54 protein-coding genes (1 of these 54 running past the window's edge) are annotated in these 56,106 nt (G+C 71.2%); 27 read left to right on the top strand and 27 right to left on the bottom strand.

What is annotated here, in order from left to right; genetic code table 11:
* From cysS to ACIBI5_RS27380, 7 genes are all read right to left on the bottom strand, one after another.
* A protein-coding gene (gene cysS / locus ACIBI5_RS27410; protein ID WP_397251505.1) for a cysteine--tRNA ligase crosses the window boundary here: on the bottom strand, positions 1-1,326 show its 5' portion. The gene continues 45 nt to the left of window position 1, outside the view; 1,326 of the gene's 1,371 nt are visible here — the first part of the coding sequence; it begins with the start codon at positions 1,324-1,326; the stop codon falls past the left edge of the window.
* A 15-nt stretch (positions 1,327-1,341) separates the two neighbouring features.
* On the bottom strand, positions 1,342-3,186 hold the full coding sequence (locus ACIBI5_RS27405; protein ID WP_397251503.1) for a sigma factor-like helix-turn-helix DNA-binding protein: 1,845 nt from the start codon (positions 3,184-3,186) through the stop codon (positions 1,342-1,344).
* A 47-nt stretch (positions 3,187-3,233) separates the two neighbouring features.
* Complete coding sequence (locus ACIBI5_RS27400) at positions 3,234-5,054, bottom strand: UvrD-helicase domain-containing protein (RefSeq protein WP_397251501.1); 1,821 nt, start codon at positions 5,052-5,054, stop codon at positions 3,234-3,236.
* 5 nt (positions 5,055-5,059) lie between these two features.
* Complete coding sequence (locus ACIBI5_RS27395) at positions 5,060-7,156, bottom strand: hypothetical protein (RefSeq protein ID WP_397251499.1); 2,097 nt, start codon at positions 7,154-7,156, stop codon at positions 5,060-5,062.
* A 112-nt stretch (positions 7,157-7,268) separates the two neighbouring features.
* A complete protein-coding gene (locus ACIBI5_RS27390) occupies positions 7,269-8,072 on the bottom strand; it encodes a class I SAM-dependent methyltransferase (protein ID WP_397251498.1) in 804 nt (267 codons plus the stop codon).
* Between the two features lie 74 nt (positions 8,073-8,146).
* Entirely contained in the window at positions 8,147-9,205 is a 1,059-nt protein-coding gene (locus ACIBI5_RS27385; protein ID WP_397251496.1) for an ABC transporter substrate-binding protein, read from the bottom strand.
* Between the two features lie 17 nt (positions 9,206-9,222).
* On the bottom strand, positions 9,223-9,432 hold the full coding sequence (locus ACIBI5_RS27380) for a hypothetical protein (RefSeq protein ID WP_397251493.1): 210 nt from the start codon (positions 9,430-9,432) through the stop codon (positions 9,223-9,225).
* Positions 9,433-9,558: 126 nt separating this feature from the next.
* Here ACIBI5_RS27380 and fdxA point away from each other — a divergent pair, with 126 nt between their 5' ends.
* The 3 genes from fdxA (at position 9,559) to ACIBI5_RS27365 (ending at position 11,953) form a co-directional block, all read left to right on the top strand.
* Complete coding sequence (gene fdxA / locus ACIBI5_RS27375) at positions 9,559-9,885, top strand: ferredoxin (RefSeq protein ID WP_184967872.1); 327 nt, start codon at positions 9,559-9,561, stop codon at positions 9,883-9,885.
* A 255-nt stretch (positions 9,886-10,140) separates the two neighbouring features.
* Positions 10,141-11,211 (top strand): succinyldiaminopimelate transaminase, encoded by a 1,071-nt coding sequence (gene dapC, locus ACIBI5_RS27370; RefSeq protein ID WP_397251491.1) that lies wholly within the window; start codon positions 10,141-10,143, stop codon positions 11,209-11,211.
* Positions 11,212-11,293: 82 nt separating this feature from the next.
* Positions 11,294-11,953 (top strand): DUF4178 domain-containing protein, encoded by a 660-nt coding sequence (locus ACIBI5_RS27365; RefSeq protein WP_397251489.1) that lies wholly within the window; start codon positions 11,294-11,296, stop codon positions 11,951-11,953.
* A 249-nt stretch (positions 11,954-12,202) separates the two neighbouring features.
* Here ACIBI5_RS27365 and ACIBI5_RS27360 read toward each other — a convergent pair whose 3' ends face one another.
* Positions 12,203-13,027: a hypothetical protein gene (locus ACIBI5_RS27360; RefSeq protein ID WP_397251487.1), complete on the bottom strand. Its 825-nt coding sequence runs from the start codon at positions 13,025-13,027 to the stop codon at positions 12,203-12,205.
* A gap of 37 nt (positions 13,028-13,064) precedes the next feature.
* On the opposite strand from ACIBI5_RS27360, the gene ACIBI5_RS27355 reads away from it, so the two are divergent.
* From ACIBI5_RS27355 to ACIBI5_RS27340, 4 genes are all read left to right on the top strand, one after another.
* Positions 13,065-13,898, top strand: a complete 834-nt coding sequence (locus tag ACIBI5_RS27355) for a 2,3,4,5-tetrahydropyridine-2,6-dicarboxylate N-succinyltransferase (RefSeq protein WP_397251485.1) — start codon at positions 13,065-13,067, stop codon at positions 13,896-13,898.
* A gap of 13 nt (positions 13,899-13,911) precedes the next feature.
* The gene (gene dapE, locus ACIBI5_RS27350; protein ID WP_397251483.1) at positions 13,912-14,964 is read left to right on the top strand and encodes a succinyl-diaminopimelate desuccinylase; all 1,053 of its coding nucleotides are present in this window, start codon (positions 13,912-13,914) and stop codon (positions 14,962-14,964) included.
* A gap of 258 nt (positions 14,965-15,222) precedes the next feature.
* Positions 15,223-15,987 (top strand): TIGR00730 family Rossman fold protein, encoded by a 765-nt coding sequence (locus ACIBI5_RS27345; protein ID WP_397251481.1) that lies wholly within the window; start codon positions 15,223-15,225, stop codon positions 15,985-15,987.
* Positions 15,988-16,163: 176 nt separating this feature from the next.
* Positions 16,164-16,748: a TIGR00730 family Rossman fold protein gene (locus ACIBI5_RS27340; RefSeq protein ID WP_397251479.1), complete on the top strand. Its 585-nt coding sequence runs from the start codon at positions 16,164-16,166 to the stop codon at positions 16,746-16,748.
* A gap of 11 nt (positions 16,749-16,759) precedes the next feature.
* Here ACIBI5_RS27340 and ACIBI5_RS27335 read toward each other — a convergent pair whose 3' ends face one another.
* Positions 16,760-17,041 (bottom strand): hypothetical protein, encoded by a 282-nt coding sequence (locus tag ACIBI5_RS27335; protein ID WP_397251477.1) that lies wholly within the window; start codon positions 17,039-17,041, stop codon positions 16,760-16,762.
* Positions 17,042-17,069: 28 nt separating this feature from the next.
* On the opposite strand from ACIBI5_RS27335, the gene ACIBI5_RS27330 reads away from it, so the two are divergent.
* Together ACIBI5_RS27330 and ACIBI5_RS27325 are read left to right on the top strand one after the other, a co-directional pair.
* Positions 17,070-17,591, top strand: a complete 522-nt coding sequence (locus tag ACIBI5_RS27330) for a hypothetical protein (protein ID WP_397251475.1) — start codon at positions 17,070-17,072, stop codon at positions 17,589-17,591.
* Positions 17,588-18,145: a DNA-3-methyladenine glycosylase I gene (locus ACIBI5_RS27325; protein WP_397251473.1), complete on the top strand. Its 558-nt coding sequence runs from the start codon at positions 17,588-17,590 to the stop codon at positions 18,143-18,145. Before ACIBI5_RS27330 ends, ACIBI5_RS27325 begins: the two co-directional genes overlap by 4 nt.
* Here the strand turns inward: ACIBI5_RS27325 and ACIBI5_RS27320 are convergent.
* From ACIBI5_RS27320 to ACIBI5_RS27300, 5 genes are all read right to left on the bottom strand, one after another.
* The gene (locus ACIBI5_RS27320; protein WP_397251471.1) at positions 18,126-19,937 is read right to left on the bottom strand and encodes a DUF2264 domain-containing protein; all 1,812 of its coding nucleotides are present in this window, start codon (positions 19,935-19,937) and stop codon (positions 18,126-18,128) included. The genes ACIBI5_RS27325 and ACIBI5_RS27320 overlap by 20 nt on opposite strands.
* A complete protein-coding gene (locus ACIBI5_RS27315) occupies positions 19,934-22,273 on the bottom strand; it encodes a polysaccharide lyase 8 family protein (RefSeq protein ID WP_397251468.1) in 2,340 nt (779 codons plus the stop codon). The genes ACIBI5_RS27320 and ACIBI5_RS27315 overlap by 4 nt, the downstream gene beginning before the upstream one ends.
* Entirely contained in the window at positions 22,270-23,655 is a 1,386-nt protein-coding gene (locus tag ACIBI5_RS27310; RefSeq protein WP_397251466.1) for a M60 family metallopeptidase, read from the bottom strand. Before ACIBI5_RS27310 ends, ACIBI5_RS27315 begins: the two co-directional genes overlap by 4 nt.
* 90 nt (positions 23,656-23,745) lie before the next feature.
* Positions 23,746-24,834 (bottom strand): LacI family DNA-binding transcriptional regulator, encoded by a 1,089-nt coding sequence (locus ACIBI5_RS27305; protein ID WP_397251463.1) that lies wholly within the window; start codon positions 24,832-24,834, stop codon positions 23,746-23,748.
* A gap of 17 nt (positions 24,835-24,851) precedes the next feature.
* Positions 24,852-25,850, bottom strand: a complete 999-nt coding sequence (locus tag ACIBI5_RS27300; RefSeq protein ID WP_397251461.1) for a hydroxyacid dehydrogenase — start codon at positions 25,848-25,850, stop codon at positions 24,852-24,854.
* Positions 25,851-26,008: 158 nt separating this feature from the next.
* Between ACIBI5_RS27300 and ACIBI5_RS27295 the strand changes: the two genes are divergently transcribed.
* The 4 genes from ACIBI5_RS27295 to ACIBI5_RS27280 are packed head-to-tail and all read left to right on the top strand — an operon-like array spanning position 26,009 to position 31,655.
* Complete coding sequence (locus ACIBI5_RS27295) at positions 26,009-27,004, top strand: ABC transporter permease (RefSeq protein ID WP_397251459.1); 996 nt, start codon at positions 26,009-26,011, stop codon at positions 27,002-27,004.
* A gap of 13 nt (positions 27,005-27,017) precedes the next feature.
* Complete coding sequence (locus ACIBI5_RS27290) at positions 27,018-27,881, top strand: carbohydrate ABC transporter permease (protein WP_397251457.1); 864 nt, start codon at positions 27,018-27,020, stop codon at positions 27,879-27,881.
* A gap of 25 nt (positions 27,882-27,906) precedes the next feature.
* Entirely contained in the window at positions 27,907-29,565 is a 1,659-nt protein-coding gene (locus tag ACIBI5_RS27285) for an extracellular solute-binding protein (RefSeq protein ID WP_397251455.1), read from the top strand.
* Entirely contained in the window at positions 29,562-31,655 is a 2,094-nt protein-coding gene (locus ACIBI5_RS27280) for a right-handed parallel beta-helix repeat-containing protein (RefSeq protein WP_397251453.1), read from the top strand. Before ACIBI5_RS27285 ends, ACIBI5_RS27280 begins: the two co-directional genes overlap by 4 nt.
* On the opposite strand, the gene ACIBI5_RS27275 is transcribed toward ACIBI5_RS27280, so the two are convergent.
* The 4 genes from ACIBI5_RS27275 to ACIBI5_RS27260 all read right to left on the bottom strand — a co-directional run bounded on the left by ACIBI5_RS27275 (position 31,642) and on the right by ACIBI5_RS27260 (position 34,437).
* Complete coding sequence (locus tag ACIBI5_RS27275) at positions 31,642-32,334, bottom strand: hypothetical protein (RefSeq protein ID WP_397251451.1); 693 nt, start codon at positions 32,332-32,334, stop codon at positions 31,642-31,644. The two genes, ACIBI5_RS27280 and ACIBI5_RS27275, sit on opposite strands and share 14 nt — an antisense overlap.
* A complete protein-coding gene (locus ACIBI5_RS27270) occupies positions 32,334-32,654 on the bottom strand; it encodes a hypothetical protein (RefSeq protein ID WP_397251449.1) in 321 nt (106 codons plus the stop codon). The genes ACIBI5_RS27275 and ACIBI5_RS27270 overlap by 1 nt, the downstream gene beginning before the upstream one ends.
* Positions 32,655-32,881: 227 nt before the next feature.
* Positions 32,882-33,658, bottom strand: a complete 777-nt coding sequence (locus tag ACIBI5_RS27265; RefSeq protein WP_397251447.1) for an enoyl-CoA hydratase-related protein — start codon at positions 33,656-33,658, stop codon at positions 32,882-32,884.
* Positions 33,655-34,437 carry a PaaX family transcriptional regulator C-terminal domain-containing protein gene (locus ACIBI5_RS27260; RefSeq protein ID WP_397251445.1) on the bottom strand — a complete coding sequence of 261 codons (783 nt, stop codon included), beginning with the start codon at positions 34,435-34,437 and terminating at the stop codon, positions 33,655-33,657. Before ACIBI5_RS27260 ends, ACIBI5_RS27265 begins: the two co-directional genes overlap by 4 nt.
* A 180-nt stretch (positions 34,438-34,617) precedes the next feature.
* On the opposite strand from ACIBI5_RS27260, the gene ACIBI5_RS27255 reads away from it, so the two are divergent.
* Together ACIBI5_RS27255 and ACIBI5_RS27250 are read left to right on the top strand one after the other, a co-directional pair.
* Positions 34,618-34,785: a DUF3117 domain-containing protein gene (locus ACIBI5_RS27255; RefSeq protein ID WP_181019706.1), complete on the top strand. Its 168-nt coding sequence runs from the start codon at positions 34,618-34,620 to the stop codon at positions 34,783-34,785.
* 80 nt (positions 34,786-34,865) lie between these two features.
* Complete coding sequence (locus ACIBI5_RS27250; protein ID WP_397251443.1) at positions 34,866-36,278, top strand: leucyl aminopeptidase; 1,413 nt, start codon at positions 34,866-34,868, stop codon at positions 36,276-36,278.
* A 6-nt stretch (positions 36,279-36,284) separates the two neighbouring features.
* On the opposite strand, the gene ACIBI5_RS27245 is transcribed toward ACIBI5_RS27250, so the two are convergent.
* On the bottom strand, positions 36,285-36,923 hold the full coding sequence (locus ACIBI5_RS27245; protein WP_379610571.1) for an O-methyltransferase: 639 nt from the start codon (positions 36,921-36,923) through the stop codon (positions 36,285-36,287).
* A gap of 161 nt (positions 36,924-37,084) precedes the next feature.
* Here ACIBI5_RS27245 and sigE point away from each other — a divergent pair, with 161 nt between their 5' ends.
* From sigE to ACIBI5_RS27225, 4 genes are all read left to right on the top strand, one after another.
* Positions 37,085-37,702: an RNA polymerase sigma factor SigE gene (gene sigE, locus ACIBI5_RS27240; protein ID WP_184967914.1), complete on the top strand. Its 618-nt coding sequence runs from the start codon at positions 37,085-37,087 to the stop codon at positions 37,700-37,702.
* 2 nt (positions 37,703-37,704) lie between these two features.
* A complete protein-coding gene (locus tag ACIBI5_RS27235) occupies positions 37,705-38,208 on the top strand; it encodes an anti-sigma factor family protein (protein ID WP_379610570.1) in 504 nt (167 codons plus the stop codon).
* Positions 38,209-38,362: 154 nt separating this feature from the next.
* Positions 38,363-40,006, top strand: a complete 1,644-nt coding sequence (locus ACIBI5_RS27230) for a trypsin-like peptidase domain-containing protein (RefSeq protein ID WP_397251441.1) — start codon at positions 38,363-38,365, stop codon at positions 40,004-40,006.
* Between the two features lie 591 nt (positions 40,007-40,597).
* Positions 40,598-40,963 carry a sec-independent translocase gene (locus ACIBI5_RS27225; RefSeq protein WP_379610568.1) on the top strand — a complete coding sequence of 122 codons (366 nt, stop codon included), beginning with the start codon at positions 40,598-40,600 and terminating at the stop codon, positions 40,961-40,963.
* A 388-nt stretch (positions 40,964-41,351) separates the two neighbouring features.
* Here the strand turns inward: ACIBI5_RS27225 and ACIBI5_RS27220 are convergent, their stop codons facing one another.
* Positions 41,352-42,491 carry an Mrp/NBP35 family ATP-binding protein gene (locus ACIBI5_RS27220; RefSeq protein WP_397251439.1) on the bottom strand — a complete coding sequence of 380 codons (1,140 nt, stop codon included), beginning with the start codon at positions 42,489-42,491 and terminating at the stop codon, positions 41,352-41,354.
* A 107-nt stretch (positions 42,492-42,598) separates the two neighbouring features.
* Here ACIBI5_RS27220 and ACIBI5_RS27215 point away from each other — a divergent pair, with 107 nt between their 5' ends.
* Positions 42,599-43,060 carry a MarR family winged helix-turn-helix transcriptional regulator gene (locus tag ACIBI5_RS27215; RefSeq protein ID WP_397251437.1) on the top strand — a complete coding sequence of 154 codons (462 nt, stop codon included), beginning with the start codon at positions 42,599-42,601 and terminating at the stop codon, positions 43,058-43,060.
* Here the strand turns inward: ACIBI5_RS27215 and ACIBI5_RS27210 are convergent.
* Both ACIBI5_RS27210 and ACIBI5_RS27205 read right to left on the bottom strand, forming a co-directional pair.
* A complete protein-coding gene (locus ACIBI5_RS27210) occupies positions 43,044-43,508 on the bottom strand; it encodes a DUF1003 domain-containing protein (RefSeq protein WP_397251435.1) in 465 nt (154 codons plus the stop codon). The two genes, ACIBI5_RS27215 and ACIBI5_RS27210, sit on opposite strands and share 17 nt — an antisense overlap.
* Entirely contained in the window at positions 43,498-44,712 is a 1,215-nt protein-coding gene (locus ACIBI5_RS27205) for a magnesium transporter MgtE N-terminal domain-containing protein (protein ID WP_397251433.1), read from the bottom strand. The genes ACIBI5_RS27210 and ACIBI5_RS27205 overlap by 11 nt, the downstream gene beginning before the upstream one ends.
* Positions 44,713-44,808: 96 nt before the next feature.
* Here ACIBI5_RS27205 and ACIBI5_RS27200 point away from each other — a divergent pair, with 96 nt between their 5' ends.
* The gene (locus ACIBI5_RS27200; RefSeq protein WP_397251432.1) at positions 44,809-45,750 is read left to right on the top strand and encodes an EamA family transporter; all 942 of its coding nucleotides are present in this window, start codon (positions 44,809-44,811) and stop codon (positions 45,748-45,750) included.
* Positions 45,751-46,036: 286 nt separating this feature from the next.
* Positions 46,037-46,660, top strand: a complete 624-nt coding sequence (locus ACIBI5_RS27195; protein WP_397251431.1) for a class I SAM-dependent methyltransferase — start codon at positions 46,037-46,039, stop codon at positions 46,658-46,660.
* Positions 46,661-46,670: 10 nt separating this feature from the next.
* Here the strand turns inward: ACIBI5_RS27195 and ACIBI5_RS27190 are convergent, their stop codons facing one another.
* Positions 46,671-47,030, bottom strand: a complete 360-nt coding sequence (locus tag ACIBI5_RS27190; protein ID WP_397251429.1) for a hypothetical protein — start codon at positions 47,028-47,030, stop codon at positions 46,671-46,673.
* 21 nt (positions 47,031-47,051) lie between these two features.
* Positions 47,052-47,642, bottom strand: a complete 591-nt coding sequence (locus ACIBI5_RS27185) for a biotin transporter BioY (protein ID WP_397251428.1) — start codon at positions 47,640-47,642, stop codon at positions 47,052-47,054.
* A 149-nt stretch (positions 47,643-47,791) separates the two neighbouring features.
* Here ACIBI5_RS27185 and ACIBI5_RS27180 point away from each other — a divergent pair, with 149 nt between their 5' ends.
* Positions 47,792-48,724, top strand: coding sequence for an HpcH/HpaI aldolase/citrate lyase family protein (locus ACIBI5_RS27180; RefSeq protein ID WP_397251427.1), 933 nt, complete (start codon positions 47,792-47,794; stop codon positions 48,722-48,724).
* Here the strand turns inward: ACIBI5_RS27180 and ACIBI5_RS27175 are convergent.
* Both ACIBI5_RS27175 and ACIBI5_RS27170 read right to left on the bottom strand, forming a co-directional pair.
* Positions 48,714-49,256, bottom strand: a complete 543-nt coding sequence (locus tag ACIBI5_RS27175; protein ID WP_397251426.1) for a DUF6529 family protein — start codon at positions 49,254-49,256, stop codon at positions 48,714-48,716. The two genes, ACIBI5_RS27180 and ACIBI5_RS27175, sit on opposite strands and share 11 nt — an antisense overlap.
* On the bottom strand, positions 49,253-49,918 hold the full coding sequence (locus ACIBI5_RS27170; protein WP_397251424.1) for a hypothetical protein: 666 nt from the start codon (positions 49,916-49,918) through the stop codon (positions 49,253-49,255). The genes ACIBI5_RS27175 and ACIBI5_RS27170 overlap by 4 nt, the downstream gene beginning before the upstream one ends.
* A gap of 101 nt (positions 49,919-50,019) precedes the next feature.
* Between ACIBI5_RS27170 and ACIBI5_RS27165 the strand changes: the two genes are divergently transcribed.
* On the top strand, positions 50,020-51,000 hold the full coding sequence (locus ACIBI5_RS27165) for a lysostaphin resistance A-like protein (RefSeq protein ID WP_397251422.1): 981 nt from the start codon (positions 50,020-50,022) through the stop codon (positions 50,998-51,000).
* Positions 51,001-51,214: 214 nt separating this feature from the next.
* Positions 51,215-54,313, top strand: coding sequence for a hypothetical protein (locus ACIBI5_RS27160; RefSeq protein WP_397251420.1), 3,099 nt, complete (start codon positions 51,215-51,217; stop codon positions 54,311-54,313).
* A gap of 1 nt (position 54,314) precedes the next feature.
* Here the strand turns inward: ACIBI5_RS27160 and ACIBI5_RS27155 are convergent, their stop codons facing one another.
* Positions 54,315-54,710: an NUDIX hydrolase gene (locus ACIBI5_RS27155; RefSeq protein WP_397251418.1), complete on the bottom strand. Its 396-nt coding sequence runs from the start codon at positions 54,708-54,710 to the stop codon at positions 54,315-54,317.
* Between the two features lie 47 nt (positions 54,711-54,757).
* Between ACIBI5_RS27155 and ACIBI5_RS27150 the strand changes: the two genes are divergently transcribed.
* Together ACIBI5_RS27150 and ACIBI5_RS27145 are read left to right on the top strand one after the other, a co-directional pair.
* Entirely contained in the window at positions 54,758-55,411 is a 654-nt protein-coding gene (locus tag ACIBI5_RS27150; protein ID WP_397251416.1) for a DUF6758 family protein, read from the top strand.
* 39 nt (positions 55,412-55,450) lie between these two features.
* Complete coding sequence (locus tag ACIBI5_RS27145; protein WP_397251414.1) at positions 55,451-56,059, top strand: MarC family protein; 609 nt, start codon at positions 55,451-55,453, stop codon at positions 56,057-56,059.
* Positions 56,060-56,106 lie beyond the last annotated feature (47 nt).

Genomic DNA, 56,106 nt, shown 5'->3' with positions numbered 1-56,106 from the left:
CTTCTCGGCGAGCTCGTCCCTGAGCCGGTCGGCGGCGTCCCAGTCGCGCGCCTCGCGGGCGCGGGCCCGCTGGTCGAGCAGTTCGGCGGCGCCGGTCGGAAGGACGGGCGCCCTGCCGATCTCGCTGGACAGGTCCAGGGCGAGCACGTTGTCCAAGTGGAGGAACGTCTCGAACTTGGCGCCTGGCGCGACCCCGTCGTCCCGCTCCAGCTCGCGCAGGACGCGCAGCGCGGTGGGGGTGTCGAGGTCGTCGTCGAAGGCGTCCTGGGCGCGTTCCGAATAGGCGGCGGCGATGGGGGCGCTCGGGTGCTCGGCCCACTCGGCCACCCGCGCGCGCCACCGTCTCAGCGTGCGGTCGGCGGCGCGCAGGGTGTCCCAGCTCAGGTTGAGCTGCTGGCGGTAGCGGTGCTCCATGAACGCCAGCCGCAGCGCCAGCGGATCGAGACCCTGGGCGGCCACGTCGTGGAGCAGCACCACGTTGCCCGTGGACTTGGCCATCTTGCGGCCGTCGAACAGCAGGTGCTCGCCGTGGACCCAGCGCTGGACGACCTCGCGTCCGGCGGCGGAGTTCGACTGGGCGCGCTCGTCCTCGTGGTGGGGGAAGCGAAGGTCGATGCCGCCGGTGTGGATGTCGATGTGGTCGCCGAGGTAGCGCAGCGACATGGCCGAGCACTCGATGTGCCAGCCGGGGAAGCCGACGCCGCCCCACGGGGTCTGCCAGGTCAGCTCGCGGTCCGCGTGCTTCCACAGCGCCCAGTCGGCGTGGAAGCGCTTGCGCGGGTCGACGCCCTCGACGCGGTGGCCGGGCTTGAGCGCGTCCAGCCGGTTGCCGGAGATCTCGCCGTACGTGGGGAAGGTCTCGGCGGCGAAGAACACCGATCCGTCCGGCACCGCGTAGGCGTGGCCCTTCTCCATCAGCTTGACGATCAGCTCGATCATCAGGTCGATGGTCTCGGTGGCGCGGGGGGAGATGTCGGCCGGCCGGATGTTGAGCGCGGCGCAGTCGCGGCGGTAGGCGTCCTCGTAGAAGCGCGCGATTTCCAGCGTCGACTTCCCCTCGGCGCGCGCCTGCATGAGGACCTTGTCCTCGCCGATCTCCGCGTCGTCCACGAGGTGGCCGACGTCGGTGATGTTCTGGCAGGCGCGCACGCGTACGCGGCGGGCCCCCAGAACCCGGCGGATCAGATCCGACAGCAGGTACGTGCGCAGGTTGCCGACATGCGCGAACCGGTACACGGTGGGCCCGCAGGAATACATCCGGACGGCGCCGGCCGCCGGGGTGACGGGTTCTACCTTCCTGGTCCTGGTGTCATAGATCCGCAACATGCCCCGAGCTTAGGCTCACACCCCCAGGAAACCCAGGATGTCGCGGTCGCCCCGCTCGCGCAGCCGGCCGATCACCTCGTCCCGCGCCGAGGTCTCCGGCAGCCCGATCCGCGCCCCGATCAGCTGCAGGCCCTCCAGCTCCGAGTTCACCGGCGCGGTGTAGCCGATCAGGTGCAGCGCGCGGCCGAGCGGCGTCAGCGCCACGTTGGCCGCGGGCAGGAAGCGCGTGAGCAGCTCGCCGCCGTCGGAGACGGTCAGGAACACGTGGTCGCCCTCGCCGGCCTTGAAGTCGGCCAGGACGTTGCGGATCGAGCCCATCGTCGGCTGGTTGTGCCAGCTGATCACCACGTCCCCCGAGGGCGTCGCCGCGGTCAGCTGGCCGCCCGGCGCCATGCCCAGATAGGCCGCGAAGCCCGTCGGCAGCGGCGAACCGGAGCCTCGCAGGTGCTCGGCGTTCACGTCCACCCGGTGCCACCAGCGCCCGTCCCGGCTGCGGAAGCTGCGCCGCGTCTCCGAGACGTCCTTGCGCGGCTGGTACGGCTCCGCCACCTCGCCGGGCGGCGCCGTGCCCGCGACCCTGATCCACCCGCGCTGGGTGCGCTCGAACCCGGGCCCGCCCGAGTAGGCGCGCACCGAGCTCTCGCTCACGTCGTACTTGGCGGTGAGGTTCGTGACGATCGTGCTCACCGAGGCCTCGCCGCCGGCCCGCTCGATCTCCCTGGCGATCATCTCCCTGATCCCCAGGTACTCGTCGCCGCCCCAGCGCGTCAGCCCGTACTTGTTCCTGTCCACGCGCAGGAAGCGCTCGTCGGCGGTGAGCTGGTTGCGGATGCCGACGAGGCTGTAGTCCTCGCCGATGCGCTCCTGGATCTCCTCCGGCGACAGCGGCCGCCCGGCGACCGACAGGACCGCCTCGGCCTTCTCGTTGATGCTGCGCGGCCACGGCACCACGTGCCCGTCGAGTATCCGCAGCTGGGGCACGGCCAGGATCCACCGCTCCGCCACGTCCTCGCGGACGCCGAGCTGGGTGACCATGGAGACCGCCTCGCCCATGGGCCGGGGGCCGTCGGCGAACAACTGCCTGGTCTTCTCCCGCAGCTCGTCGCCGCCGCCCGCCACCAGCCAGTCGTCGGACTGCTCATAGCCGGTCAGCAGCGTCCGGACGAAGCGCCAGGTCGGGATGTTCAGGGTCGTGAGCTCGCCGCGGTGCCACGGCACCGCCGCCGTCAGGTCGTCGGCCGGTACGGCGGAGCCGAGCCGCCCCCGCAGCCACGTCACGTGCGCGACCAGCGGCGCCGCCTCGGGGCCGCCCAGCCAGGCCTCCACGTGGTCGCGCAGGTCGCGCTCGATCTGCCGGATCCGCTCGCGGGTCACGGAGAAACGCTGGGCCAGCTCGTCGAGCGTGGCGCGCTGCGCCGCGTACAGCCGGTCGCGGGCGATGGCCCGCTGCCGGTCGTCGAGTGCGGCGAACAGCGCGTCGATGAGCTCGGGCACCGGCCGGTCGGCCCGCACCTCGGGCGCGCGCTCGGCGACCGGCTCAAGCAGCCGCTCGAAGACGCGCACGAACATCTTCAGCACCGCGTCACGGCCCAGGGTCTCCGGCGTGCGCTCGGCGTCCACGGGGTCGGAGAAACGCAGGAGGGGCAGGATGTCGCCGAGGGGGAGGTGCCCCCAGAAGGCCACGGCGAGGTCGGCGAGGTTGCCCGCGACTGTCTGCGTGCCCGCCAGCGCGCAGGCACGGTCGATCGGGATCGCGTGCCACCATGCCTCGGGCAGCTGTGGCTCTTCCGCGATCGGCGCGATCTGGCTGGGAGAGGTCCAGCGCAGGGGTGGCGCGAGGTCGCTCAGGCTGAGATTCATTGGGGTCCAACCGGCAAAGGGAAGTATCCGCAGTTCAGACTATGTGATCAGAGGGAGAGAAATGGGCTTCCTCTCCCTGAATGGGATATATAGAGCATTGATCTGGCCCGGGTACAGGCCACATAAAGCACGCTTCGCTCGCGTTGTAAGGCCCGCGCGCGCTCTGCCGGGTCCTGCGGCGGAGTTTCCGGTACGACACCCTCCGTCACCCCGATCAGCGCCACACGTTCGAACTCCAAGCCTTTGAGATGGTGGAACATCGCGACCGGGACGTCCAGCCCGCCCAGCGCCTTCTTGGCCGCCCGCACCAGCTTCATCGTCCGCGCCGCCACCGCGATCGCGCGGGCCGAGACGCCCTCGTCCAGCCATGAGCGCACCGTGGCGGCCAGCCCGGCCAGTTCCGCCTCGGGCGTGTCGTAGGCCCGGACCATCGGGCGCTCGCCGTGCCCGGTGCCGCGCAGCCCGTACATGCCGGCCAGGCCCTTGACCAGGCCGTCCGTCGGGCCGCCGCCGCGCAGCCGTACCCCGAAGGAGAGCAGTTCGTGCGGCAGCCGGTAGGAGACCCGCAGCGCGTGCTGCACGGCGGGAATCCCGGCCGAGCTCAGCGTCACCCGCGTGTCGGTGATCCGCTGGTGCGGGTCGCCGACGACGAAGAGATCGTCGTGCGCGCGCGGCACCACCGCGCGCAGCAGCCGCCACTGCGCCGGGCTGACGTCCTGCGCCTCGTCCACAATCATGTGACGGTACGGCTTGCGTCCCGGATCCACGTCGTCGAGCAGATCTCCCGTGGCCCGCCCGAGCAGCACCAGCGCCTGCTCCGTGAGCTCGGCCAGTGACCTGGCCCCCGCCCCCGCCAGCACGGGCCGGCGGCCCTCGGCGTCGGCCACGATCCGCACCGCCAGCCGCTCCGGGTTGTCCACCTCGATCCGCTTGCGGATCACCTCGTCCTTGACCAGCACGTCCAGCCGCCCCGACAGGTCCTCGCACAACCCCTGCGAGAACGTCACCAGCAGCACCCGCCCGCCCCCATGCCTGGCCAGATGGGCGGCGCGGTGCAGCGCCAGGAGGGTCTTGCCGGTTCCGGCGCCGCCGATGACCAGCACCGGATGGTCGTAGCGGCCGGTCCTGGCCAGCCGGTGCTGCGGCGGGTGCAGGAACGTGCACCAGTGGGGCGCCGCGAGCACCTGGTCGAGCTCCTCGGCGTCGGCCGCGAACACCGCGCGGTCCGGGCTGCGTTCCAGGGCCGCGTGCAGGTCGTCCTGGTCGACCCAGCCGGTCGCGCCGTCGACGGCGCGGCAACCGTCCAGCTCGCGCCACGCTTCCGACATCGAGCCGCCCCGGCCCAGTACGGCCAGCGGCAGGTGCTGCGTGGGCGGCAGCAGCGGCTCCAGCGCCGCCACGTCCGCCTCGGTCGTGATGAGCCTGACGAGCGGCAGCACCCGCGGATCCAGCCCCAGCGCCAGCAGGTCGCCGTCGCAGATCGGGTCGAACAGCCGCGACGCTCCCGCCGAGCGGCGCAGCGCCGGCTCGACCCTTTCCAGGGCCGCCGCGTCCCACTCCTCAAGGACGCCGATCACCGGGTTCACGCCGTAGCGGTGGCGCTGGGCGAACGACCAGGCGTCCGGGTCGGGCAGCAGGGCGCGCAGCCAGTACACCTCGCGCTGACGCACCACGACGCCGCGCTGCCCCTCCGCCAGGCGCAGAGTGGCCACCCGCGCGTCCCTGGCGCCCCTGACCCTCTCGGGGTGGGGCGCGCCGTTCTCGGTCAGCAGGAAGCGGCGCAGCGCGCTCACGGCGCTCTCACGCACCGGCGGTGCCAGTGCGCTGAGCCCCCGAGGGAAGTCGGGGCCGATCGCGAGCCGCGGCACGGGGCTCAGTCCAAGAGATCGAGCAGGTCGCGGTCCCCGCGTTCGCGGAGCCTGGCGAGCACGTCGGGAAGGGCCACGGGGCCGGTCATCCCGATCCTGGTCGCGATCACCCGCGCGGCCACCTCCAGCCCCGCGTCCGGCGCGGTGTAGCAGACCAGCCGGAGCGCCCTGGTGATCTTGTCGGCGCTGGGCGCGGCCACCGGCAGGTGCCTGGCGCGCAGCACGCCCTCGTCCGACAGCGTCAGGAACACGTGCCCGCCCTCCTTCGCCCCGACATCCAGCAGCAGGCGGGAAACCGACTCCAGCACCGGACGCCCGTGCCAGCTCATGGTCAGCTCACCCGCGGCGCTCCTGACCATGCGGCTCTCGCCCGGAGACAGCCCCAGATAGGCGGCGAACCCGGTCGGCAACAGGCACTCCGACCCGCCGAGATGCTCGGCCGTGACGTCCACCCGCAGGTACCAGCGGCCGTCCGGCTGGCGGAAGCAGCGCCTGGTCTGGGAGACGTCCTTGAGCGGCTGGTACGGCTTGGCGGCGTGCTCGCCGTTCTGCTCACCGGATTCGTGCGGCGTGAACGCCCCGAACCTGACCTGCTCCTCAGCCGCACCCGACCCGGCCGGCTCGAACGGCGACGGCCCCGGCGGCACGTCTCCCGAGGCGGCCGCCGATCCCGCCGCGCCCGATCCCGCCGCGCCCGATCCCGCCGCGCCCGAGGCGGGCGCGGCCTGAACGGCCTGAGCGGTCGCGGCCCCTGCCAGCGTCGCCTTCACGAACTGCCACGCGGGAACCTCCAGCGCGCGGATCTCCCTGGCGTGCCAGTCCGCGGCGCCGATCAGCTTGTCGCGGGGGGCGGCCTCGCCGATCGTGCCGCGCAGCTCGTCCAGATGTGCCCGGAACGGCGCCGCCTCGTCGCTGGCCAGCCACCGCTCCAGCCGGGACCGCAGGGCGATCTCCGTGGCGTTGATCTCGGCCGGCGAGACGGCGAACAACTTGGCCAACTGCTCCACGGCCGACGGCTGGTCGGTGAAGACCCGGTTCTGCGCGACGGCCCAGCTCTTGTCGTCCAGGTCGGCGAAGGCGGACTCGATCAACGCCGGCAGCCTGGGCCCAGAGCCGTCCTCCACCGCCCCGCCATCAGCACCCTCCGCCTCAGGCGCACCCTCGGCTTCGTGCTCCGCGCCGGCTTCGTGCTCGTCCGCGTCGGGCTCATCGGCTTCCGCAGGCTCCTCGGCCTCGTCGGCCTGCGCGGGCTCCTGCGCCTCAGCGACGGCCTCTGCGGGCTCCTCCGCCTCCGCGTCGGCTTCCGCCCCTGCGGACTCCTCGGCCGCCTCCTGCTCAACCGCTGCCACCGGCTCCTCGGAGTCGGCCGCCTCGGACTCCCCAGCCTCGGCCTCTTCCTCAGGCTCCCCACCCTCGGACTCGGGCTCCCCGCCCTCGGGCTCTTCAGGCTCCTCAGCCTCGGGCTCTTCGGCCTGGGCGACGGCCACAGGCTCGTCTCCCGCGGCCTCTTCCCGGTGTTCCGCGGCCTCCTGCGGCTCCTCGGGCACCGGCTCCGCGACGGCCACCACGACGGCGACGGGCTCGGCGGAGGACTCCGCCACCGGCTCTGACACCGGCCCGGCCGCCTTGGACACCGCCCCGGCCACCGGCTCGGGTGCCGGTCGGGTGGCGCGGCTGGGTTCCGGGGCGGGTCTGGGGGAGGGCGCGAGCCGTACCAGAACAGCGGAGAACAGCATGTTGAGCACCGGACGCGCCTGAATGAACGGCTGGTCCATCAGCTCACGGCTGGTCAGCGCGAGCAGCCCCGTCCACGATCCCGCCCGGTCGAGCGCGATCGCCACCTGCGGCTCGTCGGCGTCGTCCGGGTCGAGCACGTGCAGGGCGGGCAGCACGTCGCCGACGGCCGCGGCCGGCCAGTGCTCCAGCGCGATCTCCGTCAGCAGTTCGCCCAGGGATTCGGGGCCGATCGCGGCCAGCACATGCGGCATCGGCAGGCTGCGCCACCATGCCTCCGGCAGGTCCGGCTGCCCGTGAAGAAGTGTGATCGCCGACGCGTCGCTCCACCTCAACGGTGGTACGAGGTCGCTCAGGCAGAAATTCATCCTGTTACGTTCACCCGTCCCTCACGCCGCCGTAGCGATCCAGCCATACGTTCGCAGCCCACGGAACAGACCATAGTCCGGCAAAACGCCCCTACGCATCATGGACTACGCATCAGCGCTTCACGGCAGCGAAGCGTAGACGCACGTAGTCGGCCATCCAGCCCGTTTCCCTGCGAAGGGCGGGAGCGGCCAGTTCGTTGACCCGGCGGAGCAGCGGGTCGACGATCTCCGGCGGCACTCCGTTCAGCACCGATCCGGCGAACATCCGCACCCAGTCAGCGGCGCCGCCAGGGCACTCGTCGAGCGGGGTGGGACGGTCGAAGTGCTCCAGCAGGCGGACCACGAAGCCCTCCTGCTCCAGCCGGGAGGCGTACGCGGCGGGTGTGGGGAAATACCACGGCAGGTCCGGTTCCGGCAGGCCGTACTCGCGCCAGGCGGTGTGCATGGCGGCGGTGAGTTCCGCGCAGTTGCCCGCGCCGCCCATCTCGGCGACGAAGCGCCCGCCGGGCGCGAGCGCCTCGCGGACGCTGGAGATCACCGCGCCCGGGTCGCGGCTCATCCAGTGGAGCGCGGCGTTGGAGAAGACGGCGTCGTAGGCCTGGGCGACGTTGAAGTCGTGGCCGTCGCCGACGATGAAGTCGATCCCGGGGTACTGCGCGAGCGCTTTCTCGATCATGGCGGGGGAGCCGTCGATGCCCAGCACGTGGGCTCCCCGTAAGGCGATCTCGGCGGTCAGCACGCCGGTGCCGCAGCCCAGGTCGAGCACGCGCTCGCCAGGCCGCGGATCCAGCAGGTCGACCAGGGGCGCGCCCCTGGCGGAAACGTATCCGAAGCTGCTGTCCAGAGTGCGACTGGTCCACCGCTCCAAACTCGGTGCGTCGTAGCGCAAGACGATCAGCTCACAATCATCAGACATCGGGCCCCCGCGGCCGTGCTGTCGCTAACTGTAGATGCTGACCGTCTCTCACGACATATCCCGTCACAGGGGTCTCATCGCATACTGTGCGCCCATTCCCGCTTGAGGTACGACTTTGCGGCATCTGCCTGCGGAATCGTGAGCAGGAGCGGCGGGCCGGGTGCGACGGGAAGTTTCGCCGCCTGCTCGGTGTCGAGCGTGCCGCGCATGAGCATCGCCTCGCCGCGGGCCGGACGGGCGTACCCCTTCTGGAGGAGGTTCTGGCCCTCGTCGGAGAAGAGGAACTCCTGCCACAGCCGGGCGGCGGCCGGATGTGTCGCGTCCTTGTTGATCGCCTGCACGTAGTAGCCGCCCAGCGGGGCGTCGCGCGGGATCGTGACCTTCCACGCCTCGGGGTCCTCGGCGGCGCGGGCGGCGTTGAGGTGGTCCCAGTCGACGACCACGTTCGCCTGGACCGGATCGGTGAGCCTGCCGCCCTGCTTGAGTTTGGCGAACAGGTCCACGCCACGGGCCGGCTGCGGTGTGCCCGCCAGCATCGAGGCGGCGATCACGCCGTTGAACGCGGACGCGGCCTTCAGCGGGTCGCCGGCCAGCGCCACCTTGTAGCCGGGCTTGGCCAGGTCGGCGAAGGAGGCCGGCGCGGCCACCTCGCGCGGGTCGTAGCCGATGGACATGTAGCCGCCGTAGGCCGCGTACCAGGCGCCCTTGGTGTCCTTGACGTGGTCGGGCAGATCCTGCCAGCCCTGGACCTTGTACGGCGCGAACCTGGCCGCGTTGGCCACCGCCACGTCCAGGGTCAGGTCGAACACGTCGGGCTTCAGCTGGGCGGCGGACTGGAGCTCACGGGCGCTGCTGGCGCGCGGTTCGAGCTCGTTGACCTTGATGCCGTACTTCTCGGAGAAGGTGTCGATGATCTCGCCGTAGTTCACCCAGTCGCGGGAGAGGGCGACCACGGTGAGCGCGCCCTCCTGCTTGGCGGTCTCGGCCAGGCGGTCCATGGTCGTGAAGCCGTCCTTCAGCGAGGCGGCTTTCGCGTTCACCGGAGGCAGCGGCTTTTGCTCGGTCGTCGGGGACGCGCCGCACCCGGCGCTGACGAGGATGGCGGCTACGGCGGCGCAGGTACGTACTGTCACACAACGAATACTTACCGCTACATCCGCCCAGGTCGAGGAGGCGCGGCCGGGACCACCTTGGCCGCGACCAGGGATTCCTCGGCGATCTCCACGATCGTGCCGTCCCGTTTACGAACCGTGAGGACGCCGTCGTCCCACGATTCGAGAATGCCGACCGCATCGCGGAACCCGCCGGGCACCCGCCTACGCGTGGTGATCCGTACCCCTATATCCGCAGATGTGACCATGATTGTCAGGCGAGCGGCCACGAGTTTGGCACCCTCCGTTCCAGCCACTTGGCTAGCACGGCAATACTAGGGCTTAGCAAACCGCGGTTGGAGTCGCGCCATGGTGCGGAGAAGAAGGAGCTCGAGGTGACCTACGTCATCGCGCAGCCTTGCGTGGACGTCCTTGACAAGGCGTGCATCGAGGAGTGCCCCGTCGATTGCATCTACGAGGGCGAGCGCATGCTTTATATCCACCCCGACGAGTGCGTGGACTGCGGCGCGTGCGAGCCTGTGTGCCCCGTGGAAGCGATCTTCTACGAGGACGACCTTCCCGAGCAGTGGAAGGAGTACTACAAGGCGAACGTGGACTTCTTCGAGGACCTGGGCTCGCCCGGCGGCGCCTCGAAGGTCGGCAAGATCGACAAGGACCACCCGGTCGTCGCCGTCCTCCCCCCGCAGGCCGAGGATCACTAGCCGCCGTCTCGCTCTCTGAGACGCTGTATCCGTTACGGCAAGCCACCCCCACGCCACCCGCCGACCCTGGCGGGCGCCGATCGTGGGGGTCGCTTCTCACGTCGGACGTGGTTCGCGCCGTCACGGCGTTCCGCCGACCCGCTGGACAGGCAACCCCGCCGTGCCCCCGATCGAAACCCGGCACGCTCATGATCGGAACCCAGGCCCCCCGGAACAGGAAACCCCGGTGACCCAGGGCCACTAGTGTGGGTTTCTGTGAACAACCTGCCTGACTTCCCCTGGGACCGGCTCGTGCCGTACAAGGAGCGGGCCGCCGCTCATCCCGACGGGATCGTGGACCTGTCGGTGGGCACGCCGGTGGACTCGGTGCCGCCGCTCGTGCGGGCCGCGCTGATCGAGGCGGCCGACAGCCCCGGCTACCCCCTCACCCACGGCACCAAGGCGCTGCGCGAGGCCGCCTCCGGTTGGCTGGCCCGCCGCCACGGCGTGCGCGTGGACCAGCGGGACGTGCTGCCGCTGATCGGGTCAAAGGAGTTCGTGGCCTGGCTGCCCACGTACCTGGGCGCCAAGCGGGTCGTCTTCCCCGAACTGGCCTACCCGACCTACGACGTCGGCGCCCGGCTGGCCGGAGCCCACGGCACGGCCGCCGACGGGCTGCTGGCGCTCGGGCCCGAGCCCGTCGACCTGGTCTGGGTCAACTCGCCCGGCAACCCCACGGGCAAGGTGCTGCCCGCCGAGCACCTGCGCAAGGTCGTCGCCTGGGCGCGCGAGCGCGGCGCCGTGGTCGCCTCCGACGAGTGCTACATCGAGCTCGGCTGGGAGGACCGGCCGGTCTCCATCCTTCATCCTGACGTGTGCGAGGGCTCGCACGAGGGGCTGCTGGCCGTTCACTCGCTCTCCAAGCGCTCGAACCTGGCCGGTTACCGCGCGGGCTTCGTCACCGGAGACCCGGCCCTGATCGGCCGGCTGCTGGAGATGCGCAAGCACGCGGGCATGCTGATGCCGCAGCCCGTCCAGGCCGCGATGGCCGCCGCGTTCGCCGACGACGATCACGCCGACGCCCAGCGCGAGCGGTACGCGGCCCGCCGGGCGGTGCTCCGTCCGGCGCTGGAGAAGGCGGGCTGGCGGGTGGACCACTCGACCGCCGGACTGTACCTGTGGGCCACGAACGGCGAGCCCGCGTGGGAGCAGGTTGGGCGGCTATCCGAAAACGGCATTTTGGTCGCGCCGGGTGAATTTTACGGATCCGCAGGTGAACGGCACGTTCGCATCGCCATAACGGCAACCGACGAACGCATCGATGCGGCGGTGCGCCGCCTCCAGTAGGATCGCGCGTCGTACGTAGACATAAGTAGATACAGGGCGTTTGCCGAGGCAGACCGCGAGTGGAGCGAGCTGGACGATGAGCATGACCTCCTGGGTCGTACTCGGGCTGAGCATCGCCACCGTCCTGTTGTTGCTTGGGGCTTTCGTCGCCACCATGCGCCAGGACAGGAGGGGCCGCTCGGCCACGCCTCCGTCCGAGGACGTGGTCGTCCAGAGCCCGATGCCCGCGCCGGTGAGCATGCAGGCGCACGCCGGCGGCTACGACGATCCGCGCGAGATCCGGGTGGGTGACCGGATCGAGGTGCACGGGGCGCGTTCCGAGGTGCTCGGGGCCCTGCACGTGGCGCTCCAGGGGCAGCAGTGGACCGAGTACCTGCTGGACGACGGCTCGCGGCGGGCCCGCTGGCTGACGGTCGAGATCCGGCAGGGGCTGGTCTCCGGTGACCCGCCCCACCTGGAGGTTCTCGTCTGGACCGAGGTGCCCACGCAGGGCATGATCCCGGCCAAGAGCATGATCATCATGGAGGGCGTGGAGTTCTTCCCCGTGGACCGGGGCACGGCCGCCTTCCGTTCCGAGGGGGACACCGGTCACCCGGACCGCGGTCTGCTGGACTTCGCCGACTACCGGGCCGCCGACGGGCGCCTGCTCTCCTTCGAGCGCGTGCAGGGCTCCCCGTGGATGGCCAGCTACGCCCAGCCCCTGCCCCCGGGCTCCATCTCCATCATCAGCCACGCTTCCTGACGTTTCCGGTCATCCGCACCGCCCGCGTGGCCTGCCGTGGAATCGACCGGCCCGGCCCTCCCGCCTCGTTCAGGTGCGCCGCGTGCCGCGCGAGTGGTCCGTGCTCAGGCTGGGGTCAGGGATGGACCGGAAGAGGTCCCGGCCAGGCGTTTGCCGGCAAACCCACGAAATTGAGGGATATTGCGGGCAATTTCCAGATCGTTCGATGTTTGCCGGCAATACCGGCTCCCGTTCCGGGGATGGTCACGTTCAGGACAGGACGACCTCGGTGGTCGAGGACTTGCCGCCGGGCTTCCACCCGTCGCTGACCTCCTCGGCCCGCCATGACACCCCGCTGTAGTCGACGCGGCGCAGGCCGTACTCCTGAGCATGGGCGACCGACCACGCGGCGACCAGCCATCCGCGGCGCTCCGTGGTGATCGCGGTGCTGCCCAGCGCGCGGGCGAGCTTGCGGCGCGCCTCGTCGGTGCGGGGGCGCGGGCCGGTCGTGGGGGTGGCGGTCGGCTCGGGGTAGGTGCAGTGCAGGGCCTTGGGCACGCGCCCCGTGAACGCCGCCGCGAGGATCTTGGCGTCGCCCTCGTGCGGCGCGTACGCGTAGCCCGCGGCCGAGCGCTGCACCTCCTGGGCCGCCTCCGCCAGCGGGATCTTGCGGTAGTTCTTCACCTTGACCAGCGCGGCGAAGAACTTGTTGGTGGAGTAGACCGGGTCCATGATCTGCTTCGGCTTGCCCCAGCCCTGCGAGGGACGCTGCTGGAAGACGCCGAGCGAGTCGCGGTCGCCGTGGTTGACGTTGAAGAGCTTCGACTCCTGCAGCGCCGTCGCGTAGGCGATCACGACCGCCCGCTCGGGCAGCCTGCGGCGCGCGGCCACCGCCGCGATGGTCGCCGAGATCTGCGCCTGCTCGACGTCCAGGCTCAGCTCCCCCGACGGCGTGCGGACCACGCACCCGGCCTCGGCCTGCCGGAACGGCTTGGCCTGCTTGAGCAGGTTGTACAGGCCCACGGTGATGGCCACCGCGAGCACGACGACGATGGCCGCGATGGTCAGGACCCCGCGGGAGAAGCGCACGCGCACCCTGAAAAACCTACCCGGCCAGATAGGCTCCGGGGCCATGAGCCACCAGAGCATGTCCTCGCCGCTGCCGGCCGCGGTCGATGAGTTGTGGGAGCGCAGGACGGAGCTGTCGCCGGCCGACACCGAGGCGCGCACGGTGATCGTCTCCGCCATCGACCTCCTGGACACCGGCAAGGCCCGGGTAGCCCGGCTGGAGGACGGCGGCGTTCTGGTGGACGAGCGGGCCAAACGGGCGATTCTGCTCAGCTTCAAGGTGCTCGGCATGGCCAGGTCGCAGGTGGGCGACTTCCAGCACCACGACAGGCAGCCGCTGAAGACCACGTTCGACGGCGTACGCGTGGTTCCCGGGGCGATCGCCCGCTGGGGCGCCTACCTCGCGCCCGGGGTGGTGCTGATGCCGTCGTTCACGAACATCGGCGCGTACGTCGGCGAGGGCACGATGGTCGACACCTGGGCGACGGTCGGCTCGTGCGCCCAGATCGGCAAGAACGTGCACGTCTCCGGCGGCGTCGGCATCGGCGGCGTGCTGGAGCCGCCGAACGCGGTGCCGGTGGTGATCGAGGACGACGCGCTGGTCGGCAGCCGGGCGATGATCGTGGAGGGCGCCCGGGTGGGGCGCGGCGCGGTCGTCGGGGCGGGCACGATCCTGTCGGCGTCGATCCCGGTCATCGACGTGAACACCGGCGAGGAACTGGGCCGCGGGCGCATCCCCGACTGGTGCGTGGCCGTGGGTGGAACGCGCCAGAAGGAGTTCCCCGGCGGCACGTTCGGGTTGCCGTGCGTGCTGGTGCTGAAGAAGCTGGAGCCGGGGGAGCGCCACGACAAGGCCGCGCTCAGCGACGTGCTGCGCGAGCACGGCGTCAACGCCTGAAGGGAATGCACTCATGCTGGATCTGAGCCAGGACGCCGGTGCGCTGACCACCGCGATCGTGGACGTGGAGTCGGTGAGCGGGGACGAGAAGGCCCTTGCCGACCTGGTCGAGGAGGCTTTGCGGGCGCTGCCGCACCTGAGCGTGGACAGGTCGGGCGAGACGGTCGTGGCGCGCACGTCGCTCGGCCGTGCGGAGAGGGTGCTGATCGCCGGGCACCTCGACACGGTGCCGGTCGCCGCGAACCTGCCGAGCCGGGTGGAGGGCGGGCGGCTCTACGGCTGCGGTACCACCGACATGAAGGCGGGCGTGGCCGTCGCGCTCAAGCTGGCCGCGGCGCTGCCGGCGCCCAGCCGCGACGTCACCTATGTCTTCTACGACTGCGAGGAGGTCGAGGCCGAGCGCAACGGCCTCAACCGGGTCGCCCGCGAGCATCCTGAGTGGCTGGCGGCCGACTTCGCGGTGCTGATGGAGCCGACCGACGGGGTGATCGAGGGCGGCTGCCAGGGGACGCTGCGGGCAGAGGTGCACGTGGCGGGCAAGCGTGCCCACAGCGCGAGGTCGTGGTTCGGGGTGAACGCCATCCACGGGATCGAGCCGGTGCTGGCCAGGCTCAACGCCTACCAGGCGCGGCTGCCGGTGGTCGACGGCCTGGAGTATCACGAGGGGCTCAACGCGGTCGGGGTGCGCGGCGGCGTCGCTGGCAACGTCATCCCGGACTCGTGCGTGGTGACCGTCAACTACCGCTTCGCGCCGGACCTCACGATCGAGCAGGCGCAGGAGCACGTGCGCGAGGTCTTCGACGGCTTCGAGGTGAGCTTCACCGACGCCGCCCCCGGCGCGCGGCCGGGGCTGACCGATCCGGTGGCCGCGGCGTTCACGGCGGCGGTCGGTGGTGAGCCGCGGGCCAAGCTGGGGTGGACGGACGTGGCGCGGTTCTCGTCGCTGGGCGTGCCCGCGGTGAACTACGGTCCGGGGGATCCGAATCTGGCCCATCAGCAAGGTGAGTACGTGTCGCTGGAGAAGATCGCCGACAGCGAGCGTGCGATGCTGAACTGGCTGACATAAAGGGGCACAACGTGAAAGTGACCCTCCTCGCCGGCCATTTGGCGGGGAGAGCCACTTTCAGTCCCGAGCAGCACCCTCGCCGATTAGACGCAGGGTTCGCGATTTTCGGTTCCTCCTTCTTCAAAGATTTTTCTGACAGGTTTCACCGTTACGCTGACCTGCGGTTTCCCTCTTCGAGGAGGTTGGGTGGATTGCCTTCGCCCTGCCGTAAGCCGGGATTCGCCCGTATGGCACGGCCAGAGGGATAGCGTGACCCGCATGAAGCAGTCACGTCCCGAGCGCCGCCAAGGGCAGGCGGTAGTACGAGGCAACCTCGTCCCCGATTCCACCCACGACCAGCGCCTGCTCGACCGGCAGGGGTCCACCGACTGGCTGCACATGGATCCGTGGCGGGTGCTGCGCATCCAGGCGGAGTTCGTGGAGGGCTTCGGGCAACTGGCGGAGCTGCCGCCGGCGGTCACGGTGTTCGGGTCGGCGCGGACGCCTGACGACTCGCCCGAGTACGAGATGGGCGTGGAGCTCGGACGCGCGCTGGCCGAGTCGGGCTACGCGGTCATCACCGGCGGCGGTCCCGGCGTCATGGAGGCGGCCAACCGGGGCGCCACCGAGGTGGACGGCGCGGTCTCGGTGGGGCTCGGGATCGAGCTGCCGTTCGAGCAGAAGATGAACGACTACGTGGACCTCGGGATCGAGTTCCGGTACTTCTTCGTGCGCAAGACGATGTTCGTCAAGTACTCGTGCGGGTTCATCGCGCTGCCGGGCGGGTTCGGCACGCTGGACGAGCTGTTCGAGGCGCTGACGCTGGTGCAGACGCGCAAGGTGACGTCGTTCCCGGTGGTGCTGATGGGCACCTCGTTCTGGGGCGGGATGGTCGACTGGATCAAGAACACGCTCCTGGGCACGGGCAAGATCGCCGCCCAGGACCTCGACCTGATCCACCTCACCGACGACGTCCACGAGGCCGTCCGCATCATCGCGGAGGGCGACGCGGCCCGCTCCCAGCCCGTGGTCGAGCCCCAATAGCTCTCCCCCTCATTCGTTACGGCAAGCCCGGCCGGCGCCCCCCACCGTCATGGGCGGGCGCCGATCGCAGGGTCGCTTCTCACGTCGGACGTGGTCCCCGCCGCCACGGCGATGCGTCGGCACGCCACCGTGGTCGCAGTCTCTGGTCTTAGCCTGGCCGCATAGGGTGGCGTTTCGTGAATGTCTGTGTCTTCTGCGCCTCAAGCCTGAAAATTGACCGCAAGTACCTCGACCTGGCCGCCGACGTAGGCACCCAGCTGGCCAAGCGCGGCCACACGCTCGTCAGCGGCGGCGCCACCGTGTCCTGCATGGGGGCCGTCGGCGCCGCCGCCCGTGCCGCCGGCGGGCACACCGTGGGCGTCATCCCGCAGGTGCTGGTCGACATCGAGGTCGCCGACCACGACTCCGACGAGCTCATCGTCACCGCCGGCATGCGCGAACGCAAAGGCGTCATGGACGCCCGCTCCGACGCCTTCCTGGTGCTGCCCGGCGGCATCGGGACGCTGGAGGAGCTCTTCGAGATCTGGACCGCCCGCGTCATCGGCATCCACGACCGCCCGCTGGTCATCCTCGACCCCTGGGGCCTGTACGACCCGCTCCGCCGCCTCATCGAGGACATGTACGACGCCGGTTTCACCCGCGCCGACGTCTTCGACGCGATCGCCTGGACCACCACGGTGGACGACGCCCTGGCCCACGTCGAGGCGACCCCCAAGCCGGTCCGTCCCTCCGTCGCCGAACTCGGCGAAGCCACCCCCTGAGGGGGCAGGGGTCAGGCCAGGCCGCGGCGGGTCAGGGCCGGGGGGCGGCGGCCGGCCAGGGAGTCGGTCATGTCGATGGCCTGCCGTACCTCGTCGTGGTGGTGGGTGATGAAGATCTGGGTTCCGTGCCAGCGGTAGACGGCCGCGGCGGCCAGGGCGGGGTTGAGGTCGGCGGGGAGTTCGACCACGACGACGGCGCCCGTCGCCACCAGGCGGGCGGCCTGCGCGGGGGAGGCGGCGAGGGTCCAGGAAGGGTCGACTCGCGTGCCCGGGGCGACAAGTGTGGGCTGCATGTCTCGATCGTATGAGTACGATGCCAATGTGCTGGTCGTACTCGCCATCGCCGCGCTCGCCATTCTCGCCTGTGTGGTGCTGGTCTCCCTCGGTAGGGGCGGTGAGCTGACCGAGTTCCCGCCTGACGTCCCGCCGCTCGATCTGCCCGAGTCCGGGCAACTGACGGCGGTTGACTTCATGGCGCTGCATCTGCCGGTCAACCTGGTCGGATATCACACGCAGAGCGTGGATGAGACGCTGCGGCGCGCCGCCGGCGCCATCAGCGCGCGCGACACCAGGATCGCCGTGCTGGAGCAGCGGGTCTCGGAACTGCTGTCCAGCAGGCTGCAGGCCCGGCAGGAGGTGTACGCCGCCCCGGGCGCCGGGCTCCGCACCGAGCACGAGCCGCCGGTCGTCGAGCGCGAGCTGGCCGAGGAGGGCGACGATCCCGAGGCGCCGGACGAGCCCGCCGCGCCCGTGTCCGCGCCGGAGGACGAGGCGGAGAAGCAGCCCACGGCCACCGACGTGCTCGTCCACAAGGCGAAGGAGCCGGAGGGCGGGGCCGCGTGAGTGAGGTGATCCGCTGCTGGTGGACCGGCATGGCGGACCCCGTGTACATCGCCTACCACGACGAGGAGTGGGGACGCCCGGTTCACGGCGACGACAAGGTGTTCGAGCGGGTGTCGCTGGAGGCGTTCCAGTCGGGGCTGTCGTGGCTGACGATCCTGCGCAAGCGCGAGAACTTCCGCGCCGCCTTCGACGGGTTCGCGATCGAGAAGGTGGCCGCCTACACCGAGCGTGACGTGGAGCGGCTGCTCGGCGACGCGGGCATCGTGCGCAACCGGGCGAAGGTCGAGGCGGTCATCGCCAACGCCCAGGCCGCGCTCGACCTGCCGGACGGGCTGTCGGAGCTGGTGTGGCGCCATGCCGACCCGGACTCCCCGGTGCCCAAGGCGATGGGCGACGTCCCGGCCATCACCCCGGGCTCCAAGGCGCTGGCCAAGGAGCTGAAGAAGCACGGTTTCCGCTTCGTCGGCCCGACCACCGCCTACGCGCTGATGCAGGCCATCGGCCTGGTCAACGACCATCTCGCCGACTGCGTCGTCAGGACCGGGCGACGCTGACCGTGTCGCCGTCGGGGAAGGTGATCGCGACGGCGTCCTCGCCCACCTCGACGCCGATGGCGTCTCGAAGGGCCGTCGGGTGTACGGCGTCGCCCGACAGCACCACCAGTGTCACGTGTGTCCCCGGGCTGTCCGCCTCCAGCCGGGGCGTGGCCGAGTGGGGGCCGAAGGCGTTGGCCTCGACGTCGCGGACGACGGTGGCGTGCTGCCAGCCGTACAGGCCGATGAGCGCGGAGGTGAGCCCGTCGGCCCTGCGGGCCAGCGCCCAACCGGCCCCGGTCACCACCGCGGGCGGCGAGGCGTCGGCGACCGCGTAACCGCCTTCCCGCACCGTGGAGCCGTTCGGCCCGGTGACGGCGTGGACGCGGATCTCCCACGGGCCGCGGACGACCGACGTGGTGGTGACGCGGTCGCCGCCGGGAGTCTCGTAGTAGGAGGAGGCGGTCCGGTCCTCGCAGGTCAGCGGGTGGATGGCGCCTCTGGGGGAGGCGGGCGAGACCGTGATGTGGTTGTCGGCGGCCCGGCCGTGGTCGGGGCCGGTGCGGGTGGAGTAGGCGAGCCGGGCGTAGTGGGGGTCGTCGGGCGGGGCGCCGTGATCGCTGCCGTGGTTGACCAGCCGGACCACGCCGTCGTGCCGGGTGCCGTGCAGGAGCAGGCCGGTCGCGGGGACGGCGGCCACGACGTCGTGCTCGTCCAGCGGCAGCGGCTGCTCGCGTTCGGTCCACACCGGGTGCTCAGGAGGCAGGAGCAGCCCCAGGAAGCCCTTCGACGCCCAGTAGGGAGAGGCGGGCCCCGAGTACGTCTGCGTGGCCGGCAGGAACGTGTCGTACCAGCCGAGCGACAGCAGGCCGCGTGAGTCCGGCACCCCGCGCTCGACGAAGTGCCGAACCACGGACGAGGTCAGCTTCCGCGTCTGCCCGGCCGACAGGGGACTGGCGTCGGCCAGCGCGCCCATCCAGACGGGCGCGAGGGCGGCGAAGCGGTAGGTCAGCGACCGGCCCTGATGCATGGGCGCCCCATCCGACCCGAAGAAGTGCTGATAAGTCGTCAGAAAGGTGTGGAGGCGGTCCCGGTACACCTCGCCCGACGCCCCCGACATCCGCGTCCACATCAGCGGATACAGGTGCAGTGCCCACCCGCAGTAGTAGTCGAAGTTGCGCGTGCCGCCGTCGGTGTACCAGCCGTCGCCGACGTACCACTCCTCGATCCGCGCCAGCCCCCGGTCGATCTCCTCCTGCCGGTACGGCCCGCCCACCGACTTGAGAAACTCCTCCGACACCGTCTGGAACAACATCCAGTTGTTGTCCCAGGTCCGCTTGCCCACGAACCCGCCCAGCCACTCGGTCACCCGCTCCCGTACCGAGGAGTCGAGCCGGTCCCAGAGCCAGGCCCGCGTCTCGTGCAGCCCGATCGCGATCGAGGCGGCCTCGACCATCTGCTGCGAGCAGTCGGTCAGCACCGGCCAGGAGTCGGGGGCCGAGGGGTCGGTCCCGGCGGCCAGGCCGTCGGCGTAGCGCTCGATCAGACCGGGCGGCGCCTCTCCCTTGGCGCCCGCGATCCGGAAGGCGGCCAGCAGGAAGGTGCGGGCGAAGCCCTCCAGCCCGTCCGAGCGCACCCCTGACCAGCTGGGCCGCCCGGGAAGGTCGTAGCGGGCCATGCCCGGCGAGGCGTACGGCACGACCGCGTCGAGCAACTGATCGGCCACCGCCTCCCAATGGGCGCGGGTCCAGCCGGTGCGCGGGGAGAGGATGCGGTCGGTGGGCGGGAGGTTCAGGGGGAAAGAAGGGGTCATGTCCTGCCGATCGCCAGTTCTGCGGTGTGTGTCCGGCCGCCGGAGCCGGACAGGTTTACGGTGAGGGCCGCATTCCTTCCCAGGGTGACCGCCACCGAATCGTCGGCCCTGATCAGGCGGTGCGCGGGCCGTCCGAGGGCGAGCCGTACCGTGGGGACCGTGCGGCCGGGGTCGGCGACGGCCACCCGGATACGGCCGGCGGCCTGCCGTACCAGGACCGTGCAGGGCGCGTCGGCGCTCACTCCGCCCGCGGCGCCCGCGCTCCAGAACGTGGCGGCGAACAGCCGCCCGCCGCCCGCCGAGCGGCCAGAGGCGACGACCGCCTGCACGGACGCGGTGTTGGCCAGCACCTTCACCCGGTCGAACGCCCACGTCTGCGCGGCCCCGGCGTTGGGCAGAACGGCGTAGGCGTAGTCCGCGCCCGCGGGGTCGCTGCCGTGGTCCAGCCAGAGCGTCACGTAGTCGCGCGCGACCGGGTCCGCGGTGCCGCCGGTGCCGGGGCCGTCGTCGATGGCCCGCCAGGTGTCGGTCCTGCGCTCGCTCAGCGCGCGCAGCTCGCCGGGAGCCAGCAGGACATAGCCCCCGACCCCTCGCAGGTGAGCCCGGCCGCCATGCCGGGTGAGCCGGGCCGTGGTGCCGCGGTTGTCGACGATCGTCTCGACGGTCCGGTGGTCGGTGCTGGTGATCCCGGCGCCCAGGCAGACCACCGCGTCGTCCAGGCAGACCCAGCTCTTCCTGGCCGTCAGCGTCGTCCCCGCGGCCATCAGGTCGAGGCTCGCGACGCCGTAGCCGTCGACCGTGGTGCCGCCGGCCCAGGCGTTGGCCGGGCGGAAGGTTCCGGTGCCGCTGACCGAGACGGCCGGGTCGCGGTGGCGGGTGTCCACGGTCGTGCCGGCGAGGCGGTAGGAGTTCACGGTGGGCCAGTAGTCGGCGCTGTAGTGGTCCCGGCCGTCGGCGCCGTCGGTGTAGAGGTAGGTGGCGCCGTCGCCCTGGTACCAGGCGCGGTAGTTCTCGCCGTTGCCGCATTCGTACATGGCGATCCGCCTGGAGGACAGGCTGATCGCGAACGACCATCCCGGCCTGCGGTGCACGATCCGGTCCATCGCGGCGAACACGTGGTGCCCGGACGGCCGAGGCGCCGCCACCACGGACCGGTCGGCCAGCAGCGCTTTGGCCCGTGCGGTCGCCGGCACGTCGGCCAGCTCCAGGAACCTGCCCCGGCTCACCCACCCCTTGGCCAGCTCCCGGAAGCGCGCGGCGTAGGCGGCGGGCGCCCCGGCGGCCAGTTGCAGCACGGCGTCCACGGTGTCGCGCCCGGCATGCTGGTCGCGCCCGAACTGCCTGGCCACCGCCCGCCCGCGCACGCTGTCCATCATCAGGCCGTCGTGGATCCACGGCGCGAAGGTACGCTCGACCGCGTCGAGGATCACCGTCGCGTTCGGGTCGCGTACCTCCCACGCCGACCCGCCGAGCAGCCCGAGCGCCGCGCTGACCGACTGCAGCAGCACCACGCCGTAGGAGCCGGTGTAGGCCACCACGTCGTGCTGGACGAACGAGCCGTCGGCGTAGAAGCCGTCGCCGGCGCTCACGTAGGCGAACAGCGAGCGCCGCCCGCCGTCGCGCACGTCGGACAGGCCGTCGCGAGCCAGCGCCAGCTTGGCGGCGTCCTCGCCGGCGATGCCGCGCAGCGCGACGATCAGCGCCTTGTCGGCGCGGTTGGCGCCGGTCTCGGCGAAGTCCGTGAGGTTGGTACGCCGGTCCGGGTTGGGACAGAACCGGTCCACCGCCCGGATCCACGCCGCCCGCCGGCCGGGACTGATGAGGTCGTGCAGCAGCAGGCAGGTGTCCATGAGCGCGCGGGGGGCGCCGATCTCCCAGTGCCACCAGTTGCCGGTCTCACGCTTGGTCTCGTTGTAGGCGCGGGCGTACAGGAGGTCCAGGCCGGCGAGGAGGTCTTCGGCCAGGGCGGCGTCGCCGTACCGGGCGGTGCCCTTGGTCGCCCAGGCGAGGGCGAGCGTGCGCAGCCGCTGGTAGCTGGCCGCGATGTCGGCGCTCGCCCCGGTCAGCGGAAGGTCCGCCCACAGGAAAGTACGGCCGGCCGCCCGCTCCATCGCCGCGCTCCACCCCGCCGCCGCGGCGTCCAGCCGCCCGAGCGGGGCCGCGAAGGCCGGATCCGCCGGATCGAACGGCCCTCCGGCCAGCATGGCTACCGCCTTGGCCCGCAACGCCGCGAACTCGCTCGAACCGGCGGTCGATCCCGCGGCGGCGGCCGGGTCCGTGCGTGTAAGGATCGGCGTCGCGATCACGCCCGCCAGCAGCGTCCGGCGGGTGATCATTCGCTCAGCCCGGACGGGTCGGCGGCGGGCAGGCCGAGCTCCGCCACCCTGCCCAGCCATTCCCGCGTCAGCGGCGCGCCCCACCGGGTCCAGAACCCGCCCAGGTCCCGCCCGGCGATCCGCGAGGTGTAGACGGCCAGGTATCCCCACCGCTTCGCGGTCTCGGTCCAGTCCGACGGCGGATTCTCGGCCCGCACGAGCCGGTGCAGCCGGGGCCAGAACTCCTCGGTGAAGGCCAGCTCAAGCTGCCGGAACGGCACGAGCTTCTCGAACGCGCCGAGTTTGGTGAAGTCCGCCACCGGCAGCTTCGGCAGCGCGCTCTGGTACGGCGTCAGCCCCGTCTTGGCGTCCGGCTTGGTGAGGTTGGACTGCTGCCCCAGCGCCCGCTGCGCGGCCAGCGAGTAGATGTTGACCGTCACCTCGGTCAGGTCGCCCGGCTTGTAGGCCATCTGCTGGTGCTGGTGGCCGAGCTCGTGGTAGACGCCCCAGCCGCGCGTGCGCAGCCCGTCCACGGTGAGCAGCCGGTCCAGGTACGTGCGCGGGTAGGCGGTCCAGCCGTGGGTGGCGTAGGCGCCGGCGCCCGTGGGCATCCGCGGCGCCTCCACCAGGTGGAACGGCAGCGGACTTCGCTCGCCCGCCCGAAGCCCCGAGATGGCGGCGTGCGCGTCGATGATCGACTCAAGCAGGCGCAGGTGCGCGGCGTGGTCCTGCTCGCGCCACTGCAGGATGCCCTCGCGGGTGACGGTGACGATGGCGCGCCCGGAGACCAGTTCGGCCTGCGGCACGCCGGTGAGCCGGTCGAGCTGGGCCTGGAAGTCCGCCTCCGTGGTCCGGCCGAGCCTGAAGACCGGCGCGTCCAGCCCGCCGCTCACGAACCTGACCCTGGCCTGCTCACCCGAGCCGATCATGGACAGGTAGACCATGCCGCCCCCGGCGTCCTCGACGGTGTTGACGCCGGAGGCGAGCGGGTAGGCGCGCGGGTTCTTGTAGGCGACGTCGGGGTGGGTGTCGGGCGCGCCGACGTGCAGCGTGGGCACGAGCCCGTCCTTGGCGGCCACCTCGACGGTCAGTGTGGCGGCCGCGGGCAGGTAGACACCGGTGTGGTGGAAGTCCGTGGTGCGCAACGCCTGTTGCAGCCGCAGCCGCTCGCTCTCGGCCGCGACCCGCCCGCGGACGACCACGGTACGGCGGGCGGTTCCCGCGGCCCGGTCGCCGGACAGAGTGTCGCCGGACAGGGCTCCACCCGAGGAGGCACCGCCTGAAGAGGCGCCTCCCGTCGACGGGTCCGGTGGGCGGGTGGCCGATGCGGCGGCGGCCAGTAAGGGAGAGGCCGCGAGGGCGCCGGTGAGGGTGAGGAAGCCACGTCGTGGGAGGTTTCGCATCGGGGTTCTCCTTGGCAGGGCCGTATGCCGCCCGAGCTTGAAAGCGCTTACTAGGCTCCGTCAAGGCTTTCCGGAACTTTCTACCGGTTTCTATCGGCGACCTGCGGCTTTTCTTCCTCGTGGAGCCGCAAGCGGTTTCGGCGCGCCCACGGATTCCCTGACCACGATGCTGGTCCCGACCCGGGTGCTGGTCTGCACGGGGGACAGGTAGTCGCTGCCGTCGGAGATGCCGAGGGCCAGCCGTACGGCCTGGCGGCCCATCTCCTCCAGCGGGATGCGCACGGTCGTCAGCCGGGGACGGAGCTCCTGGGCGAGCGGGACGTCGTCGTAGCCCACGACGGACATGTCGCCCGGCACCGTGAGCCCGGCCGCCTCCAGCGCCTGCATCGCCCCGGCCGCCACGTTGTCGTTGGCCGCGAAGATCGCGGTGAAGCCGGCGCCCTCGGCCAGCAGCTCCCTGACCCGCTCGTAGCCGAAGCGGCGGCTGAGCGGGCCGGGCTGGACGAGTTCGTCGGCGTAGTCCAGCCCACGCAACTCCAGCGCGCGCCGGTGCCCGGCCAGGCGGGCGACGGTGGTGGAGAAGAGCGCGGGGCCGCCCAGGAACAGGATTTGCCGGTGCCCCTGGGTGATCAGGTGGTCGGTGACGGCGAAGGCGCCGCCCTCGTTGTCGTACTCGACGACCTTGGTCGGCACGTCGCCGCCCACCGACGGCCGTCCGCACAGCACGAGCGTGGAGCCGCTGGCGTGCAGGGCGCGGGCCCTACGGCCGACCTGGGTGGCGTAGGCGCGGTCCTCGTAGGCGCCGCCGACCAGGATGACCGCGTCGGCCCGCTGCTCGTGCAGCAGGTCGATGAGCGCCAGCTCCTGCTCGTGGCTGCCCTGGGTGCAGCAGATGATGCAGAGCCTGCCCTGCGCGGTGGCCTCGCGCTCCACGCCGCGGGCGATGAAGGCGTAGAACGGGTCGATCACGTCGTTGATGATGATCCCGACGGTCCTGTTCGTCGCCCCGGCCAGGGCGCGGGCGTGCGCGTTGGCCACGTAGCCCAGCTCGTTGATGGCCGCCTCGACCCTGGCGCGCGTCGACTCGGCCACCGGGTAGTTGCGGTTGATCACCCGAGAGACGGTCGCGCTGGACACGCCGGCGAGTCTGGCCACGTCGGCGATGGTCGCCTCGGTCACGGGCCCTCCCTTGTCACTCACGCTATTCTGCCCAGTTCGTCGATGTGGATCTCGTGCCTCAGCGGCCGGCCCGAGCAGTAGCGCGCCACCTCGTCCAGCGCCGAGTCGGCCAGCCTGGCCAGTTCGCCGCCCTGGGCTCCGGCCAGGTGCGGCGTGACGAAGACGTTGGGCAGCGCGAAGAACGGGTGGCCGGGAGGCAGCGGCTCGGGGTCGCTGACGTCGAGTATCGCGTCGAGCCTGCCGCTCGTCACCTCCTCGGCCAGGGCGAGCGTGTCCACGAGCGCGCCGCGGGCGGTGTTGACGAGCACGGCGCCGTCGCGCATCAGCGCCAGCCGGTCGCGGCCGATCATCCGGTGCGTCTCCGGGGTGTCCGGCGCGTGCAGGGTGACCACGTGTGAGCGGCGCACCAGCGTGTCGAGGTCGGTCAGCCGTCCGCCCAGCGCCGCGGCCTCGCCCGGATCGGCGTACGGGTCGTAGACCAGCACCTCGGCGTCGAGGTTGCGCAGCAGCGCGAGCACCCGTCTGCCGATGCGCGACATGCCGACGACTCCGATCGTGATCCGGTGCGTGCCGAGCCACGGCATGCCGGAGAAGTCCCGCCTGCTGCCCTGGGTGCGGTAGCGGTGGGCCATCGTGAACGCCCGCTTCGCCCCGAACACGATCGCGGCGAAGGTGAACTCGGCCACCGGGATCGCGTTCGCGTCGGCCGCGCTGGAGACGCGTACGCTGCGCAGCACCACCGGGTCCAGGAACGTCTTCACGGTGCCCGCGGCGTGCGCGATCAGCCGCAGCCCCGGCGCGGCCCGGAGCAGCCGCTCGTCGAACGGCGGGCAGTTCCAGCCGGTGACGAGCACCTCCGTCTCCGCCAGGACCTTCTCGTCCACCTCGTGCATGACCTCGTCGTGGAGGTCGACCAGGCGGGCCAGCCGTTCGAGGGCGCCCCCGCTGAAGACCGACTCGCGCACGCCGGGCCCCATGGCCAGGGCGGCACGCGGTCTTCGGCTCTCTTCCCGCACGTGTTTCGCTCCCCGATAGTAAGCGCGTTCTATGACCTTGAGGCCGCACGCTAGGCCCTGCCTGCGGCTCAGTCAAGCGAGCAGCCCTTTTGTCGGCAAGGGTCTTGACGGATGGGGAAAACGCTTACTACGGTCACGGCCAATCGGAGGGACGACGCATGACGACTTCATCGCAACCGCGTGCCGCCGTGACGCCCCGCCGTGTCGCAACCGGTACGGCGGGCGCCGCGCCACGCAAACTGCCTCTGCGCAAACGGATCAAGCGTGACCGGGTCATGCTGCTGCTGACCCTGCCGGGGCTGGTCTACTTCCTGGTCTTCCACTACGCCCCGCTCATCGGTTACGTGGTGGCGTTCAAGGACTACCAGCCGTACGTGGGCTTCATCGACAGCCCGTGGATCGGCCTGGCCAACTTCGAGCTGGTCTTCGGCGACAGCCGGTTCTGGACCTCCGTGGTCAACACCCTGAAGATCACGCTCACCCAGCTCGTGCTCTTCTTCCCCGCGCCGATCGCCCTGGCCCTGCTGCTCAACAGCGTGATCAGCGACAAGGTCCGCAGGTTCGTGCAGAGCGTGGTCTACCTGCCGCACTTCATCGGCTGGGTGATCATCGTCTCGATCTTCCAGCAGATCCTCGGCGGCGCCGGCGCGCTGCCCAACCTGCTGGAGAGCATGGGCCTGCCCCGGGTCGACGTCATGACGAACCCGGACACCTTCCCGCTGCTCGTGACGCTGCAGGTGCTCTGGAAGGACGCCGGCTGGGGGACGATCATCTTCCTGGCCGCGCTGCTCTCCATCAACCAGGAGCTCTACGAGGCGGCGGCCATGGACGGCGCGGGCCGATGGCGCCGGCTCTGGCACGTCACGCTGCCCGGCATCACGCCGATCATCGTGCTGCTGCTCATCCTCAACCTCGGCAGCATCCTGTCGGTCGGATTCGAGCAGATCCTGCTCCAGCGCGACGCGGTCGGGGCGGAGTCGGCCGAGGTGCTGGACACGTTCGTCTACTTCAACGGCATCCAGGACGGCCAGTGGGGCCCCGCGGCGGCGGTGGGCCTGATCAAGGCGATCGTCGGCGCGGCCCTCGTGCTCGGCGCGAACAAGGTGGCGCACCTGCTGGGCCACGAGGGGGTGTACCGCGGTGCGGCCAAGTGAGCGTCCGGCCTGGATGGAACGGCCAGGCAAGGCGGGCCTGGTCGTCAAGGGCGCGATCCTGCTCGGCGTGAGCCTGCTGGTGATCTACCCGTTCGTCGGGGTGATCGGCACCAGCCTCTCGACCGAGACCGACATCGCCAAGGCCGGCGGCTTCGTCCTGCTGCCGTCCGCGCCGCAGCTCGACGCCTACCGGGCCATCTTCGAGGGCGGCACGGTCACCCGAGCGCTGCTCGTGAGCGTGCTCGTGACCGGCATCGGCACGCTGGCCAGCCTCGCCGCCACGATCGGCATGGCCTACGGGCTCAGCCGTCGCGAGGTCACCGGTTCGCGGGCCATCTTGATCGTGGCGCTGTTCACGATGCTGTTCAACCCGGGCATCATCGCCGGCTTCCTGACCGTCCAGCAGCTCGGCCTGCTCAACACCTTCGCCGCGCTCGTCCTGCCCAGCCTGGTCAGCGCCTTCAACCTGGTCGTCCTGCGCTCGTTCTTCATGAACCTGCCCGGCGAGCTGATGGAGAGCGCCCGGATGGACGGCGCCGGCGACCTGCGCATCCTCGTCCGGATCGTCCTGCCGCTGTCCAAGGCGGTGATCGCGGTGATCGCCCTGTTCTACGCGGTGGCGTACTGGAACGCCTTCTTCAACGCCCTTCTCTACCTCGACGACACCGAGAAGTGGCCGCTGCCGATGATCCTGCGCATGTTCGTGCTCCAGGGCCGGACGCTGGAGAGCCTCGGCGGCGCCGCGGAAGCGCCCGCGCCCGTCCAGGCCATCCAGATGGCGGTGCTCGTGGTGGCGGTCGTCCCGATCCTCATCGTCTACCCCTTCCTCCAGCGCTACTTCACCAAGGGCGTGCTCACCGGCGCCATCAAGGGCTGAACCCCCCATCCGAAGGAAGATCCACATGAACCTCTCCAGGCGCGGCTTCCTCGGCCTCGCCGCGGGCGTGGCCGTCACGTCGCTGGCGAGCGCCTGCGGCGGTGGCGGCGCTCAGGCGCCCGCGACGAAGGCCCAGGGACTCACGGTCAAGCTGCCGACCTACACGCCGCTGTCCTCGATCCCCAAGCCCGACCTGCCCGGGACCGCGGCGGGCGTGCCCGACGCGTACTTCACCTACCCGAAGGAGTTGTTCAAGGCGGTCCAGAAGCCGCCCATGTCCGGCGGTCAGGTGAAGATCGCGATGAAGACGTTCCTGCCGCCGCCGCCCGGCCGCGAGCAGAACGCCGCCTGGCGGGAGATGGAGAAGCGGCTCGGCGGCACGGCCGACGTCATGATCGTGCCCACCGACGACTGGCCGACGAAGTTCTCCACGCTGGTCGCGGGCGGCAACCTGCCCGACATCTTCCCCTACATCTCCACCCAGGGCGTCAACAACCTGCCCGCCTTCGCCGCCAGCCAGTGCGCCGACCTGACCCCGTTCCTGTCGGGGGACAAGGTCAAGGAGTACCCGAACCTGGCCGCGCTGCCCGAGGTCTTCTGGAAGCAGGGCATCATCGGCGGCAAGCTCTACGGCGTGCCCGTGCCGCGCAATCTCGTCGGCGGCCTCGGCTTCTACCGGCACGAGATGTTCGCCCAGGCCGGAGTCACCGACCTGGCCCAGATCACCGACCTCGACCGCTTCGCCGAACTGCTCAAGGAGCTGACCAGGCCGCAGGAACGGCGCTGGGCGATCGTCACCGCCACCGGCGGCGTCTTCGGCCTGTCGATCTTCACCCAGCTGTTCGGCGTGCCGCTGGAATGGCGCCTGGACAAGGCGAGCGGCAAGCTCACCCACGCCATCGAGACCGAGGAGTACCGGGCGGCGCTGGAGTACGTGATCAAGTTGCGCGAGGCCGGCGTCATCTACCCCGGCTCGGAGGGCTTCGACACGCTCAAGCGCAAGAACGAGTTCAACTCGGGCCGCGCCGCCATCACCTACGACGGCCTGCCCGCCTACCTCGGCCCCGGCAACTACCTGCAGACCCAGAAGAAGATCGACCCCAAGGCCGACCCGCGCCCGCTGCTGCCCATCGGCGCCAAGGCCGTGACGTTCGCCAACAACATCGCCTTCTCCACCAACCTGCTGAAGAAGGCCGACGAGTCCCGGGTCAAGGAATTGCTGCGCGTGGCCGACTTCTTCGCCGCGCCGTTCGGCAGCGAGGAGTTCACGCTCATCCAGTACGGCCTGGCGGGCACCGACCACACCCGCGACGACCAGGGCAACCCGATCCTGACCGACCAGGGCGCCAAGGACATCACCGTCCCGTGGAAGTACATCGCCGCGCCCACCCAGGCCGTCTACGACCCGACCTCGCGAGACGGCGTCGAGCACGTGCACGCGGCACTGTCGAAGATGATCCCCCAGGCGGTCTACGACCCGACCACCGGCATGTTCTCCCCGACCGCCGAGAACAAGTTCGAGTCGCTCTACACCATGCGCAACGACAAGGTCACCTCCATCGTCGCCGGTCGGGCCAAGCCGAGCGAGCTGGACCAGCTCGTCAAGGACTGGCGTGCGCAGGGCGGCGACAAGATCCGCGCCGAGTTCGAGCAGGCGCTGCAACAGTCGGGCGGTCCCCGGTGAAGGTCTACCACGTCGCCCCCGGCCGCTCCTTGGAAGCCGCCCGCGACGAGGCACGGCGGGCCCTGGCCGACGGCATCGACCACGACATCGAGATCCGCCTGGCCGGCGGCGTCCACCGGCTGACCGGCCCCCTGACCCTGGACGAGCGCGACAGCGCCCCCGAGGGCCGCACGATCACCTGGACGGCCGAGCCGGGCGAGCAGCCGGTGCTGTCCGGCGGAGTACACCTCACCGGCTGGCGTCAGGAGGCGGGCCGCTGGGTCGCCGAGACGCCGGAGGGCGTGTCGCCCAGGCAGCTGTTCGTGGGCGGCGTCCGGGCGGTGCGCGCGCGGAGCGACTCGCGCCTCGCGGCGGCCGGCGAGGTCACCGAGGACGGCATGACCGGCGCGCCGGCCCGCGGCGTGGCCGCCTGGTCCGATCCGGGCAACGCCTCGGCGGTCATCCGGGTGCGCTGGCGCAACTACCACTGCCGCGTCGACCGGGTCGAGGGTGACCGCGTCGTCTTCGCCCGGCCGTGCTGGGCCAACGCCGCCTCCGGCACCGGCCGCACCGGCCCCGCCTGGGACTTCACGACCGTGGACGCCGAGCGCCACGCCAAGGTGGTCTTCTTCGAGAACGCCATCGAGCTGCTCGACCGGCCGGGCGAGTTCGTCTTCGACCGCGCCGGCCGTACCGTCACCTATCTGCCGCGCGCGGGGGAGAGCCCCGAGGACGTCGTCGCGCCCGCGACCGAGACGCTGCTGCGGATCGAGGGCGCGGCGCGGGTGCGGGTGCGCGGGCTGGCCTTCGAGCACGCCGCCTACCGGCAGCCGGACACCGAGGAGGGCTACGCGGGAACGCAGGCCGGGCTCACGCTGACCGGCGCCACCGGCCCGGCCGGCCACGCGGGACGCCACTACACCAAGCCCGCCGCGGCGCTCGTGGTCCGCGGCGGGCGGGAGGTCTCGGTCGAGGACTGCGTGTTCACGCGGCTCGGCGGCGCGGGCGTGATCTTCGAGGCGGGCACCAAGGACTCCTCGATCACCGGCTCCACCTTCACCGACCTGTCCTCGGGCGCCGTCTACGTCGGCGACACCGAGCCGAACCCGCCCGCCGAGCTGCGCGGCGAACGTAACACCGTGGCCCGCAACGTCATCAGCGGGGCGGGCGTGGAGTTCACCGACGCCGTGGGGATCTGGGCCGGGTACGAGAGCTCGCTGGTCGTGGACCACAACACGCTGGAACGCCTGCCGTACTCGGGAATCTCGGTCGGGTGGGGCTGGAACCAGCCCGAGGCGCAGAAGCCCGGCATGCGCGACAACAAGCTGACGAACAACCGGATCACCGACGTCATGCTCGTCGAGCACGGCCAGCACGACGGCGGCGCCATCTACACCCAGGGCCCGCAGCCCGGCACGGTGATCAGCGGCAACTACGTCAACCGCTCCGCCTACGGCAACACCGAGCGCGACGGCAACGGCGTCTACCTGGACGAGCAGAGCTCCCACATCCGCGTCGAGGGCAACGTGATCACCCGCGTCGGTTACAAGTGGATCTCCAACTGGGCCGAGTACGGCATCGGCAACCTCGCCACCGGCAACTGGACCGACACCGGCGCCCCGCCGCTGTCCGGCCGCGGTTCGCTCATGGAGGACAACCACACCGCTCTGGAACGGCTCCCGCCCGAAGCCCTGGCCGTGGCCGGACGCGCCGGAGCCACACCGGGAGAGGTCGAGCAGCCGGCCCCCGACCTGGCCCGTGGAAGGCCAGCCACCCAGTCGTCCACCGAGGCTCCGGCGGCCAACGCCGTGGACGGCTCCACCACCACCGACAGCAGGACGGCCGGCGAACCCGGCGCCTGGTGGCAGGTCGACCTCGGCGCCACCCTGCCGCTCACCGAGGTGGAGATCTGGAACGACGCCGCGATGACCACCTCCGGCTTCGACGTCGTCCTGGCCACGCGCGCCGACCTGTCCGACGCCCGGCGCGTCCACGTGCCGGGCAGGGCGCTGCGGCCCACGTTCGTGCCGCTCACCGGCGAGGCCCGCTACGTCCGCCTCCAGCGCGCGGACACCGGCGGGATCGGCCTGGCCGAGGTCAGAGTTCGCTAGGCAGGCGGCGCCAGTACTGCTTCTTGCCCTCCTCGCGCACCACCAGGTCCAGCCGGGCCAGCTCGGCCCGCAGCTCGTCGGCGTCGTCCTTCTGGTCCTTCTCCAGGGCCACCTGCCTGGCCCTGAAGAAGGCGTGGGCGGCGGCGTCCAGGTCGGGGTGTCCGTCGGCCCACAGCCGGAACTCCGCCCGTGCCGGGTCGCCCGCGACCCACGGATAGCCGCGGGCCAGGAAGGCCCGCTCGATGTCGGCCCGCCGGGGCAGGTCGCCGCGGGTCCTGACCAGTTCCTCGGTCCGGTGGCCCTGGACCACGACGTGCTCGCCGTCGAGGAAGACGGCCGCCGCGTCGGCTCTGGGCGCCTCCCATCGCCGCTCGCCGTGCGTGAACACGGCCCGCGTGTCGTCGACCGCGATCCCCAGATGGTCGACGATGATCAGGAACGCCAGCACCAGTCCGGCCACGGCCCCCAGCCCGAGCGCGCCCATCGTCGCGTACGGCTCCGCCAGCCCCGCCAGCAGCTTGACCGGCTTCTCGAACGGCACCCAAGGCCAGGTCGCCGCCCATCCGATGAGCGCCTTCACCAGCCACAGCACCCCCGCCCCCAGCAGCGGCCCGCCCACCCAGACCAGGATCCGGTGCAGGGCGGGAATCGTCACGACGGTCTGGTCGGAAGCAGGCATCAGCGAAGTTCGGCTTTCTTTCCGGCAAGGATGATCAGCACGACCACGCCCAGGGCGAAGGCCGTGTTGTGGCCCAGTTTGGCGGCTGCGGAGACGTCCCCGAGCGGCTGGGTGACGAATGCGCCCGCGGCCTGGACCAGCAGCGCGGCGCCCGCCGCGGCGAGCCGGTGGGTCTGCCCCCAGCCCGTCCGCCTCGACCACAGGACGAGGAGCACGGCCAGCGCCGCGAGCCGTCCCGCGTAGACGGCGAACCCGGTCCAGCCGACCAGGGAGGTCGTCCACTCCAGGACCTGGGAGATCGACATGAGGACGAGCGTCACCCCGCCGACCACCCACGGACCGGGCGCGGGCCGCGGATCCGCGGGCCCCGGTGACGTCACCCGTGGAGGTGTCGTAGCCGCTGAGGTACTCGGCGCAGGCCGGAGCCAGGAGCAGCAACCCCAGCGCCGGTGGCAGGCCTTTGAGTGACATGCCCACGACGCTAGGGACGGCGGCGGCCGGTGCGGATCGGTCCTCGGGCTATCCGGGACCGACCAAAGTCGATGGGTCAGCGACCGTGGAAGGTGGGGCGCTCCTTGGCCAGGAAGGACCGGGTGGCGCCCAGGTGGTCGTCGGTCGCGGCGCACTCGTCCTGCAGGACCGCCTCCAACTCCAGGGACTCGGTCAGGGTGTGGGTGGCGGCGTAGGCGAGCGACCGCTTGGTGGCCGCGTACGCCTTCGTGGGGCCGTGCGCCAGCCGTACCGCCAGCTCCTGGGCGGTCTTCAGCACGTCGTCCGGCGCGACCACCCTCGTCACCACGCCCAGCTCCAGCGCCCGCTGGGCGTCCAGCGGCTCGCCCAGCAACAGGAGTTCGGCCGCGCGGCCGGGTCCGACGAGGCGCTGCAGCGTCCAGGAGGCGCCCGAGTCCGGGACCAGGCCGATGCCGCTGAAGGCCATGGCGAACTTCGCCTTCTCCGAGGCCACCCGCAGGTCGCAGGCGAAGGCCAGCGACGCGCCCGCCCCCGCGGCCACGCCGTTGACCGCCGCCACCACCGGCTTGGGCATCGTCGTGATCAGCTCGACGATCGGGTTGTAGTGCTCGCGCACCGTGCCCGCCAGGCCGCGGCCCGCCTCCAGGTTGTCCGCGTGCTCGCGCAGGTCCTGGCCGGCGCAGAACGCCCGGCCTGAGCCGGTCAGCAGCACCGCGCGCACCATCGGGTCGCCGGCCGCCCGGCGCAACGCGCCGAGCAGGGCCGTCTTCAGCTCGGCCGTCAGCGAGTTCATCGCGTCGGGCCGGTCGAGTGTGATGGTGGACACGCTCTCGGACACGTCGTAGCGGATCACAGGGTCTCCAGGTTGTGGTCGACGAATGCGGCGGCTCTGGGCAGCAGGCGCGCGGCCTCCTGCTCGAAATATGCCCGCGCCTTCTCGCCGGGCCACCCCGGCGGCAGCAGTTCCGCGGGCAGGCCGGGATCGCGGAACAGGAAGTTGCGCCAGCCGTGGACCAGCACGCTCCTGGTGGCGAAGACGCGGTCGTCGGGTGCGTGCGCGGGCAGCGAGTCCACCAGCGCCCCGGCCTCGGCCAGCCAGCGCTCGTAGGCCGCCGCGATGCCGTCCAGGTCCCAGGCGCGGGCCACGAGCTCGCGTGGGTCGCCGTCCAGCGCGGCGTCGAAACGATCGGCCACCACGCCCTCGCCGTCGAGCAAATTGTCCAGCTCGATGGAGGACCGTGGACCGATCCAGGTCGTCTCGGACAGTGCCGCGTAGCCGAGGAAGGTGAGATCGGCGCGCAGCCGTTCGCGCCTGGGGCGTTCCCGCACCGGGCCGAAGACGATCACGTGCCAGCGTCCACGCCAGCCGAGCGTCCCCGGTCGGTAAATTCTCAGTGCTGCCTCGTCCAGGCGCCTGACGCACTTCGGAGTCAGGCCGTATCCGGGTCCGTGCGGCAGCCGGACCGGCGACAGCCAGCCCTGTCTGACCATGCGCGAAACGGCCGTGCGCACGGCGGGAGCGGCGATTTCCAAGGGTTTCATCAGCCGCACCAGGGCGGCAACGGAGGCCTGGCCACCGCGTGATCGCAGGTGGTCTCCGTAGAGGTCGAACAGGCCGGCGCGTGCGTGCACGAAGTCCAGTTTGGACGTCTTCGCACCCCTGGACAACGCATTCTGGGAGGAGATCGTTACCCATGAGGGCTCTCGATGCGGGAGAATAGGACATCACAGAAGACGTGAATGCGCCGGCCACCCTCCTGGAGGGCCGGCGGTCGCGGGCCGCGGGAGCCCAAGGCAGGAAGGGATACACGCATGGCGGCGATGAAGCCGCGGACCGGCGATGGTCCGCTCGAGGTCACCAAGGAAGGGCGCGGCATCGTCATGCGTGTCCCCTTGGAGGGTGGCGGCCGGCTCGTCGTGGAGATTTCCGCCGACGAGGCGCAGGCGCTCGGCGAGGCGTTGAAGAACGTCGTCGGCTGAGCGCTTCCCGAGACAGCTTCGATCGACGGCCCTGGCGTGCCTCCGCGCCAGGGCCATTGACGTGTTTGGAGAGATGACCCGTGCCCATTGAGACCACGACGTCGGTGGTTTCCGAGATCCCCGCCGAGGCCGAGCTGCTGGCGGTGCCGTACTCCTCCGACCTAGACCCGGCGCTCTCCCTCGACCTGCCGCTGCCCCCGGCGGCGCTGCTGGCCCACTACGAGGCCAAGGGCGAGGCGGGCGAGATCGTCGAGGTGCCCGTGGCACGGGGTGAGGAGGTCGGGCGCGTCCTGCTCTACGGAGCCGGGGACGGCTCGCCGAAGGCGCTGCGCAAGGCCGCCGCCGCCCTGACGCGCCGCGCCAAGGGCCGCGACACGCTCACCGTCGTCGTTCCCGGCGGCGACGGCGCGGCGTTCGCTGAGGCCGCGCTGCTGGCCGCCTACACCTTCAAGGTCACCTCCTCGCCGGGCAAGAAGCCCGTCTCCGCGCTCGTGTTCGCCGGCGCCGACGAGCAGGCGGTACGGCGCGGCGAGATCGTCGCCCAAGCCGTCGCGCTCGCCCGCGACCTGGCCAACACGCCCTCGTCGGTGAAGAGCCCGGCGTGGCTGGCCGAGCGCGCCGGCGAGCAGGGCGTCCCCGTGCGCGTGTGGGACGAGGAGGAACTGCGAGCCGGCGGGTTCGGCGGCATCCTCGCGGTCGGCCAGGGCTCGGTGAACCCGCCGCGGCTCATCCAGCTCTCCTACGACCCGCCGGGCGCCACCAGGCACGTGGTGCTCGTGGGCAAGGGCATCACCTTCGACTCGGGCGGGCTGTCGCTGAAGCCGTCCGACAACATGAAGGTCCAGAAGACCGACATGGCCGGCGGCGCCGTCGTCATCGCGGCCGTGTCCGCGCTGGCCAAGCTGGGCGCGAAGGTGCGGGTCACCGGGCTGGTGGCGGCGGCGGAGAACATGCCGTCCGGCAGCGCGCAGCGGCCCAGCGACGTCATCACCCACTACGGCGGCCGCACGGTCGAGGTGCTCAACACCGACGCGGAAGGCCGCCTGGTCCTGGCCGACGCCCTCGCCTACGCCGACGACACGCTCGCCCCCGACGCCCTCGTGGACATCGCCACCCTCACCGGCGCGATCAGCGTCGCCCTCGGCCGCAGCGTGGGCGCCGTCTACGCCACCTCGGACGAACTCGCCGGAGAGCTGCTCGGCGCCGGTCAGGCCAGTGACGACCGGCTGTGGCGGATGCCGCTGATCGATGACTACGCGCCCGCGCTGGAGTCGTCGATCGCGGACCTGGCCAATGTCGAGGTGGGTTCCCGCTTCGGTGCCGGATCGATCACGGCCGCGCTGTTCCTGCGGGAGTTCGCGGGCAAGCGGCCCTGGGCCCACCTGGACGTGGCCGGCGTGGGGCGCACCACGGTGGACGAGGGCGTGCTGACCAAGGGCGCCACGGGCTTCGGCGTCCGCCTTCTCGTGGAGTGGCTCAGTAACCGAGCCTGACCGCCTTCAGTCGCTCAGCTTCACCGCGGCCAGCAGCCCGTCGCCCAGCGGCATCATCAGCGGCCGCAGCCGATCGTCACCCTGCACGAGCTTGCCCAGTTCGCGCAGGGCGACCGTGTCCGGGTCGCGCTGCGCCGGGTCGGCCACCCGGTTGTGCCACAGGACGTTGTCGAAGGCCACGATCCCGCCCACCCGCAGCAGCCTGACGGCCTCGGCCAGATAGTCGGAGTACTCCTGCTTGGCGCCGTCGGCGAAGACCATGTCGTACCCGCCGTCCGACAGCCGGGGCAGCACGTCGAGGCCGCGGCCGACGATCAGCCGCACCCGCCCGCCGGAGAACCCGGCGTCGGCGAAGGCCTGACGGGCCAGCCGCTGGTGCTCGGGCTCAACGTCCACGCTGGTCAGCGTGCCGTCGGGACGCATGCCGCGCAGCAGCCACAGCCCCGACACACCGCAGCCGGTGCCGATCTCGACCACGGACTTGGCGTTGAGCGCCGTGGCGAGGAAGCAGAGCGCCGCTCCGCCCCCGGGAAGGATGGGCACCGCACCCATCTCCTGGCCGCGCTGCCGCGCCGCGAGAAGCACCTCATCTTCCAGATGGAACTGCTCCGCATAGGCCAGAGTGGCCTCTACCGGGCTGGTCATCGGCCCCCTCCCCCCACTTTCGTGCGATTGGTCACCGATCGCAGCCTAGGGGAGACACGCCCGGACGGGAACTCAAGTCGGTCCTAACGCGTTGCAGGTTTAAACGGGCTTTGCCGGTCCGGAAGGCAGGCAGTGCGCATGAAGGGACGAAACCAGGCACTATGGCTGTAGCGGTGGTCCCAAAGAGAGGAGCCTTGGTGGACGGAAGCGACCACCAGGTGTCTGAGTGGACTCCTCCCACCTGGGAGGAGGTCGTGCGGACGCACTCCGCGCGCGTGTATCGGCTGGCGTACCGGCTGACCGGCAATGTCCATGACGCCGAAGACCTCACACAGGAGGTCTTCGTCCGGGTATTCAGGTCATTGTCTAGCTATACCCCCGGCACGTTCGAGGGCTGGCTGCACCGGATCACGACGAACCTGTTCCTTGACATGGCGCGGCGCAAGCAGCGCATCCGATTCGAGGGATTGGCGGACGACGCGGCGGAACGGCTGCGCGGCCGCGAACCGTCTCCGGCGCAGGCGTGGGACGACGCGCACTTCGAGGCCGACGTTCAGGCGGCGCTTGACGCGCTCGCCCCCGAGTTCCGTGCCGCGGTGGTGCTCTGTGACATCGAAGGCCTGTCGTATGAGGAGATCGCGGCCACGCTCGGCGTGAAGCTGGGTACGGTCCGGAGCCGTATTCATCGTGGCCGGGCACAGCTGAGGGAGTCGCTCGAACATCGGGCGCCCCGAGGCGCTGAACTCCCCCCGACCGTGATCCGTGGGGAGGAAGGCTAGGAATGTCTCATCTTGGAGAGAGTGTTTCCGCGCTTGTCGACGGCGAACTGAGCCACGTCGAGCGCGAGCGGGCACTGGCCCATCTCACCTTCTGCGCCGAATGCAGAAGGGAGGTCGAGTCGATGCGGGCGCTGAAGTCGCGCCTGCGCTCACTCGACGGCCCGGCGATGCCCGCCGACCTGACCATGTCACTGCTGCGGATGTCCGAACCGGGTGGGCCGCTGCCGCCGCGCGAACGCCCTTTCCCTCCCACGTTTGGAGGAGTGCCGCTTCCGGGACCGCACAGCATCTCCCCTTTGGACAACCGGCCGCGAAGGGACGCCTTCGGTGGTACTTCCGGCCCTGGACGGGGGAGTAGGCGCCGCGGCGCCTACGTGGCCGTGGGCGTCATGTCCGCCGCGGTCGCGCTCGGCACCTTCTTCGCCGTCAACAGCACCGCCGAAGTGGGCAGCCCGCCCCCGGTCGAGCTCTTCCAGGTTCAGCAGGCGCCGGGCAACACCCCGTGATGTCCTGGGCCATTGGCCTGGGATACTCGAAGGATGGCGTAGTCGTCGGTGAGAGGGGCATACGATCGGGGTTCGGGCCTTACAAGGGCTTATGACCCACGTATGCCGTTCACGCCAGGATTGCGGTGTCCGAGCGAGGAGTGGTGAGACTTAGATGACCGACGAGACGCGCCCCACCGAAGGACGCATGCCGTCGGACTCCCCCGAGTCGCAGGAGCGGCCGGAGTTTCTTCCCGCGGGCGAGGAGCAAGCCGCCTGGGGAGACCCGTCGGGCCGCTCCGTCAACCCGTCACCGTCGTACGGCGGGGCCGGCGACCAGCCGCCTCCCGCGTTCGGCAACGCGCCTTCTGACCCCAGCGGCCCCTACGGTTCGTATGGCTCACACGGCTCCTATGGCTCCTATGGTGAGGCCGCGCCGACGTTCGGCAACCCGGCGGGCGAGCCGGAACCCCGGTTCGGGACGCCCGCGCAGCCGTCGTTCGGCCCGCCGCCCTACTCCGGCTCCTACGCGGGCTACAGCGGCACGCCCCAGCAGGGCGACACCGCCGTCTACAGCTCCCCGCAGTACGGCGGCGAGACCCCTCCGCCTCCGCCGCCACAGAACGCCTTGGGCATGGGCTCGGGCTGGGCCCCGCCGCCCGGCCCCGGCGTGGGAGTACCGCAGCGCAGGGTCGCCCTGGGCACCGGCGGGCTGATCGCCGTGGCGGTGGCCATCGCGCTGATCGCCTCCGGCCTGGGCAGCGTCGGCACGTACCTGCTCACCAGGTCGGCCGGCGGCACCGACCCCTCCTACACGCTCGGCCCCGCACCCAGCGGCGCGATCAACCGGCCCCCGGAGTCGGTGGCGGGCGTCGCCTCGCGCGTCCTGCCCAGCGTCGTGTCCCTGGAGGTCGGCAACGGCGGCGCCGAGGGCGCCAGCGGCTCCGGCTTCCTGATCAAGGACGGCTACGTGGTCACCAACAACCACGTCGTCGCCATGGCGGCCAGCGGCGGCGAGATCCAGATCATGTTCGCCAACCGCAAGACCACCACGGGCCGCATCGTCGGCCGCGACCCGGGCTCCGACCTGGCGGTGGTGAAGCCGGAACAGACGTTCGGCACCCCGGAGATCACGCTGGGCAACTCCGACCAGGTCGTCGTCGGCGACCCGGTCATCGCGATCGGCTCCCCGCTCGGCCTGAGCGGCACCGTCACGACCGGCATCGTCAGCTCACTCAACCGCCCGGTCATCGCCGGAGACGAGAGCGGCCGGGCGGCCGAGGAGCCCGCGTACATCTCCGCCATCCAGACCGACGCCGCCATCAACCCCGGCAACTCGGGCGGACCGCTGGTCAACGCCAAGGGCGAGGTCATCGGCGTCAACTCGGCCATCGCGACGCTGAGCCGTTCGTCCTCCAGCCAGGGCGGCAGCATCGGCCTGGGCTTCGCGATCCCGGTCAACCAGACCCGCAGGGTGGCCCAGGAACTGATCACCACCGGCAAGGCCAAGCGCCCCCGGATCGGGATCGTCCTGGACAAGAACTACCGGGGCCAGGGCGTCCGCATCGCCTCCGAGCCGGACCAGGGCCGCCAGCCGGTCGACGCCGGTGGCCCGGCCGAGAAGGCGGGCCTGAAGGCCGGCGACGTCATCCTGGAAATGGACGGCCTGCGCCTGCAGGACGGCAACGAACTGATCGCCCTGATCCGCGCCAAGGCCCCCGGCTCCAAAATCACCGTCAAATACGAACGAGCCGGCCAAGAACGCACCGCCACCCTGACCGTGGTCGCAGACGAAACCCCATCCCCGTCGCCGTCTTGACCGGTGCGTCCGTTTCTCAGCTCTCTGTTCCCTCTGTTCCCTCTGTTCCCTCTGTCTGTTCCCTCGGTGAGGCGTCCGGCCGCGCGGCGCTTGTCCGCGCGGTCTCCGTTACGGCAAGCCGCGCCCCCGCCACCCGCCGACGCGGGCGGGCGCCGATCGTGGGGATCGCTTCCCACGTCGCACGGGCCACCCACCGCGACGGCCACGCATAGCCGGCTGACACGGCCGAACCTGACCGGGTCGCACATCCCGGCGCGTTTGGCTCCTTAGGCGCAGATCCCCAAGGGCGCCATCCCGGAGGCCTGCGATGCTCGGTCGCGGGGCCGCCGGGTCCTTGGCCGTGTCTGTCCTGGGCGGCTTGGTGGGCGGGTGGACTTGGGGGTTTGTGGTGGGCTTTGGAGGGGTTGCCGGGTAGTTGGGGTGGTTGTGGGGTTGTTGTCCTGGGTGGGGTTGGGGGTGGCGGCTGGTTGGGGGTTGATCTTGGGAATCGTCTTGGCAGGTGGGTGGGCGTTCTAAGTGGCCTTGCGAACCCTTAGTCTGGGAGTGGCCGGGGTTGTCCCCGGAGCCAGTTGGACTGCGGTAGGAGTTCAGGTGTTCGGACTCGGGTGGGCGGAGATCGGGGCGCTCGTCGTCATCGGGTTGCTGGTGTTCGGGCCCGACAAGCTGCCCCAGGTGGCTTCGCAGGCGGGTCAGACCCTGCGCAACCTCCGCCGCATGGCCACCAACGCACGCGACGACCTGCGGACCGGGCTGGGCCCGGAGTTCTCCAATTTCGATCCGGCTGACCTCAACCCCAAGAACTTCGTTCGTAAGCACCTGTTGGACGACATCGAGGATTCCTGGAACGACCGGCCTCAGCAGGAGCTCGAGCCGGTCGCCGCTGCTCCGTACGCACCGGAGCCCTTGGAAGAGCTCGGATACGGCGAACTCCCGCCCTACGACTCCGAAGCCACCTAATCCCACACCTGCAGCCCGTCCTCTCGGGCGCGCGTGTCGCTCCTCACCGCCCCGCCCTATGGGCTCGGGGCGGCTCCTGGATATGGGCCGACGAGGGGCTGGCGTCAGGTGTCCACCCAACTGGTCGAATGTGGCCGTTGCGGCGGGTCATTCGTGCGACGTGAGAAGCGATCCCCACGATCGGCGTGCGCCCGCGTCGGCGGGTGGTGTGGGGGTGGCTTGCCGTAACGGATGGGTCGGTTCTAAGAGAACGCGACGGATGGGTCGGTTCTAAGAGAACGCGACGGATGGGTCGGTTCTAAGAGAACCTCAGAACGCGCCCACAACGCCTCTAAAACGGCGCGCCGCGTCGGCGGTGGGCCGACGCGGCGGAGGGCTGGAAACGGCGTCAGCGGGCCGTGGGGGAGATGCCGAGTTGCATGCCCTTGAGGCTGTTCGCGCGCTTGCTCAGGGCCTCGGCGATCGAGCGGAGCTCCGTGGCTGCCGGGGAGTCGGGGTCGGTGAGGACCAGGGGCTTGCCCTCGTCGCCGCCCTCGCGCAGGCGCATGTCCAGCGGCACCTGGCCGAGCAGCGGTACGCGGGCGCCCAGCGTGCGGGTCAGCGCGTCGGCCACGTTCTGGCCGCCGCCCTCGCCGAAGACCGGGATGCGCTCGTCGCAGTGGGGGCAGGGCAGCCAGGACATGTTCTCGATCACGCCGGCGATCTGCTGGTGGGTGGAGGCGGCGATCGAGCCCGCCCGCTCGGCCACCTCGGCGGCCGCCTGCTGCGGGGTGGTCACGACCAGGATCTCGGCGCCGGGCAGGCGCTGCGCCACCGAGATGGCGATGTCGCCGGTGCCGGGCGGGAGGTCCAGGAGCAGGACGTCGAGGTCGCCCCAGTACACGTCGGCGAGGAACTGGTGGAGGGCGCGGTCGAGCATCGGGCCGCGCCAGACCACCGGGGTGTTGCCCTCGGGCTTGAACATCCCGACCGAGATGACCTTGATGTCATGCGCCATCGGCGGCATGATCATGTCTTCGACCTTGGTGGGCCGCTCGGCGGCGCCGAGCATGCGGGGGATGCTGTGGCCGTAGATGTCGGCGTCGACGATGCCGACCTTGAGGCCGCCGGCGGCCATGGAGGCGGCCAGGTTGACGGTCACGGAGGACTTGCCCACGCCGCCCTTGCCGGAGGCGACCGCGAACACGCGGGTCAGCGAACCGGGCTGGTTGAAGGGGATCTCCTTCTCGGGCCCCTTGTTGCCGCGCAGCTTGGTCTGGAGCTCCTTGCGCTGCTCGGTGCTCATCACGTCGAGTTCGAGCTCCACGCCCGCGACGCCTTCGACCTTGGACACGGCGTTGACGACGTCGCGGCGGATGGTGTCCTTCATCGGACAGCCGGCGACGGTGAGGTAGACGCCGACGCGGACGGCGCCGTCGGGGGCGATGTCTACACTTTTGACCATGCCCAGGTCAGTGATCGGGCGGCGGATCTCCGGGTCGATGACGGTGGCGAGGGCGGCCGTCACCAGTTCCTGCGTCGGTGCCATGGAAATCTCGGCACTCCTTTGTGGTTTATGGATGACGGGTTCCATCGTATGAACCCGAGGCAAGTCGCTGCTGTTTAGATGTGCGTGCAACGTTCTAAGGTTACTCCGTGACTGTTCTGCGCGACGAGGGCCTCGACGCCCGGGAGCTAGAGGTCTGGCGGGCGCTGCAGCGTGCGCAGGTGCGGGTGGCCCGCCACCTGGAGGCCGAGCTGCTCGTCGCCCACGACCTCCCGCTCGCCTCCTACAACGTGCTGATGCAGCTGGCCGAGGCCCCCGAGCGGCGGCTGCGGATGAACGACCTGGCCGACCGCGTGCTCCTCTCGCGCAGCGGCCTCACGCGGCTGATCGACCGCCTGCAGCGCGACGGGCTCGTCGAGCGCGAGGCGTGCGCGAGCGACGCGCGCGGCCTGTTCGCCGTCCTCACCCCCGAAGGCGAGGTACGGCTGGCCGACGCCACCCCCACCTACCTGCGCGGCGTCAGGACCCAGTTCCTCGACCCGCTCAGCGAGGAGGACCTGAGCCGCTGCCGGGCGATGCTGGCCAAGCTTGGCCTCACTGAGGAGCCCTGACCTGCTGGGCCTGCTGGAGTTCTGAGCGGATGAAGTCGCGGGTGGCCATCTCGCCGAGCGTGATCCTGAGCCCGGCGATCTCCCGGGTGAGGAACTCCAGCTCGGCCTGGCTGGCCTCCCGCGACTGACGGTCCTGCTCGCCCTGCACGCGGTCGCGGTCGGCCTGCCGGTTCTGGGCGAGCAGGATGAGCGGCGCCGAGTACGACGCCTGCAGCGACAGCATCAGCGTGAGGAAGATGAACGGGTACTCGTCGAACCGGACGGCGGCCGGCGCGAGCACGTTCCACAACACCCAGCACAGCACGAACACCGTCATGTACACGAGGAACCGCGCGGTGCCGAGGAAGCGGGCGATCCGCTCCGACAGCCGCCCGAAGTCTTCCGGGTCGTAGTGCGGCCGGATCGAACGCCTCAGCTCGCGCGGCTGGTCGAGTCGCTCACGTGGCATGTCGTTCCCGCCAGTCTTCGGGCAGCAGGTGGTCGAGCACGTCGTCCACGGTCACCGCGCCGACCAGCCTGCCGCCCTCGTCCACGACGGGCGCGGCGACGAGGTTGTACGTGGCGAGGTAGGACGTGACCTCGGGCAGCGTGAACCCGGGCCTGATCGGGTCGATGGTGTGGTCCAGCGTGGCGCCCAGCAGCATCGACGGCCGCTCGCGCAGCAGCCGCTGGAAGTGCGCGACTCCCAGGTACGCGCCGGTGGGCGTCTCGGTGGGCGGCCGGGTCACGTACACCTGGGCGGCCACGGCGGGCGAGAGGTCGCGCTGGCGGATGTGCGCGAGCGCCTCCGCGACGGTGGCGCTGGGCGGCAGCACGACCGGTTCGCTGGTCATCATGCCGCCGGCGGTGTCCTCGTCGTAGTCGAGCAGCCGCCGTACGGGCGCGGCCTCGCCGGGCTCCATCAGCGACAGCAGTTGCGCCGCCTGCTCGACGGGCAGGTCCTGGAGCAGGTCGGCGGCGTCGTCCGGTCCCATCTCGGACAGCACCACGGCGGCGCGGGTGGGGGCGAGGGTGGTGAGGATGCCGATCTGGTCGGTGAAGGGCAGCTCTTCCAGTACGTCGGCGAGGCGTTCGTCACCGAGTTCCGCGGCCACCTCGACCCGGCGCTTGAACGGCAGCTCGTGCAACGCGTTGGCCAGGTCGGCGGCGCGTTCGGTCTCGAAGGCGGCGATCAGGCCGGCGGCGCCCTGGTCACGCTGCATGGCGTCGAAGCCGCGCACGTCGCCCCAGTCGACGACGCGGGTCTCGCGCCGCTTGCCCTTCTGGTAGATGGCGACCTTGGTGAGCGTCCAATCGGTCCTGCCCTGCTCCATGGCCAGGTCGTAGACGATCCAGGGGCGGTCGTCGAGGGTGACGGTCTGGTCGAGCAGCTGGCCGATCGTCAGCGTCTCGGTGACGCGTTGCTCGAACCTGCGCATGTTGAGCCGTCCGGAGAAGACCACGGCTCCGGTCTCGATGGCGCGTACCCGGGTGATGGGCAGGAACACGCGGCGGCGCGGCTGCACCTCGACGACCAGCCCGTGCGCGCGCGGCGGCAGCGTGCCCTCGGCGGTGGGGCGCAGGGACACCACGACGTCACGGACACGGCCGATCTGGTCACCGGACGGGTCGAAGACCGGGGTCCCGGCCAGCCGGGCGACGAAGATCCTCACCTGAGCAGGCTAAACGAGTGAGGGCGGCGGGGCATTGCGCCTCGCCCACAGGGCATGTCAGTATCCATCGGACATAACACTCATTACTCTCAGGATGTGTTGACGTTGCGGTATGCGGGACTGGCGATCGCCTTCGTCTCCTCGTGTTGTTTCGCCTTCTCCGGCCCGATGGCCAAGTACCTGAACGCCGCCGGACTGGTGCCGATCGAGGCGGTCTGGGTGCGGATGGCCGGTGCCGGGGTGCTGCTCGTGGCGGTACTGGCCGCGGTCAAGCCGCAGGCGCTGCGCATCCCGCGCGAGAAATGGGGCTTCTTCGCGGCCTATGCGGTGATGGCGGTGGCGGGGGTGCAGGCGTTGTTCTTCCTGGCCATCACGCGGCTGCCGGTGGGGGTGGCGTTGCTGCTGGAGTACATGGCGCCGGTGATGGTGGTGGTGTGGGTCCGCTTCGTGCGGAAGGTACGGCTGCCGCGGGCCGCGTTCGTCGGCGCGGTGGTGGCCGTCGTGGGCCTGGGCGTGGTGGTAGAGGCGTGGCAGGGGTTGCGCTTGGACGCTCTGGGGTTGTTGCTGGCGTTGGTGGCGGGGGCGTGCTGCGCCGGATATTTCCTGATGAACGATAGTTTTGGGGACGAGATCGACTCGCTGGGGCTGATCGCGTGGGGGATGATCGGCGCGGCGATCGTCCTGGCCCCGTTCGCCCAGCCGTGGAACATCCGCTGGAGCGCCTTCACCCAGACCGTGGCCCCGAACGGCGGGGTGGCCCTGCCGGTCCTCGGGGCGTACGTGTGGATGGTGCTGGTGGCCACGGTGATGGCGTACATCCTGGGCGTCAACGCGGTCCGCCGCCTGTCCGCCGCGGTGGGCGCGACGGTGGCGTCCCTGGAGGTCATAGGAGGCGCCATAGTCGCCTGGGCACTGCTCCGCGAGTCCCTGGGCCCGTTCCAGATCATCGGCGGCCTGACGGTCCTGACCGGAGCCCTGCTGGCCCAAACCGCCACCACCCAACCAACCCCCACCCCCGAACCGGCCCACGCAACCTGACCCCCCACCCGCCCCGCCCCGCACTTCGCGCCGCGTCATGCCTGGCCCGGCCCTTCGCGTCGTGGCTCCATGTCACGCCGCGTCGCCCCGTCCCGGCGCTCCGCCCGGCCCTCTGCTCCACCGGCTCCGTCCCGGGGTTTCCATGATCGCGGGGGCGGCGCTGGTGGGCATGAGGCGGGCGTTGCGGGTGCGGGGAGGCGCGAGGGCTGGTGGGGTTCTGCGGGTGGGTTTGCTGGTTTGGCAACGGGGTTTGCCCCGCGGGGGGTGGGCGGCCAATAGTGCGGGTGTGAGCGAACACGAGGAGTTCTGGGACGCCCGCTACAGCGAGAGTCAGCGCATCTGGAGCGGCGAGCCCAACACGATGCTGGTGACCGAGGTCGAGGGGATGGCTCCTGGGCGGGCGCTCGATCTGGGGTGTGGTGAGGGCGGGGACGTCGTCTGGCTGGCCCGGCGGGGGTGGCGGGTGACGGGGGTGGACGTCTCCCGGGTGGCGCTGGAGCGGGCCGGGGAGCATGCCAAGGAGGCGGGGGTGGCCGATCTGGTCGATCTTCAGTGGCATCAGCTCGGGGAGAGCTTCCCGGAGGGGGAGTTCGACCTGGTCTCGGCGGCGTACCTGCACAGCACGGTCGAGATGTCCCGGGAGGCGATTCTGCGGGCCGCCGCGGCGGCGGTGGCGCCCGGCGGGGTCCTGCTGGTGCTCGGGCACTCGGGATGGGCCTCCTGGCAGCACGCGCCGCCGCACGACGTGCACCTCCCGACGCCTCAGGAGGTGTACGACTCGCTCGGGCTCGCCCAGGGTGAGTGGGTGGTGGAGCGTAGCGGGGAGTTCGAGCGCAGCCAGAACGGTCCCGATGGGGAGCCTGGCACCCGCACGGACAATGTGCTCCGGGTACGCAGGCTCCTGGCCTGATCGCGGCGGGTCAGGTCGTGGGCAGGGTTATGCGGATGATGGTGGAGTCGCGGGCCCAGCGGTCCGTGAGGTGTTCGGTGTCGGGGGCGTTCAGGCGGTCCTTCGCCAGGGCGGCCACCGCCTCGGGTTCCGTCGACGGGTCGATCACGGTCACCGGCGCGTCGAACTCCACCAGCCGTGCCCCGTTGTCCTTGCTGCGCAGCGTCACATGAACCTCGGAGCGCTCGGCCAGGCCCGGCAACTCCTGCTCGCCGCCCCCGGTCACCAGGTAGACGGCGCCTTCGTGCAGGGTGTGCCAGGCCAGGCGCGGGCGGTCGAGGGTGAGCCAGAGGACGCCGGACTTCTTCGCGCCTTCTTCGATGACGGTCACGCCTTCGACTTTAGCCGTGGATCAACGGCCGGCCAGCTTCCAGGCGGCAGGAAGCAGGCCGGCCGCGAGGGCGATCTTGACGGCGTCGCCGATGAGGAAGGGGACGATGCCCACCGCCACCGCGCGGCCGAGGTCCATGCCGGTGATGGCCATGAGGACGGGCAGGCCGAACGCGTAGATGGCGAGGTTGCCGAGGATCATGGTGCCGACGGTGCGGAGCGGGGTGCGGTCGCCGCCGCGCGCGGCGAGACGGCCGACCAGGACGCCGGCCGCGACGAAGCCGATCACGTAGCCGAACGACGGCACCAGGCCGCCGCCGGCCCACGCGGTGTTGCCGTCGGCGAACCAGGGCACGCCGGCCAGCCCGACCGCGAGGTACAGCAGCATGCTGAGCGCGGCCCTGTTCATGCCGAGCGACGCGCCCACGAGCAGCGCGGCGAACGTCTGGCCTGAGACCGGCACCGGGGAGCCGGGGATGGGGAAGCTGACCTGGGCGGCCAGGCCGGTCAGCGCCGCGCCGCCGACGATCAGGGTGAGGTCGCGCACACGCGCGCCCGGCAGCAGGTCGGACAGTACGGCGGGCCGCTCGGCGGACGAGGGGACGGATGCCATGGTGATTCACTCCCTTTGCTAGCGTACGGCCCCCATTGTTGGCAGACGCCGTTAGAGGATCCGTACAGCGGAGACCGACAAAGAAACCATGGCCGCCATAGTCAGGACCCCTCCTGTCCAGCCCGCACCGCACCCATTACCGTGTGCGCATGCGATCACGTCGTTCGGTACTCGCGGTGCCCGGCAGCAACCCCCGCTTCCTGGAGAAGGCCCAGACGCTCCCCGCGGACGCGGTCTTCCTCGACCTGGAGGACTCGGTCGCGCCCGCGGCCAAGCCGGAGGCGCGCAAGAACATCGTGGCCGCGCTGCGTGAGGGCGACTGGAGCGGCAAGGTGCGTACGGTGCGGGTCAACGACCTGACCACGATGTGGACGTACCGGGACGTGATCGAGGTGGTCGAGGGCGCGGGCGAGTTCCTGGACGCGATCATCCTGCCCAAGGTGCAGGACCCGACCGAGGTCGTCTGGCTGGACACGTTGCTCACCCAGATCGAGAAGACGATGGGGTTCGAGGTCGGGCGCATCGGCATCGAGGCGCAGATCGAGAACGCGCGGGGCCTGGTGAACGTGGATGCCATCGCCGGATCGTCCGGGCGGCTGGAGACGCTGGTGTTCGGGCCGGCCGACTTCATGGCCTCGATCAACATGCGCACGCTGGTGGTGGGGGAGCAGCCGCCCGGCTACACCGAGGGCGACGCCTACCACTACATCCTCATGCGCATGCTGATGGCCGCGAGGACACACGATCTGCAGGTCATCGACGGGCCGTACCTGCAGATCAAGGATGTCGAGGGGTATCGGCGCATCGCGCGCAGGGCGGCGGCGCTGGGTTTCGACGGCAAGTGGGTGCTGCACCCGCTGCAGGTCGAGGCGGCCAACGAGGTGTTCTCGCCGGCGCAGGACGACTACGACCACGCCGAGCTGATCCTGGAGGCGTACGCGTACTACACCACCGTGGAGCGGCGCGGCGCGGTCATGCTGGGCGACGAGATGATCGACGAGGCGTCGCGGAAGATGGCGCTGGTCGTGGCCGCCAAGGGGCGGGCCGCGGGGCTGCGCCGGACCACGACGTTCACACCTTGACGCCGATCGTGGTGAAGAACCAGAACGACGAGGTGAGCCAGAGGCCGACCAGCGCGGTGAAGGCGAGGCCGCCGAGGACCGGGAGGGTCCAGCCGGGCAGGCCGCGTTTGGGAAGAGCGAGGAGCTTCGCGGTGAAGACGCCGTAGAAGAAGCAGCCGAGCAGTGAGTGGATCATGACTCGGGGCACGTCGTACTGCAGGCCGAGCGCGTACAGGCAGTGGAAGGCCACGGGGATGGTCAGGACGAACGCGAGCCGGCCGGACCAGCGGTGCACGGCCGGGTGGATCCGGACCTTGATCTTGCCCCACATGGACAACGCCGAGATCACCTGGACGAAGGCCAGCACGAACGCGCCGGTCGTCAGCCAGGACTTCATCGCCAGCGCGCCGGAGAACCCGGCCGGGCCCACCGCGAAGCCGGTCGGGGTGTGGGCCCTGCCGTACACGCCGAGGGCGACCATGACCAGGCCGCCGAGCAGGAGGGGAACCAGCAGCGGGGTGAGGCCGCCGCGGCGGGGCTCGACGGCGGTCATGAGATCTCCTCGATGTCCTGCGGGTAGAGCGTGGTGTCGCCCAGGCGTACCGGGGCGTTGGGCTGAGCGGTGTCGAGGGTCGGCGCGGGGGTCTTCTTCTCCCCTTCCACGGCCAGGCCCACCTGGTAGAAGCCGTTGCCGTCCGGCCTCCTCAGCATGATCCAGCCGGCCTTGATCTGCGCGCCCCTGACCACCGCGCTCGCGCGGTAGAGGCCGGAGGGCTTCTTCACCAGCGGTGCGGAGAAGTCCCAGGTCTTGCCGCCTAGGGCCAGTTCGCCCGCGGCCTTGCCGCCGCCGAGCGCGGCGGTGACGTTGGCCTCGCCGAAGCCTTCAAGGTCGATCGTGCCGTCGGCGGCCTTGCCCTTGAACCAGGCTTCGGTCCTGCCGTCGCAGAAGTAGGCGATGGCCTTGCCGTTCCGCACGGAGATCGCGAGGAGGCCGCCCTTGACGCGGGTGGCGTAGTCGGCGCGCGCCGGAGTGGGCCTCGCGGTCGCGGTTTCCGTTGGAGGTGGCGGCTCGATGGCCGCACCGGTGGTCGGCGCCGCGGAAGCGGCCGCGGCGGTCTCTTGGGCCGCCGGGGTCGCGGTGACGCTGGCGACACCGAGCCCGGCGAAGAGCACCGCGCCCGCCGCCAGGGTGATGACAGGTCCCAGCCTTGACATGACATGGCTCCCAGGGTCGAAACGTCTTACGCCCTCAAGAATCCGCGCGTTTCGGGAGCCCGTCTGTGAACTAATGCTCACCCGCCGGACAGAATGATGGAATGCAGGAGAACCAGATTCCCTACGGCCAGCCGAACCCGCAGCCGGGTCCCTACCCGCCGCCCGCGCCGCGGCAGCCCTGGTTCCTGCCCACGCCACGCGGTGCCCGCTACGACCACCTGGCCCGCAACGGCGCCGGCGAGCTCTGGCGCCCGATCGTCGGCACGCTGGTGGTCGGCGTCGCGTTCTTCCTGGTGGGACTGGTCGTCCTGCTGGCGGGCACGGTCCTGTCGCTGGTACTCGGGATGCCCCAGCCGGCGAAGCCGGAGCAGCTTTTCGGCGATCCGCTGTTCGGGCTGGTGTTCCTGCTGCTGTCGATCGCGGCCGTGCTCCCGGTCGTCTACGGTACGGCGGCGCTCATCCAACGCCGCAGACCCGGCACGCTCTCCTCGGTCGCCGGCCGGTTGCGGTGGTCGTGGATGCTCATGTGCGGCGGCGTGGCGATCCTGGCGTTGATCCTCGGGCAGGTGGCCCAGCTCGCGGTGTTCGTGGTGACCGGCGAGGGGACGGACGAGGTCTTCACGTGGGCCGGGTGGAGCGGGTTCGTCCCCGCGCTGGTGATCATCTTGCTGCTGGTGCCGTTCCAGGCGGCGACCGAGGAGTACATGTTCCGCGGGTGGCTGCTGCAGGCGTTCGGGGCGCGGCTGAACAACCCGTGGTGGGGGATCGTCATCGGGTCGGTGCTGTTCGCCTCGCTGCACGGTTACACGTGGGTGGGGCTGATCGACGTGTTCAGCTTCGGGGTGGTGACCGGGTTCCTGGCGGTGCGTACCGGGGGGCTGGAGGCGCCGATCGCGATGCACGTGGTCAACAACGTCCTGGCGTTCGGGGTCAGCGCGGCGGCGGGGGAGCTGGACAAGGCGCTGGAGCAGGGGGCGGTGCCCTGGCAGGCGCTGGCGGGGACGGTGGTGCAGTTGAGCGTGTACACGCTGGGGGTGCTGTTTCTCTCGCGAAAGCGGTCAGTCAACGCTTTTTCGGGATAAATCGCAAAGTGGTGCTATGAATCTCACTAGAGAGGTCTCGCCAATCCGGGCTGGGCGTGTTGCTCTGGAATGCGTGGGTGTTGAGGGATTCCGGAGGTGATCATCTCTGTGGGATGGGGTAGAGGTACCTGCGTGCGCTAGATCGGTTTTTATGCCGACATAGGCAGCCAATGAGGACGGCATAACTGGAACGGTCCGGCCCCCCGACAAGGAGGTGCTCCGCGTGGCCTCCGGCCCCAGCGAACCGCCCCGGCACCCGCCGGACGACGACGAGCCGCGCCCTCCGGAGGAGCCGAGGATCCGGCACACCCCGCCGGGCCCCACCGACGACCGGGCCCGCGGCGTACCGCTCGCCTCGCCCTGGGGGCTGCCTCCTTTCGCCTCGCCCACCCCCGAGGACGAACCCCCCGAGCCCCCGAAGGGCCGCCGGCCCTACAGCTCGTCCACCGGGGAACCGGAGAGCGAGCCCCGCCGGCGCCCTCGCCGCAGCGTCAGCCACCCGGACAAGCTCGTCGCCTCCGGCCGGCCCCGCCCCCTCCCCACCCCGCCGGTCCCATCAGAGACGGGGACGCGGGAAGAGCCGCCGGGCTCTACCGAGACAGGGTCGCGGGAAGGGCCGCGGGGTCCGTCGGCGGGCGCACCGGAGCCAGAGGCGGGGACGCGGGGAGAGCAGAGGCCGCCTGAGGAGTGGGACACGGGCGAGACGACCCAGCCGGGTGTGCGGGCACGGGGGGCGCAGCCGTACCAGAACCTGCGGCCGGTCGAGCCCCGGCCCCAGCGGGAGGGCATGGTCCCGCCCGCCTGGAGGGGCGGCGCCGAGGACGAGGTCGCCCGGTGGGGCGGCGAGGACGTGCCCGGCTACCGTGGCGCGGCTTCAGAAGACGAACCGCTGGCCGAGGACGAGCGCGGAGCCTCCGGCCCCGACGAGCCGGTACGACGGGTGGGGCGGCCGCCGGCCGGTCGGCCCACGCGGCCCGATCTGCTGGTGGCCTCGGGCCCCGACCGGCCGGGACGGCATCACCGCGGCCAGGCGCCCGCCGCGTTCCGCAGGGCCAGCCCGCTACGACGGCGGCGGCGGGTGCTCGGGCCGGTGGCGTTCGTGCTCGCCCTGGCCGTCGCGCTGAGCGCGGGCGTCCTCGGGTGGCGTTGGTGGAACTCCGGCGGGCCGGGCGCCCAGACGGGCCTGCGGCTGGAGGCGGCGGCGGGACGCTCGGGCGACGAGGTGTTCACGGTGGCCGGCGCGGGCGACGGCTCCAACCAGAAGCTCAACGCCATGGCATCGGCGGGCAAGACGGTCGTCGCCGTCGGCAGCGACACCACGAGCCCGACGCCGCGGCCGCTGTTCCTGTACTCGCAGGACAGCGGCAAGAGCTGGCGGCTCGGCACCGCGGGCGCGTCCACCAGCGCCACCGCCACCCGGGTCACCGGCGGCGCGGGCCGCTGGCTGGCGGCGGGCGGCGACGAGACCGGCGTCGAGCACGGCCTGTGGACCAGCACCGACGGCGCCGCCTGGACCGCGGTCGAGCCCACGGCCCTGGACGGCGCCTTCAGGAAGGGTGACTACATCCACGACATCGCGCGGACGGCCTCCGGGTTCGTGGCGGCCGGCCGTACCGCGAGAGAGGACGGCTCGACCGGCCCCGCGGCGTGGCAGTCGCCGGACGGGAGGAGCTGGCAGCGCGTCGACCTGCGCGGGCTTGAGGCGGGCGAGTTCCGCGCGGTCGTGGCGCGCGGCGACGTCGTGCTGGCGCTCGCGCAGCCGGCGCAGGATGAGGGCTCGCGCGTCGTGCGCTCGGTGGACGGCGGCCTCACCTGGCAGGCGACCGGCTTCCAGCTTCCCGAGGCGGAACCGAGGGCGGGCTCGCTGGCGGTGCTGGGCAGGCAGTTCGTGCTGGTGCCGATCAGGCGGCCGCCGGTCGGCGGCGAGGTGCGGGTCTACTGCTCGCCCAGCGGCGCCGACTGGGGCCAGTGCGGCACGATCGACCTCGGCGGCCGGAGTCCGGGCGTCGAGACCACCATCTCGTACGGCGGCGGCGTCGCGGTGGTCAGCCCGGACGGGCCGGACAAGTACACGGTGCTGGCCACCACCAACGCCCGTACCTGGACCAAGCGCGCCGACCTCGGCAACCTGGCGGGCGCCTCGCTGCGCGGCTTCACGATGACCGACACCGGGCTTCTGCTCGGCGGCGGGGACCAGGCGGCGGCGGACGTGGGCAACCAGCTCGTGCTGATGTCCGCCCCGGCCAAGGGCAGCGCCGCGCGCGTACCGCTGTCCGGGATCGAGGGGTTGTCGCGGATCGCCCGTGAGACGACCCGCCTGGCCGCCGCGAAGGGCCAGTACGTCGCGGTCGGCGCGGCCTCGGGCGACGCCGGCGTCTGGACCAGCAAAGACTGGCAGAACTGGACCTCGACCAGCCTCGGCGGCCCACGCCGTCAGATGCTCAACGACGTCGTGCACGGCCGGCGTGGCTGGCTGGCCGCCGGCGCCACCGAGTCGGGCACCTCGGCCACCGACCCGCTGATCGTGACCAGCGCCGACGGCCGTACCTGGAAGCAGGCGCCCGCGCCGGCCAGAGCCGACGGCCACACCTACCTGGACGTGCAGTCGGTCGCCGCCGACGACAAGGGTTACATCCTGGCCGGCGAGGACCGGGGACCGAGCTCGGCGGGCGTGGCCATCTGGTTCACGCCCGACCTGCGCAAGTTCACCAGAAGCCAGAAGCTGCCCCAGGGCGGCGCCGGGGTGCGCATCTTCGACCTGGCGGCCACCCCGGACGGCTACGCGGCCGTGGGCAGCTCGGGCGCGGGCGAGCAGGAGAGCGCGGTCGTCTGGACCTCCAAGGACGGGCTCAACTGGACGCCGCGCAAGCGCCCGTCGCCGCCGGACGCCGCGTCGGCGGGGCTGCGGCAGGTGGTGGCCTTCGGCGACATGCTGGTGGCGACCGGTACGGCGCAGCTCGGCGGGACGTCCAGGGCGTTCGCCGCCTCCTCGGAGGACGGCGGGGCGAGCTGGCGGTATACGTGGCTGCCGGCCGAGCGGGCGGCGGCGGTCCACGACCTGGCGGCCGGTGAGAACGGCCTGGTGGCCGTGGGCTGGCACGGTCAGCCCGGCGGGGCGGACAGCGCCGCGTGGATCTCGGCCGACGGGCAGACCTGGGCCCGGCAGGATCTCAAGGACCCGAGGCTGCTGGGGGACGGCATGCAGTGGCTGGCGGCGGTCACGACCAGCGGCGCCCAGGTGGTGGCCTTGGGCCGTTCGACCACGTACACGGCCGACCACCTGACCCTGTGGACGTTCCGCCTGGCCGGTTAGGTCATCGGGGGAGGACGTCCCACGAGGTGAGGGCGGCCAGCAGGCCGTCGGTCAGGGGGAGGGCGGTGAGGTCGGCGGCGGTGCACCAGCGGGCGTCCTTGGCGTCGTCGCCGGGGGTGAGGTCGCCGCCGGTGGGCGTGGCGAGGTAGTCGCGGACCTCGTAGAGGGTCCGCCCGGGGCCTGGCCGGTCGACGGAGCCGGTCAGCGGGCCTGGGGTGATGGTGAGGCCGGTTTCCTCGCGGATCTCGCGGATGAGGGCGTCGTGGTCGGTTTCGCCGGGGTCGACGCGGCCGCCGGGCAACGACCACAGGCCTTCGCCGGGTGGGTGGCCGCGCTGGATGAGCAGCAGGCGTCCAAACTCATCAAAAATTATCGCTCCGACACAATTTACGCGCACAACTCCAAGATTACGACGGGATAACGGGCTGTGCTCTTGACTGGACCGTGCCCGGCGACGCACCGTGGGTAGCTGTGAGAGCGGCTCCAACGTGTCCACGGTGTTTTGGCCCGCTTCATGCGCCCAGTGTGTGGTCGAGCGCCTGGCGGTGCGCCGCGCACGGGGACGTCCTGCCCTACCGGCCGCCGTGGCAGCCGTCCGCCGGCGCGGCGGACGAACTGCGCAAGTCATCCAGGGTGCCGGTGTGGCTGCCATGGCCGTTGCCGCCCGGGTGGCTGGTCACGGGGTTCGCCGAGGCGGGTGACGACCGGAGCGGCGGGCGGGCCAGCGTCGTGGCGCTCGGCGGCCCGTCGGTGACGAGCGGCCCCGCCGACCTGCTGGTCATCGCCGAGGAACCCGGAGTGGGCCTGGGCGCCGCCTTCGCCGGCCTGGACGGCCCCGACCCCGGCGAGGGCTTCGACTCCGGCCCGCCGAACGCCAAGATCGACGTGCTCGGCCATCCGAGCGCCCTGTGGTGCGTGAACGGCGCCGCCGACCGGGCCGTCTACGCCGGCGAGGCCATGGGCAACTGGCTGTGGACCATCGCCTGGCCCGCTGAGGCCGGCTGCCTGATCGCGTTGCTTCAGCTCAGCCTGCTCGACCTGCGCGAGCACGACCTCGACCTGCCCTTCGGTGCTTTCTCCCCGCGACTGGAGGACTAAGATCGGCAGCACTTCCCCCAACCGGCAGTTGGGGGCGCGGTGTCCGGCACCAGGTTCTTCGTCGAGGCGTTCGTGACGATGTTCGTCATCATGGACCCGCCCGGCGTGATCCCCCTCTTCCTCGCCTACACCAGCGGGCGTTCCCCGCAGGAGCGCCGGCGCATCGCCTGGCAGGCCGCGGTGACCGCCTTCTGCCTGATCGTGGTCTTCGCCGTGTTCGGGCAGGCGATTCTGGCGTACCTGCACGTCGAGGTCGCCGCCATGCAGATCGCCGGTGGCCTGCTGCTGCTCCTGGTCGCCCTGGAACTGCTGCGCGGGGTCTCCCGGCCGTCGAGCGAGAGCATGCGCTCGAACGTCAACGTGGCGCTGGTGCCGCTGGGCACACCCCTGCTGGCCGGGCCGGGCGCCATCGTGGCGACCATCGTCTTCGCCCAGCAGGCCGGGAGCCGGCCGGGCGGGATCCTCGCGCTCGGGCTGGCCATCGCGGCGGTGCACCTGGTGCTGTGGGTGTTCATGCGGTTCTCGGTGAGCATCATCCGCGTCATCAAGGAGAACGGGGTCGAGCTGGTCACCAGGATCGCCGGCCTGCTGCTGTCGGCGCTGGCGGTGCAGCTCATCATCAACGCGATCAGGGCATTGCTGGCTTGACAGGAGATCCGAACAGGCGGGACACGGCGTACTGGAAGAAAACTCAG

Origin of the sequence: Nonomuraea sp. NPDC050540, from assembly GCF_044457485.1 — a bacterium.
Taxonomy (GTDB): domain Bacteria; phylum Actinomycetota; class Actinomycetes; order Streptosporangiales; family Streptosporangiaceae; genus Nonomuraea.
Note: the sequence above shows the minus strand (reverse complement) of the source record. Positions and strands in the feature narration are given on the sequence as shown.

Bases quoted from the DNA above. Each gene is read 5' to 3' on its own strand.
- ACIBI5_RS27405 (WP_397251503.1), bottom strand. From the start codon at position 3,186: ATGAATCTCAGCCTGAGCGACCTCGCGCCACCCCTGCGCTGGACCTCT.
- ACIBI5_RS27395 (WP_397251499.1), bottom strand. From the start codon at position 7,156: ATGAATTTCTGCCTGAGCGACCTCGTACCACCGTTGAGGTGGAGCGAC.
- ACIBI5_RS27390 (WP_397251498.1), bottom strand. From the start codon at position 8,072: ATGTCTGATGATTGTGAGCTGATCGTCTTGCGCTACGACGCACCGAGT.
- ACIBI5_RS27380 (WP_397251493.1), bottom strand. From the start codon at position 9,432: ATGGTCACATCTGCGGATATAGGGGTACGGATCACCACGCGTAGGCGG.
- ACIBI5_RS27365 (WP_397251489.1), top strand. From the start codon at position 11,294: ATGACCTCCTGGGTCGTACTCGGGCTGAGCATCGCCACCGTCCTGTTG.
- ACIBI5_RS27355 (WP_397251485.1), top strand. From the start codon at position 13,065: ATGAGCCACCAGAGCATGTCCTCGCCGCTGCCGGCCGCGGTCGATGAG.
- dapE (WP_397251483.1), top strand. From the start codon at position 13,912: ATGCTGGATCTGAGCCAGGACGCCGGTGCGCTGACCACCGCGATCGTG.
- ACIBI5_RS27345 (WP_397251481.1), top strand. From the start codon at position 15,223: ATGAAGCAGTCACGTCCCGAGCGCCGCCAAGGGCAGGCGGTAGTACGA.
- ACIBI5_RS27335 (WP_397251477.1), bottom strand. From the start codon at position 17,041: ATGCAGCCCACACTTGTCGCCCCGGGCACGCGAGTCGACCCTTCCTGG.
- ACIBI5_RS27320 (WP_397251471.1), bottom strand. From the start codon at position 19,937: ATGACCCCTTCTTTCCCCCTGAACCTCCCGCCCACCGACCGCATCCTC.
- ACIBI5_RS27315 (WP_397251468.1), bottom strand. From the start codon at position 22,273: ATGATCACCCGCCGGACGCTGCTGGCGGGCGTGATCGCGACGCCGATC.
- ACIBI5_RS27310 (WP_397251466.1), bottom strand. From the start codon at position 23,655: ATGCGAAACCTCCCACGACGTGGCTTCCTCACCCTCACCGGCGCCCTC.
- ACIBI5_RS27295 (WP_397251459.1), top strand. From the start codon at position 26,009: ATGACGACTTCATCGCAACCGCGTGCCGCCGTGACGCCCCGCCGTGTC.
- ACIBI5_RS27290 (WP_397251457.1), top strand. From the start codon at position 27,018: ATGGAACGGCCAGGCAAGGCGGGCCTGGTCGTCAAGGGCGCGATCCTG.
- ACIBI5_RS27285 (WP_397251455.1), top strand. From the start codon at position 27,907: ATGAACCTCTCCAGGCGCGGCTTCCTCGGCCTCGCCGCGGGCGTGGCC.
- ACIBI5_RS27275 (WP_397251451.1), bottom strand. From the start codon at position 32,334: ATGCCTGCTTCCGACCAGACCGTCGTGACGATTCCCGCCCTGCACCGG.
- ACIBI5_RS27255 (WP_181019706.1), top strand. From the start codon at position 34,618: ATGGCGGCGATGAAGCCGCGGACCGGCGATGGTCCGCTCGAGGTCACC.
- ACIBI5_RS27245 (WP_379610571.1), bottom strand. From the start codon at position 36,923: ATGACCAGCCCGGTAGAGGCCACTCTGGCCTATGCGGAGCAGTTCCAT.
- sigE (WP_184967914.1), top strand. From the start codon at position 37,085: ATGGCTGTAGCGGTGGTCCCAAAGAGAGGAGCCTTGGTGGACGGAAGC.
- ACIBI5_RS27235 (WP_379610570.1), top strand. From the start codon at position 37,705: ATGTCTCATCTTGGAGAGAGTGTTTCCGCGCTTGTCGACGGCGAACTG.
- ACIBI5_RS27230 (WP_397251441.1), top strand. From the start codon at position 38,363: ATGACCGACGAGACGCGCCCCACCGAAGGACGCATGCCGTCGGACTCC.
- ACIBI5_RS27220 (WP_397251439.1), bottom strand. From the start codon at position 42,491: ATGGCACCGACGCAGGAACTGGTGACGGCCGCCCTCGCCACCGTCATC.
- ACIBI5_RS27210 (WP_397251435.1), bottom strand. From the start codon at position 43,508: ATGCCACGTGAGCGACTCGACCAGCCGCGCGAGCTGAGGCGTTCGATC.
- ACIBI5_RS27185 (WP_397251428.1), bottom strand. From the start codon at position 47,642: ATGGCATCCGTCCCCTCGTCCGCCGAGCGGCCCGCCGTACTGTCCGAC.
- ACIBI5_RS27180 (WP_397251427.1), top strand. From the start codon at position 47,792: ATGCGATCACGTCGTTCGGTACTCGCGGTGCCCGGCAGCAACCCCCGC.
- ACIBI5_RS27175 (WP_397251426.1), bottom strand. From the start codon at position 49,256: ATGACCGCCGTCGAGCCCCGCCGCGGCGGCCTCACCCCGCTGCTGGTT.
- ACIBI5_RS27170 (WP_397251424.1), bottom strand. From the start codon at position 49,918: ATGTCAAGGCTGGGACCTGTCATCACCCTGGCGGCGGGCGCGGTGCTC.
- ACIBI5_RS27165 (WP_397251422.1), top strand. From the start codon at position 50,020: ATGCAGGAGAACCAGATTCCCTACGGCCAGCCGAACCCGCAGCCGGGT.